Annotated in this window: 55 protein-coding genes, 1 tRNA gene and 1 pseudogene (1 of these 57 running past the window's edge); 17 read left to right on the top strand and 40 right to left on the bottom strand. The window is 64.9% G+C overall.

All coding sequences use genetic code 11. From position 1 onward, the window contains the following. Positions 1–2 carry a 2-nt sliver of a DNA mismatch repair endonuclease MutL gene (mutL, locus tag ACK4HL_RS10850; RefSeq protein ID WP_409759991.1) on the bottom strand. The gene continues 1,720 nt to the left of window position 1, outside the view, so only 2 of the gene's 1,722 nt are visible here; the start codon is cut by the window's left edge — 2 of its three bases fall inside, at positions 1–2; its stop codon lies off the left edge, out of view. A 238-nt stretch (positions 3–240) separates the two neighbouring features. Between mutL and ACK4HL_RS10845 the strand changes: the two are divergent. Then, positions 241–603 (top strand): annotated as a pseudogene (locus tag ACK4HL_RS10845) (hemerythrin domain-containing protein); the annotation flags it as partial. On the opposite strand, the gene ACK4HL_RS10840 reads toward ACK4HL_RS10845, so the two are convergent. Both ACK4HL_RS10840 and ACK4HL_RS10835 read right to left on the bottom strand, forming a co-directional pair. Continuing rightward, a complete protein-coding gene (locus ACK4HL_RS10840) occupies positions 545–745 on the bottom strand; it encodes a hypothetical protein (protein ID WP_409760108.1) in 201 nt (66 codons plus the stop codon). The pseudogene ACK4HL_RS10845 and the gene ACK4HL_RS10840 sit on opposite strands and share 59 nt — an antisense overlap. 310 nt (positions 746–1,055) lie before the next feature. Beyond that, entirely contained in the window at positions 1,056–1,253 is a 198-nt protein-coding gene (locus ACK4HL_RS10835; protein ID WP_409759988.1) for a hypothetical protein, read from the bottom strand. A gap of 233 nt (positions 1,254–1,486) precedes the next feature. On the opposite strand from ACK4HL_RS10835, the gene ACK4HL_RS10830 reads away from it, so the two are divergent. Together ACK4HL_RS10830 and ACK4HL_RS10825 are read left to right on the top strand one after the other, a co-directional pair. Continuing rightward, entirely contained in the window at positions 1,487–2,209 is a 723-nt protein-coding gene (locus tag ACK4HL_RS10830) for a Crp/Fnr family transcriptional regulator (RefSeq protein ID WP_409759985.1), read from the top strand. Between the two features lie 368 nt (positions 2,210–2,577). After that, complete coding sequence (locus ACK4HL_RS10825) at positions 2,578–3,234, top strand: alpha/beta hydrolase (protein WP_409759982.1); 657 nt, start codon at positions 2,578–2,580, stop codon at positions 3,232–3,234. A gap of 75 nt (positions 3,235–3,309) precedes the next feature. Here ACK4HL_RS10825 and ACK4HL_RS10820 read toward each other — a convergent pair whose 3' ends face one another. Genes ACK4HL_RS10820 through ileS form a run of 5 tightly spaced genes read right to left on the bottom strand, consistent with a single transcriptional unit; the run spans position 3,310 to position 10,001 of the window. Next, the gene (locus tag ACK4HL_RS10820) at positions 3,310–4,626 is read right to left on the bottom strand and encodes a M16 family metallopeptidase (protein ID WP_409759979.1); all 1,317 of its coding nucleotides are present in this window, start codon (positions 4,624–4,626) and stop codon (positions 3,310–3,312) included. A gap of 14 nt (positions 4,627–4,640) precedes the next feature. Continuing rightward, positions 4,641–5,984: a M16 family metallopeptidase gene (locus ACK4HL_RS10815; RefSeq protein ID WP_409759976.1), complete on the bottom strand. Its 1,344-nt coding sequence runs from the start codon at positions 5,982–5,984 to the stop codon at positions 4,641–4,643. Positions 5,985–6,037: 53 nt separating this feature from the next. Then, positions 6,038–6,514: a hypothetical protein gene (locus ACK4HL_RS10810; RefSeq protein WP_409759973.1), complete on the bottom strand. Its 477-nt coding sequence runs from the start codon at positions 6,512–6,514 to the stop codon at positions 6,038–6,040. 44 nt (positions 6,515–6,558) lie between these two features. After that, positions 6,559–7,059 (bottom strand): signal peptidase II, encoded by a 501-nt coding sequence (lspA, locus tag ACK4HL_RS10805; RefSeq protein ID WP_409759970.1) that lies wholly within the window; start codon positions 7,057–7,059, stop codon positions 6,559–6,561. After that, on the bottom strand, positions 7,059–10,001 hold the full coding sequence (gene ileS / locus ACK4HL_RS10800) for an isoleucine--tRNA ligase (RefSeq protein WP_409760105.1): 2,943 nt from the start codon (positions 9,999–10,001) through the stop codon (positions 7,059–7,061). Before ileS ends, lspA begins: the two co-directional genes overlap by 1 nt. A 164-nt stretch (positions 10,002–10,165) precedes the next feature. Between ileS and ACK4HL_RS10795 the strand changes: the two genes are divergently transcribed. Continuing rightward, positions 10,166–10,762 (top strand): DUF1989 domain-containing protein, encoded by a 597-nt coding sequence (locus ACK4HL_RS10795; RefSeq protein ID WP_409759967.1) that lies wholly within the window; start codon positions 10,166–10,168, stop codon positions 10,760–10,762. Positions 10,763–10,777: 15 nt separating this feature from the next. Here ACK4HL_RS10795 and gor read toward each other — a convergent pair whose 3' ends face one another. From gor to ACK4HL_RS10780, 3 genes are read right to left on the bottom strand one after another with little or no spacing between them, the layout of a single operon-like run. Beyond that, positions 10,778–12,139, bottom strand: coding sequence for a glutathione-disulfide reductase (gor, locus tag ACK4HL_RS10790; protein WP_409759965.1), 1,362 nt, complete (start codon positions 12,137–12,139; stop codon positions 10,778–10,780). Beyond that, positions 12,136–12,831, bottom strand: a complete 696-nt coding sequence (gene rpiA, locus ACK4HL_RS10785) for a ribose-5-phosphate isomerase RpiA (RefSeq protein ID WP_409759962.1) — start codon at positions 12,829–12,831, stop codon at positions 12,136–12,138. Before rpiA ends, gor begins: the two co-directional genes overlap by 4 nt. Beyond that, entirely contained in the window at positions 12,828–14,303 is a 1,476-nt protein-coding gene (locus tag ACK4HL_RS10780; RefSeq protein WP_409759959.1) for an NAD-dependent succinate-semialdehyde dehydrogenase, read from the bottom strand. The genes rpiA and ACK4HL_RS10780 overlap by 4 nt, the downstream gene beginning before the upstream one ends. Before the next feature lie 82 nt (positions 14,304–14,385). Here ACK4HL_RS10780 and gph point away from each other — a divergent pair, with 82 nt between their 5' ends. Beyond that, positions 14,386–15,060, top strand: coding sequence for a phosphoglycolate phosphatase (gene gph, locus ACK4HL_RS10775; protein ID WP_409759956.1), 675 nt, complete (start codon positions 14,386–14,388; stop codon positions 15,058–15,060). 81 nt (positions 15,061–15,141) lie between these two features. Then, positions 15,142–15,217: transfer RNA gene (locus ACK4HL_RS10770), tRNA-Val, on the top strand. Positions 15,218–15,349: 132 nt separating this feature from the next. Here ACK4HL_RS10770 and ACK4HL_RS10765 read toward each other — a convergent pair. The 8 genes from ACK4HL_RS10765 to ACK4HL_RS10730 all read right to left on the bottom strand — a co-directional run bounded on the left by ACK4HL_RS10765 (position 15,350) and on the right by ACK4HL_RS10730 (position 23,117). Next, positions 15,350–16,054, bottom strand: coding sequence for an outer membrane protein (locus ACK4HL_RS10765; RefSeq protein WP_409759953.1), 705 nt, complete (start codon positions 16,052–16,054; stop codon positions 15,350–15,352). 403 nt (positions 16,055–16,457) lie between these two features. Continuing rightward, on the bottom strand, positions 16,458–17,042 hold the full coding sequence (locus ACK4HL_RS10760) for an HdeD family acid-resistance protein (RefSeq protein ID WP_409759950.1): 585 nt from the start codon (positions 17,040–17,042) through the stop codon (positions 16,458–16,460). A 407-nt stretch (positions 17,043–17,449) separates the two neighbouring features. Continuing rightward, positions 17,450–17,815: a cupin domain-containing protein gene (locus ACK4HL_RS10755; protein WP_409759947.1), complete on the bottom strand. Its 366-nt coding sequence runs from the start codon at positions 17,813–17,815 to the stop codon at positions 17,450–17,452. Positions 17,816–17,840: 25 nt separating this feature from the next. Further along, the gene (locus ACK4HL_RS10750; protein WP_409759944.1) at positions 17,841–18,683 is read right to left on the bottom strand and encodes an ABC transporter permease subunit; all 843 of its coding nucleotides are present in this window, start codon (positions 18,681–18,683) and stop codon (positions 17,841–17,843) included. Continuing rightward, positions 18,680–19,612 carry an ABC transporter permease gene (locus tag ACK4HL_RS10745; protein WP_409759941.1) on the bottom strand — a complete coding sequence of 311 codons (933 nt, stop codon included), beginning with the start codon at positions 19,610–19,612 and terminating at the stop codon, positions 18,680–18,682. The genes ACK4HL_RS10750 and ACK4HL_RS10745 overlap by 4 nt, the downstream gene beginning before the upstream one ends. A gap of 3 nt (positions 19,613–19,615) precedes the next feature. After that, positions 19,616–20,707: an ABC transporter ATP-binding protein gene (locus ACK4HL_RS10740; RefSeq protein WP_409759938.1), complete on the bottom strand. Its 1,092-nt coding sequence runs from the start codon at positions 20,705–20,707 to the stop codon at positions 19,616–19,618. A gap of 10 nt (positions 20,708–20,717) precedes the next feature. Continuing rightward, positions 20,718–21,824 carry a polyamine ABC transporter substrate-binding protein gene (locus ACK4HL_RS10735; RefSeq protein ID WP_409759935.1) on the bottom strand — a complete coding sequence of 369 codons (1,107 nt, stop codon included), beginning with the start codon at positions 21,822–21,824 and terminating at the stop codon, positions 20,718–20,720. A gap of 75 nt (positions 21,825–21,899) precedes the next feature. Next, positions 21,900–23,117 (bottom strand): aromatic ring-hydroxylating oxygenase subunit alpha, encoded by a 1,218-nt coding sequence (locus ACK4HL_RS10730; protein WP_409759932.1) that lies wholly within the window; start codon positions 23,115–23,117, stop codon positions 21,900–21,902. A 145-nt stretch (positions 23,118–23,262) separates the two neighbouring features. Here ACK4HL_RS10730 and ACK4HL_RS10725 point away from each other — a divergent pair, with 145 nt between their 5' ends. Next, positions 23,263–23,904, top strand: a complete 642-nt coding sequence (locus tag ACK4HL_RS10725) for a TetR family transcriptional regulator (protein WP_409759929.1) — start codon at positions 23,263–23,265, stop codon at positions 23,902–23,904. Here ACK4HL_RS10725 and ACK4HL_RS10720 read toward each other — a convergent pair. Together ACK4HL_RS10720 and ACK4HL_RS10715 are read right to left on the bottom strand one after the other, a co-directional pair. Beyond that, positions 23,894–24,328 carry an OsmC family protein gene (locus ACK4HL_RS10720; RefSeq protein WP_409759926.1) on the bottom strand — a complete coding sequence of 145 codons (435 nt, stop codon included), beginning with the start codon at positions 24,326–24,328 and terminating at the stop codon, positions 23,894–23,896. The genes ACK4HL_RS10725 and ACK4HL_RS10720 overlap by 11 nt on opposite strands. Before the next feature lie 59 nt (positions 24,329–24,387). Next, positions 24,388–24,924 carry a HutD family protein gene (locus tag ACK4HL_RS10715; protein WP_409759923.1) on the bottom strand — a complete coding sequence of 179 codons (537 nt, stop codon included), beginning with the start codon at positions 24,922–24,924 and terminating at the stop codon, positions 24,388–24,390. Positions 24,925–25,029: 105 nt separating this feature from the next. Between ACK4HL_RS10715 and ACK4HL_RS10710 the strand changes: the two genes are divergently transcribed. The 3 genes from ACK4HL_RS10710 to argE all read left to right on the top strand — a co-directional run bounded on the left by ACK4HL_RS10710 (position 25,030) and on the right by argE (position 28,561). After that, positions 25,030–26,229 (top strand): amidohydrolase family protein, encoded by a 1,200-nt coding sequence (locus tag ACK4HL_RS10710; protein ID WP_409760102.1) that lies wholly within the window; start codon positions 25,030–25,032, stop codon positions 26,227–26,229. Positions 26,230–26,247: 18 nt separating this feature from the next. Next, a complete protein-coding gene (locus ACK4HL_RS10705; RefSeq protein ID WP_409759920.1) occupies positions 26,248–27,183 on the top strand; it encodes an SMP-30/gluconolactonase/LRE family protein in 936 nt (311 codons plus the stop codon). A 226-nt stretch (positions 27,184–27,409) separates the two neighbouring features. Further along, a complete protein-coding gene (argE, locus tag ACK4HL_RS10700) occupies positions 27,410–28,561 on the top strand; it encodes an acetylornithine deacetylase (protein ID WP_409759917.1) in 1,152 nt (383 codons plus the stop codon). 10 nt (positions 28,562–28,571) lie between these two features. On the opposite strand, the gene ACK4HL_RS10695 is transcribed toward argE, so the two are convergent. The 5 genes from ACK4HL_RS10695 to ACK4HL_RS10675 all read right to left on the bottom strand — a co-directional run bounded on the left by ACK4HL_RS10695 (position 28,572) and on the right by ACK4HL_RS10675 (position 32,265). Further along, positions 28,572–28,943, bottom strand: coding sequence for a GFA family protein (locus ACK4HL_RS10695; RefSeq protein ID WP_409759914.1), 372 nt, complete (start codon positions 28,941–28,943; stop codon positions 28,572–28,574). A gap of 163 nt (positions 28,944–29,106) precedes the next feature. Continuing rightward, on the bottom strand, positions 29,107–29,784 hold the full coding sequence (locus tag ACK4HL_RS10690; RefSeq protein ID WP_409759911.1) for a DUF1028 domain-containing protein: 678 nt from the start codon (positions 29,782–29,784) through the stop codon (positions 29,107–29,109). Between the two features lie 4 nt (positions 29,785–29,788). Then, on the bottom strand, positions 29,789–30,205 hold the full coding sequence (locus ACK4HL_RS10685; protein ID WP_409759908.1) for a RidA family protein: 417 nt from the start codon (positions 30,203–30,205) through the stop codon (positions 29,789–29,791). A 76-nt stretch (positions 30,206–30,281) separates the two neighbouring features. After that, the gene (locus tag ACK4HL_RS10680; RefSeq protein WP_409759905.1) at positions 30,282–31,748 is read right to left on the bottom strand and encodes a 4-hydroxyphenylacetate 3-hydroxylase family protein; all 1,467 of its coding nucleotides are present in this window, start codon (positions 31,746–31,748) and stop codon (positions 30,282–30,284) included. A gap of 1 nt (position 31,749) precedes the next feature. Next, positions 31,750–32,265, bottom strand: coding sequence for a flavin reductase family protein (locus ACK4HL_RS10675; RefSeq protein ID WP_409759902.1), 516 nt, complete (start codon positions 32,263–32,265; stop codon positions 31,750–31,752). 94 nt (positions 32,266–32,359) lie between these two features. On the opposite strand from ACK4HL_RS10675, the gene ACK4HL_RS10670 reads away from it, so the two are divergent. Then, on the top strand, positions 32,360–33,067 hold the full coding sequence (locus ACK4HL_RS10670) for a LysR family transcriptional regulator (RefSeq protein WP_409759899.1): 708 nt from the start codon (positions 32,360–32,362) through the stop codon (positions 33,065–33,067). Here ACK4HL_RS10670 and ACK4HL_RS10665 read toward each other — a convergent pair. Beyond that, positions 33,035–33,235: a hypothetical protein gene (locus tag ACK4HL_RS10665; protein ID WP_409759896.1), complete on the bottom strand. Its 201-nt coding sequence runs from the start codon at positions 33,233–33,235 to the stop codon at positions 33,035–33,037. The genes ACK4HL_RS10670 and ACK4HL_RS10665 overlap by 33 nt on opposite strands. A gap of 35 nt (positions 33,236–33,270) precedes the next feature. Here ACK4HL_RS10665 and ACK4HL_RS10660 point away from each other — a divergent pair, with 35 nt between their 5' ends. After that, complete coding sequence (locus ACK4HL_RS10660; RefSeq protein WP_409759893.1) at positions 33,271–34,521, top strand: NAD(P)/FAD-dependent oxidoreductase; 1,251 nt, start codon at positions 33,271–33,273, stop codon at positions 34,519–34,521. Here the strand turns inward: ACK4HL_RS10660 and greA are convergent. Beyond that, positions 34,495–34,974, bottom strand: coding sequence for a transcription elongation factor GreA (gene greA / locus ACK4HL_RS10655; protein WP_409759891.1), 480 nt, complete (start codon positions 34,972–34,974; stop codon positions 34,495–34,497). The genes ACK4HL_RS10660 and greA overlap by 27 nt on opposite strands. A gap of 44 nt (positions 34,975–35,018) precedes the next feature. Here greA and pepN point away from each other — a divergent pair, with 44 nt between their 5' ends. Next, positions 35,019–37,661, top strand: coding sequence for an aminopeptidase N (gene pepN / locus ACK4HL_RS10650; protein WP_409759888.1), 2,643 nt, complete (start codon positions 35,019–35,021; stop codon positions 37,659–37,661). A gap of 126 nt (positions 37,662–37,787) precedes the next feature. After that, entirely contained in the window at positions 37,788–40,079 is a 2,292-nt protein-coding gene (locus ACK4HL_RS10645) for a PAS domain-containing sensor histidine kinase (RefSeq protein WP_409759885.1), read from the top strand. On the opposite strand, the gene ACK4HL_RS10640 is transcribed toward ACK4HL_RS10645, so the two are convergent. The 12 genes from ACK4HL_RS10640 to ccmI all read right to left on the bottom strand — a co-directional run bounded on the left by ACK4HL_RS10640 (position 40,080) and on the right by ccmI (position 52,869). Next, positions 40,080–40,595, bottom strand: a complete 516-nt coding sequence (locus ACK4HL_RS10640; protein WP_409759882.1) for a periplasmic heavy metal sensor — start codon at positions 40,593–40,595, stop codon at positions 40,080–40,082. It lies immediately after the preceding gene. Further along, positions 40,592–40,975: a hypothetical protein gene (locus tag ACK4HL_RS10635; RefSeq protein ID WP_409759880.1), complete on the bottom strand. Its 384-nt coding sequence runs from the start codon at positions 40,973–40,975 to the stop codon at positions 40,592–40,594. Before ACK4HL_RS10635 ends, ACK4HL_RS10640 begins: the two co-directional genes overlap by 4 nt. Positions 40,976–40,983: 8 nt before the next feature. Next, positions 40,984–41,577 carry a sigma-70 family RNA polymerase sigma factor gene (locus ACK4HL_RS10630; RefSeq protein ID WP_409759877.1) on the bottom strand — a complete coding sequence of 198 codons (594 nt, stop codon included), beginning with the start codon at positions 41,575–41,577 and terminating at the stop codon, positions 40,984–40,986. 21 nt (positions 41,578–41,598) lie between these two features. Then, positions 41,599–42,048, bottom strand: a complete 450-nt coding sequence (locus tag ACK4HL_RS10625) for an EF-hand domain-containing protein (RefSeq protein ID WP_409759874.1) — start codon at positions 42,046–42,048, stop codon at positions 41,599–41,601. Positions 42,049–42,119: 71 nt separating this feature from the next. Further along, positions 42,120–44,999 (bottom strand): bifunctional [glutamine synthetase] adenylyltransferase/[glutamine synthetase]-adenylyl-L-tyrosine phosphorylase, encoded by a 2,880-nt coding sequence (locus tag ACK4HL_RS10620; protein WP_409759871.1) that lies wholly within the window; start codon positions 44,997–44,999, stop codon positions 42,120–42,122. Positions 45,000–45,041: 42 nt separating this feature from the next. Continuing rightward, on the bottom strand, positions 45,042–46,424 hold the full coding sequence (locus ACK4HL_RS10615; RefSeq protein WP_409759868.1) for an ATP-binding protein: 1,383 nt from the start codon (positions 46,422–46,424) through the stop codon (positions 45,042–45,044). After that, positions 46,421–47,095, bottom strand: coding sequence for a winged helix-turn-helix domain-containing protein (locus ACK4HL_RS10610; protein WP_409759865.1), 675 nt, complete (start codon positions 47,093–47,095; stop codon positions 46,421–46,423). The genes ACK4HL_RS10615 and ACK4HL_RS10610 overlap by 4 nt, the downstream gene beginning before the upstream one ends. Positions 47,096–47,284: 189 nt before the next feature. After that, a complete protein-coding gene (locus ACK4HL_RS10605) occupies positions 47,285–48,796 on the bottom strand; it encodes a Do family serine endopeptidase (protein ID WP_409759862.1) in 1,512 nt (503 codons plus the stop codon). Positions 48,797–48,909: 113 nt separating this feature from the next. Beyond that, a complete protein-coding gene (locus ACK4HL_RS10600; protein WP_409759859.1) occupies positions 48,910–49,356 on the bottom strand; it encodes a cytochrome c-type biogenesis protein in 447 nt (148 codons plus the stop codon). Continuing rightward, positions 49,353–51,332 (bottom strand): heme lyase CcmF/NrfE family subunit, encoded by a 1,980-nt coding sequence (locus ACK4HL_RS10595; protein ID WP_409759856.1) that lies wholly within the window; start codon positions 51,330–51,332, stop codon positions 49,353–49,355. Before ACK4HL_RS10595 ends, ACK4HL_RS10600 begins: the two co-directional genes overlap by 4 nt. Then, positions 51,329–51,775 carry a cytochrome c maturation protein CcmE gene (gene ccmE, locus ACK4HL_RS10590; RefSeq protein ID WP_409759853.1) on the bottom strand — a complete coding sequence of 149 codons (447 nt, stop codon included), beginning with the start codon at positions 51,773–51,775 and terminating at the stop codon, positions 51,329–51,331. The genes ACK4HL_RS10595 and ccmE overlap by 4 nt, the downstream gene beginning before the upstream one ends. After that, positions 51,772–52,869: a c-type cytochrome biogenesis protein CcmI gene (gene ccmI, locus ACK4HL_RS10585; RefSeq protein ID WP_409759850.1), complete on the bottom strand. Its 1,098-nt coding sequence runs from the start codon at positions 52,867–52,869 to the stop codon at positions 51,772–51,774. Before ccmI ends, ccmE begins: the two co-directional genes overlap by 4 nt. 161 nt (positions 52,870–53,030) lie before the next feature. Between ccmI and ACK4HL_RS10580 the strand changes: the two genes are divergently transcribed. The 3 genes from ACK4HL_RS10580 to ACK4HL_RS10570 form a co-directional block, all read left to right on the top strand. Then, complete coding sequence (locus ACK4HL_RS10580; protein WP_409759847.1) at positions 53,031–54,284, top strand: sarcosine oxidase subunit beta family protein; 1,254 nt, start codon at positions 53,031–53,033, stop codon at positions 54,282–54,284. A 10-nt stretch (positions 54,285–54,294) separates the two neighbouring features. Further along, the gene (locus ACK4HL_RS10575) at positions 54,295–54,660 is read left to right on the top strand and encodes a sarcosine oxidase subunit delta (protein ID WP_409759844.1); all 366 of its coding nucleotides are present in this window, start codon (positions 54,295–54,297) and stop codon (positions 54,658–54,660) included. After that, positions 54,657–55,271: 2Fe-2S iron-sulfur cluster-binding protein (locus tag ACK4HL_RS10570; protein WP_409759841.1), on the top strand; the 615-nt coding region annotated here is incomplete at its 3' end. The genes ACK4HL_RS10575 and ACK4HL_RS10570, both read left to right, overlap by 4 nt.

Raw genomic sequence — 55,271 nt, 5'->3', positions numbered from 1 at the left:
ATGGCGGGAGATTAGCGCCCCCGTGCGGCGGAGGGAAACAGGAGAAGGCGCCAGGTGAATATCCGGGCCGTCGGCGTCGGGGAGCTGGCTGGCCCTCGATTTACTGGTTGTGTTCAGCTGCAGCCACGCTCTGTTGCCAGATGGCTGGAAAGCTCGAGGGCGACTGAACGGAATGGATCAGTGCCTCGTAAATTGATCAGCACAGCGCGTGCCTCGACCGCATCTTCGGAGGACAAGACCATGTCTTCGGCCGAAACTCACGTCATCACCATTCTCGCCGCCGATCATCGCGAGATGATGCAATTGATCGATGCCATCCGGCAAAGTTCCGATCCGTCCAGTGCGCGTGACCTTGCCGATACGCTTATCGCGGAGATCATGCGCCATGCCGTGGCCGAGGAGATGTATGTCTACCCCGCGATCGAGGATCACGTGCCCGAGGGTGAAGAGGAAGTCGCCCACGAAGAGGAGGAGCACGGTGAGATCGTGAGAGTGATGAAGGAGATCGAACGCGCTGATGTTGCCAGCACGCAGTTCATGCAGCTCATCGCCAGGCTGGAGGAACACCTTCGGCATCATGCTCGCGACGCGGAGGATGAGCAGTTTCCAAAACTTCGCGCGCATGTTCCTGGCGAGCGATTGCCGCGCGGTTCGCCTCGAGCGCGTCGCGCAGTTCGCCGATGTCCCGGGGTGTCGCGTGCTTGGCGGCATGGCGCACGAGAGCCGCCTCGACGAACACCCGCATGCCGACCAGGTTCTGGCCGCCCGGCGCTGGCAATCATGAACTTCCTGGCCAAACAGTTCGATAGATACTGCAAGAGAAACGATGCGCCGCAGTGCTGCTCTGCAGCTGGCCAAGAATACTTTCGTGCAGAAGTGAAACAATCGGCCCGGATCTGAGTTCAGAATGAGGTTCCCGTGGCACAATCGCCGTCCCTGCCACGTGACCTTGCTCGGCGAGTGCTCCAAGCACTCGCCGGGCTTTTGTCACGAGCGCTCACTGGGCCTAAGCGCTGCGTTCGGGGGTGCTGGGAGAAACGGCGGCGGCTACCGGATTACCGGGGCCGCCTGTCCCAAATGGCGCTCCCGCATGCCTTCGCCACCTCCTCGCTGATGGCGCGCTCGAGCTCTTCCTCGGATGTCGAAGGGAAGGCATCTTGCAGTTCCCGTACGAGGGCGTAGACGTCCACGGCCACGCCGTCCCGCACGCTGCGGGAAATGTGCTGGAGGATCGGAATTCGGTCGTTCTTCATGATCGCCCGGCCAGCTGCTGACGGCTGTCTAAGCGCAGCCCCATGGGTCGCATACATCGCAGCGGGCGACCATTCCAGATTCCGTTCGGTGCCGTACGTTCACCGCCGGCACGAGGTCGCTGGCGGAACCCACGGGCACGCTGGCAGTTCTGCGCCTATCGGCTGCAGTTGGCCAGGGCGCAGCCGGCTGAGAGATCACGGTGATACTCCCGCCCCGGAAAGCGAGGAGTTTCATGGCTTTCGATCCACACCGGTACTCGACAAACGGTCTGCTTGCGGCGATCCCGCCGAGCGACCTGGAGAACCTCGCTCCGCAGCTGGAACTCGTCGAAGTGACAATCCGCGACAGGATCGGTGAACCGGGGCAGACCACGGAATTCTGCTACCTTCCGCTCAGCGGCCTGTTCTCAACCGTCGCCATGTTCGAACGCGACAACAGTGTGGAGGCCGGGCTGGTCGGGCGGGAGGGATGTGTGGGCGTGTGGATCGCCCTGTTGTCGGATCGCAGCCCCTTCCTGCTGATCTCGCAGGCATCCGGCCGCGCCTTGCGCCTTCCCGCGCCGCAATTCCGGCACGCATGCGAGACGATGCCGCCCTTTCGCTCCGCCGTACTGCGCTTCGCCCACACCTTCATGGTCCAAATGGCGAGCACCGTCCTGGCCAACAGTTCGTACACGATCGAAGAGCGCCTCGCGCGCTGGATCCTGATGTGTCACGATCGGCTCGACGTCTTCAGTTTTTCGATGACCCATGATTTCATGGCGCTGATGCTGGCGGTGCGGCGCCCCAGCGTGACCGAGGCCGTACACGCGCTGGAGAGCAGGCATCTGGTCCGTGCCACCCGCGGCAACATGCAGGTCCTGGACCGCCATGGCCTCGAGGCGCTTGCCGGCGCATCCTACGGACATGCCGAAGATGAGTATCGCAGGCTTATCGCTCCAGCGGAACTGAACTGAATACGGGAAGCGAGGGGAGCAGAAGATTCTTCGGCTGTGCGCCGGGAACTTGGCTCAAATGCCGTCATTCCCTCAAGAGGACGGTCACGCGACTGACCTGCCGTTGCCGGAGACCCTGCAGATCATCTCTGCAGGGTCTTTCCTCTTCCTGGCGACTGGAAGCTCGTGCGGTGCGAAACCACCGGCCTGGTTGGAGATGCCACCGCGTTTCCATGCGTCACCTCATCGCGGTCTCTGCTGCACCCGGTGCGGCTGGGTTCTGGAATGCAACGCCTGCAGGCCTATTCTGTTCAGGTTCGAGCTCGGTTCCCGTGGCACTCCCTGCGCGCCGAAGTGGAACGCTCCGCCCGATGATGAGTTCTCCACCCATGCATGGTGCCGTTGTAAGCCTCCTTGCCGCCGAGCGAATGCCGGAGGGACCTGCGCTTGAGAGGGTGCGGCTCGCCACCACCATGGGCGATATCGAATGCCGTTTCCGCGCCGCAGGAGGCGATGCGGCCGTGCTGTGGGTCTTCGGCGCAGATGGCGGGTTCGGGGGGCCTGCAGGTGGGCTCTACAGCCGGTTGGGCGAGCGGCTGCAAAAGCGTGGTGTAGCCTCCCTGGAGCTCGACTATCGTCGGCCCGGTCAACTCACGAACTGCGTGATGGACGTCCTCACGGGTCTCCGCTGGCTGGAGGAAGAGGGCAAGCGGCGTGTCGTGCTCGTAGGGCACTCCTTCGGAGGCGCGGTGGTGATCTCGGCAGGAGCAGTGTCACCATCCGTCTTAGCGGTTGCGGCCCTGAGCAGCCAGTTTGCTGGGGCCAGCGCGGTAGCCCAACTCTCACCCCGACCGCTTCTCCTCATCCACGGGGAGGCAGACGAAGTGCTGCCGCCCGCCTGCTCGGAGGAGCTTTACGGATGCGCGGGACAACCGAGGCAGATCATTCTCTACCCGCGTTGCCGGCACGGCCTGGACGAGTGCAGGGATGAACTCGATCGGGATCTCGACAGCTGGCTCGGAGAAGCGCTCGGCCTCATCACATGACCTCCTTCAATGTGAACCAGATCGCAATCGCCTCAGAGCTGCTTCCTGCTTCCCAAGAGAGGGAAGGAAGGCGGCCTAGTTTATGCCCTTGGGCTGACCCACGACCGTGACGATCAGCCTGTCCGGGTGAAGCAGGCGCCTGGCCTGCGCTTTCACCTGCTCCAGCGTCACCGCCTCGATCATGGCGTTGCGCTTCTCGACGTAGTCGATGCCGAGATCCTGCTGCTGAAGGCCCAGGAGTTGGTTCGCGATCCGAGCATTGCTCGAGAAGCGCAGCGCGTAGGAGCCGGTAAGATAGGTCTTGGCTTCGTCGAGCTCGGCCTGGGTGGGCCCCTCCTCCGCCATCCTGGCCAGCACCTCGCGGGTTACGGCCAGCGCCTCCGCCGCCGTCTCGTTGCCCGTCTGCAGCATGCCGGTATAGAGGCCCACGCGCTGCATGGGCGACAGCCCGAAGCCCACGCCATAGGTGAGGCCACGCTTCTCGCGAATCTCCTCCGAAAGGCGCGAGCTGAGGCCGCCGCCGCCCAGGATTTCAGACATGACGTAGGCGGGGATGAAATCCTTATCCTCGCGCAGTATGCCCTCATGGCCGAAAACGATCACGCTCTGCGGCATGTCATGCGGGATGACGCGCAGCTTGGGCCCCTGCGCGGGCGCGGCGGGCGGAAGGGGCTTGCCTCCCGATGCCGAGGGGAGGCCACCGAAGACCTTGTCCAGCAGCGGCCCCAGTTCGGCGGCAGTGATGTCGCCCACCACGGCCACCTGCAGCGTGGCGCGATTGAAAATGCGGCGGTGGGCGGCGCGGAGGTCCTCCGCCGTCATGGCGCTCATCGTCGCCTCGGTGCCCTCCCCATCGCGCGCGTAGGTGTCGCCCGGCAGCATCTCGCCCATCCAGGCGCGCCAGGCGATGGTTTGCGGGTCCTGTTCCTTCTCGCGCACATTGAGCAGGAATTGCTGGCGCACGCGTTCGAGCGGCTCCGCGTCGAAGCGGGGCGAAGTGACGGCAAGGCGCAGCAGTTCGAGCGAGGCCTCCCGGTTGCGGGTCAGCGTCTGGAAGCTGCCTTCGAAGAAATCCTTTCCGGCATCGAAGGACATGCGGAAGGAGAGCTCCTCCCGCCTTCTCTGGAAATCCCGCGAGAGGATGTCGCCGGCACCCTCGTCCATCATGCCGGTCAGGAACTCGGCGACGCCCTCCTTGCCGGGCGGGTCCTCGGCACTGCCACTCCGGAAGGAGAAGTTCATTGCCAAAAGCGGAATGGCCTTCTCCTCGACGAGCCAGGCCGTGATACCGCCGGGGCTCCTGACTTCCTGGATGGCGAAGGCCTGTGCCGCCGCGGAGAACACGACGGCGAAGACCGTGGCGAAGACGATTCTGTGGAGGACATGCAGCATGACGGGCCCGTTCCTCACTGGACGGTGGCTTCGGGCAGGAGAATGCCCGTGACGGACGCCCGGCGCTCCAGCACCTTTCGCGCCGCCTGGTTCACGTCCTCCACCGTAACCTGGTTGATGTCCCGCTCCCAGTTCAGGACGTCTTCGATGGTCTGCCCCGTGGTGAGTGCGGAGCCGAACATGCGGGCGAGGGCGTCCTGCGAGTCGAGCAGGTAGACGGCGCCCGCCACTACGCTGTTGCGGCTGCGGTCGAGCTCTTCCTGGGTGATGCCCTCCGCGATGACGTCGTCGAGGATCTCGTCGACGGCCTTTTCCACCGCCTCGACCGTGACGCCGCCGTTGGGCGCAGCATAGATGCCGAAGCTGCCGTGATCGAGATTATCGCCGTTGAACCACGCGCCGGTATAGGCGGCGAGCTTCTTCTCCAGCGCCAGCGCCTGGTGCAGCCGGCTCTCGCTGCCGCCGCCGACGACGTCCGCAAGGAGCGACAGCGCCAGCTCCTCGCGTTGCGGCAGATCGCGGGCAGACGCCGTGAGATATTCGCGCTGCCAGCTGGGCGAGCTCGCCCGGGCGTCCCGCATGATGACGCGGCGCTCGGCGTTTGGCGGCGGCTCGGGTGTGCGGCGGCGTTCCGCCACCGGACGCCTGTTCTGCAGCGGGCCGTAGTGACGCTCGGCCAGCGTCCTCACCTCTTCCGGCGTGACGTCGCCTGCCACGATCAGGATGGCGTTGCCGGGCTCGTAATGTGCGGCGTAGAAGTCGAGCGCGTCCTGCCGGGTGAGCTGGGCCACTTCCGACATCCAGCCGATCACCGGCTTTCCATAGGGGTGGGCGAGATAGAGCGCGGCATCGAGCTGTTCGGCGAGGAGCCCCCGAGGTTCGTTCTCGGTGCGCTCGCGGCGCTCCTCCTGGACGACGGCACGCTCGGGAAGCACGTTCTCGTCGGTGAGGACGAGATTCTGCATGCGGTCGGCCTCGAGCTCCATGACCAGCGGAAGTCTGTCCTTCATCACCCGCTGGAAATAGGCGGTGTAATCCTGTGAAGTGAAAGCGTTTTCATCGCCACCATTGGCCCTGACAATGCGGGTGAAGGCGCCGTCCGGATATTTCGGCGTGCCCTTGAACATCAAGTGCTCGAGCAAGTGCGCGATGCCGGCCTTTCCCTGCGGCTCATCGGCGGCACCCACCTTGTACCAGACCATGTGGGTGACCACGGGCGCGCGGTGGTCGGGAATGACGACCACCTGCATGCCGTTGCCGAGAGTGAAGGAGGTAACATCGATATCGAGCGCACGCGCCGGCGCCGCAGCGGCCAGCAGTGCGACGACAAGGGGCATCAATCGCTTGAACAGGGTCATGACCATCCTTCCGGCGGTGCGGGGAAGCGGGCGCCAGACGGCAGCGCCGGCAGCTATTCGTCCTTGAAGATGTTGCCGATATTGAACACGGTGCCGTAGTTCGGGTTCTTCGCCTTCTTCTGGGCGAGGTAATACTCCTGGAGCTCGCGGCGGAGCTCGGCATCCGACTTCTTCGTTCCATCGGCCTTGTAAACCGAGATTCCGGCGCGGGTATAGACGTCGTCTGCCGCGGTGTTGCTACCGGCCGCCGGAGCCGCGGGAGCGGCCGTCTTGGCGGCGGATGCCTCCTCGGACGGGGGTGCAGTGAGGGCGGCGGTCGAAGTGGTCGCTGCCACGGCCCCTGGATCGGGTGCTGGCGCGGTGGTGCCGGGCGGCGGCAGGCGGAGATCCGGCGGCATGCTCAAGTCCTGGCGGATCGCCGCCGACTGGGGTGGCGTTTCCTTCTCCAGATAATCACGCATCGCGCTTCCGCAGCCCGTCAGGCCGATCGCCATGAGACCGAGCAACGCTGAAACTACGGCAGGCTTCATCCAGACACCCTTATTGCAATCCGCACCTGTTAGTGCCGCCGGAATCAGGCTTTTCCACGGCGTTCGGCCGCTTCGCCCATGAACACAGCCTCATACATCAGCAGCGCCACGCCGGCAACGATGGCGACATCGGCGAGGTTGAAGACATACCAGCTAAACCCTTGATAATGAAAGTGAAAGAAGTCGGCCACGGCACCGCGCAGCGCCCGGTCCAAGGCATTGGCCAGAGCACCGCCGATGACGAGGCCCAGGGCAGCGGCGGTGAAGGCCCGCTCCGCCCGGCAGGCCCAGAGCCAAAGCACGGCCGAGATGGCGAGACTCATCGCGATCAGGACTTCCTGTGTGTGGGTGGTGAAGAGGCCGTAGGACACGCCCCTGTTCCACACCATCACGAGGTCAAAGAAGGAGGTGACCCGCACCGGAGACCTCTCGGCGATGCCGAATACCTCGATCATCCACCATTTGTGCGCCTGGTCGATGCCGAAGACGAGCGAAGCGAGGCCGAGGGCAAGAGGCGCCAGCGGGCTCCAGAGCCTGACCTTCATCAGACGGTCTTGCCGAATCGCGTCTGCCACTCGCGGACGGCTTCGGCATCGCGAGGCGTGATATCCGGGAATTCCGGATCGCTGCCCACATCGGGCGTGATCTTCCACGACCTGGCGCACTTTCGGCCCTCGGCCGGCCGGAACACGACTGCCACTCCCCTCACGGAATCCAGTCGGAAAGCATCGGCCGGACCTTCGCCTTCGATCAGCGTGGCACCCGAGGTGATGGAGATTTCGGCGAGATCGACACCGTCCAGCGCGGCGAGGAGTTCCGGATCGGAGACATGGACCTCGGGCGCCGCTTCCAGGGCCGAGCCGATGGTCTTCTTCACCTGCCGCTCGATTTCGAGGGCGCCGGTGATCACCGAGCGCACGTCGCGGATCTTGTCCCACTTGGCGGCCAGCTCAGGTGCGGCCCATTCCTCCGGGCATCTTGCGAACTGCATCAGGTGCACGGAGGAGCCTTCGCCCGGGAAACGAGCGAGCCACACCTCGTCCATGGTGAAGGCGAGGACCGGCGCCCACCATGTAGTGAGGCAGTGGAAGAGCTGGTCCATCACGGTGCGGCAAGCGCGGCGGCGCAGGCTCGACCACGCGTCGCAATAGAGCGAGTCCTTCCGGATGTCGAAATAGAAGGCGGAGAGATCGACCGTCATGAAGTTGGTGAGGAGCGCGAAGAGCCGCTTGTAGTCGAACACCTCATAGGCCTGGCGCACCTGGCTCTCGAGCGCGTGCAGGCGGTGCAGGATGTAGCGCTCGAGCTCCGGCATCTCCGTCGCCTGCACGAACTCCCAGTCATGGAGGCCATCCACGGCGCCGAGGATGTAGCGCATGGTGTTGCGGAGCTTGCGATAGGCTTCGACGTTGGTCTTGAGGATTTCCGGGCCGAGGCGCAAGTCCTCGGCATAGTCGGCGGAGGCCACCCAGAGGCGCAGGATGTCCGCACCCGATTGCCTGATCACGTCCTGCGGGGTGACGATGTTGCCCAGCGACTTCGACATCTTGCGGCCGTCCTCGGCCACCACGAAGCCGTGCGTCAGCACCGCGTCATACGGCGCCCTGCCCCGCGTGCCGCAGGATTCCAGAAGGGAGGAGTGGAACCATCCGCGATGCTGGTCCGAGCCTTCGAGATAGAGGTCGGCCGGCCATTTGAGGTCCGGCCGCTGCTCGAGGCAGAAGGCGTGCGTCGAGCCCGAGTCGAACCAGACGTCGAGGATGTCCCTCACCTGTTCCCACTCGAGAATCGAATAGTCGTTGCCGAGGAAGCGCTGGGCGGCGCCTTCGTCGAACCACGCATCGGCCCCCTCCGCGGTGAAGGCCTCGACGATGCGGGCGTTAACCTCCGGATCGTTCAGGATCTCCCCCGTTTCGCGGTTGACGAAGACGGCGATCGGGACGCCCCAGGCGCGCTGGCGCGAGATCACCCAGTCCGGCCGCTGCTCGATCATGGCGCGCAGCCGGTTCTGGCCTGCCGCGGGGAAGAACCGCGTCCCGTCGATCGCCTTCAGGGCGATGTCGCGCAGGCCGTGGCTCGACATCGAGATGAACCATTGCGGCGTATTGCGGAAGATGATGGGCTTCTTCGAGCGCCATGAATGCGGATACTGGTGCTTCAGGCGGCCACGCGCGATGAGGGCGCCCGGTGGAACCAACTCGTTGATCACCGCACCGTTGGCATCACCCTTTTCACCCTTATCAGTAATCACGCGCCTTCCCGTGAGGCCGGGCGCGTCCTTGGTGAAGAACCCATCTGCATCAACTGTGAAGGGAATCGCCGTAGAGATGCCCTTGTCCTTCAAGTAAGACTCACTAGCTACCCAAATGTTGTAGTCATCCGCACCATGCCCCGGTGCCGTGTGTACGAAGCCTGTACCAGTGTCATCTGTGACGTGATCACCGTTGAGCAATGGCACTTTGAAATCATAACCCAGATGAAAGAGCGGATGACCACAGATCATGCCCAAAGGATTCACGTCTCCAAGACGCACAAACCCTTCGACTTTGGCAGCAGTCATCACTTCTTCAGCAAGGCGATCAGCGAGAACGTAACAATCACCGACCTTGGCCCAATTACCTTCTGGTGCTGCTGTTACCTCATACAGACCGTACGATATCTTGGATGAGAAGCTGATGGCGCGATTACCTGGAATTGTCCAAGGTGTGGTGGTCCAGATAACAACACTCGCCGACTGAAGTCTTGCGACGAAGTCGACGCTACTGGAGCCGACCGGCGTACGCTGATAAGAATTCACACCGATTTCTTGGATCGGGAACTTCACCCAGATCATGTCGGACTGATAGTCCTGGTATTCGACCTCGGCTTCGGCGAGCGCCGTCTTCTCCACCACCGACCACATGACGGGCTTCGAGCCGCGGTAGAGCTGGCCGGAAGCGGCGAATTTCAGCAACTCCGCGGCGATCAGCGCCTCGGCGCGGAAGTTCATGGTGAGATAGGGATTGTCCCAGTCGCCTGTGACGCCGAGGCGCTTGAACTCCTCGCGCTGCACATCGATCCAGTGTTCGGCGAAGGCGCGGCATTCCTTGCGGAAGTCGTTGATCGGCACGTCGTCCTTGTTGCGGCCCTTCTCACGGTACTGTTCCTCGATCTTCCATTCGATGGGAAGCCCGTGGCAGTCCCATCCCGGCACATAGTTCGAGTCGAAGCCCTGCATCTGACGGGAGCGGGTCACGATGTCCTTCAGGATCTTGTTCAGCGCGTGGCCGATGTGAAGGTGCCCGTTGGCGTAAGGCGGACCGTCATGCAGCACGTATTTCGGGCGGCCGGCGCTCTGCCGGCGCAAGCTTCCGTAGAGGTCCATCGCCTCCCAGCGCTTCAGAAGCTCGGGCTCCTTCTGCGGCAGCCCGGCCTTCATGGCGAAGGAGGTCTTGGGCAGGAACACTGTGTCGCGGTAGCGGTCGGTCTTCTGCGGCTTGTCGTCCATGGGCAGGCTCGGTCCAATCGGGTTTGGCGGGGCTTCTAGCAGGTTTTCCACGCCGATAAAGCCCGCCATTCCTACCCCGCAACCGAGCATGGCGTTTGCCCGGGCTGGCTGCCCGGCCCGATTTTGACTATGGATGCCGGGAAGAAGATTGCAGGAGGACCCCCGTGACCACGCTCCAGACCATTCCCGCCCGCCGCGGCAAGGCGGTGCGCCTCAACAAGGGCCAATCCGTGAAGGTGATCAACACCCACGGCAACCAGGTCGTCGATTTCTGGGCCTTCAATGCCGGCGACCTGAGGGAATACATGGGCATGGAGCATTGCCGCGCCTTCTGGACCCGGCTCTTCCCGGTGGAGGGCGACAAGATGATAACCAACCGCCGCCGTCCGATCCTCACCTTCACCAAGGACGCAAGCCCCGGCCGCCACGACACGCTGATCGCGCCTTGTGACAACGAGCGCTATGGCCTGCTCGGCTGCACCCATTATCACGATAATTGCCGCGACAACATGCATGCAGGGCTGGCGGAGCTCGGCTTCTGCATCCCCTACACGCCAGACTCGCTGAACCTGTTCATGAACATTCCCTGGAAGCAGGACGGCAGCCTGGAATGGGGCAATTGCCTGTGCAAGCCGGGTGACTACGTGGTGTTCCGCGCAGAGATGGATGCGATCGTGGTGTTCTCCGCCTGCCCCCAGGACATGCTGCCGATCAACAACGGCATCACGACCGAGGCGCATTTCGAGGTCCTTGACCAGTAGGGCAAGAGGGCCCGCTCAGCCCGTCCACTTCTCCCGGAGCGTCACCAGCTCCTCGGCAGCGGTGGGGTGGACGGCCATGGTGGCATCGAAATCCGATTTCTTCGCCCCCATGCGCACGACGATGCCGAGAAGCTGGGCCATTTCGCCGGCATCCGGGCCGCAGATGTGGCAGCCCAGCACTCGGTCCGACTCGCCATCCACCACGAGTTTCATCAGCATGCGCTCGTCCCTCCCGGAAAGCGTGTGCTTCATCGGGCGGAAGCTTGTCTTGTAGATGTCGACCGCACGGTAGCCCTGGCGGGCCTGCACCTCAGTGAGGCCGACAGTTCCGATCTCGGGTTGGGAGAAGACGGCGGTGGGGATGAGCGCGTGATCGACCTTCACTTCCTTGCCGCCGAACACCGTGTCGGCAAAGGCATGGCCCTCGCGGATCGCCACGGGCGTCAGGTTGACGCGGTTCGTGACGTCGCCCACGGCATAGATCGAGGGCACGGACGAGCGCGACAGGGAGTCGACCTTCACCGCCATGTGCGGCGTCAGCTCGACGCCCGCATTCTCGAGACCGAGCCCCAGCACGTTGGGAATGCGGCCCGTTGCGAACATCACCTGGCCCGCACCGAAGCGGGCGCCATCGTTCAAGCCCACGCGAACGCCGTCGCCGGAACGTTCGATCGAGGCGACGTTCGCCTGGGTGCGGATCTCGATGCCCTTCTTCTTCATCTCGCCGGCGAGATGGTTGCGGATGTCGTCGTCGAAACCCCGCAGGATCTGCTCGCCGCGGCAGACGAGCACGGTCTCGACGCCCAGACCCGAGAAGATGCCCGCGAACTCGACGGCGATATAGCCACCGCCGACGATCACGATGCGCGAGGGTAGCCGTTCCAGGTGAAAGGCCTCGTTCGAGGTGATGGCGAGTTCGTGGCCGGGAAGGTGGCGGGGCACGAACGGCGTCGCCCCCGTGGCCACGAGAATGTAAAGCGCCGTGAGCTTGCGGCCGGATGCGAGCAGCACCGTGTGAGGATCGGCCACCGTGGCGCGTTCCTGGATCAGTTCGGCGCCCGCCGCCTCGAGATTGCGGATATAGGCCTTGTTCAGCCGGTCTATCTCCCGATCCTTGTTCTCGACGAGGCTCGCCCAGTCGAATGAGACCTTCTCGGAGGCCCAGCCGAAACCCACTGCATCCTCGAATTCCTCGGCGAATTTCGAGGCGTAGACGAAGAGCTTCTTCGGCACGCAGCCGCGGATGACGCAGGTGCCGCCGACGCGGTATTCCTCGGCCACGGCGACCTTGGCGCCGTAGCGCGCCGCGATGCGGCCGGCGCGGACCCCGCCGGAGCCCGCCCCGATCACGAACAGATCGTAGTCGAAGCCGCTCATTCCTTGCGGAGCGTCCTGACACCCTCATCCGTGCCCATGAGCACGATGCCGCAGATGTCGATGAACAGGCCGTGATCGACGACGCCCGGAATAATGCTGAGGAGGTTGTCGAGCCGGTTGGGATCGGGGATGGCGCCGATCGACACGTCGATGATGGCGTTGCCGCTGTCGGTCACGAACGGCTTGCCCTCCTTGAGGCGGAGCACCAGCTTGCCCTGAAGGTTTAGGATGCGCAGTGCACGCTCGATCTTCCAGGCCGTGGCATTGACGCCGAACGGCACGACCTCGACGGGAAGTGGGAACTTGCCCAAAGTCTCGACCTTCTTCGACTGGTCGGCGATGACGATCATGAAGCGCGACGAGGATGCCACGATCTTCTCGAGCAGCAGGGCGCCGCCCCCGCCCTTGATGAGCTGGAAATTGCCGTCGAACTCGTCGGCGCCATCGACCGTGACGTGAAGGCGCGGCTGCTGCTCCAGCGTCGTGAGCTTGAGGCCCAGTCGCCTGGCCAGCTCGAAACTCTGCTTCGAGGTGGCCACGCATTCGACGTCGAACCCGGCCCGGGCCTTGTCGGCCAGCGCGGTGATGAAGTGATTGGCGGTGGAACCGGTTCCCAGCCCCACCTTCATGCCCGGCTGGATGTAATCGAGCGCCGCGACCGCCGCGGCCTTCTTCTGTTGGTCTGCCGTCACTTGTTGAGCCCACCCATCAGCATGTATTTCATCTCCAGGTATTCCTCGACCCCGTGGTGCGAACCCTCGCGGCCAAGACCCGATTCCTTGACGCCGCCGAAGGGCGCCTCGGCCGTCGAGATGATGCCCTCGTTGATGCCCACCATGCCGTATTCCAGGCCCTCGGCAACGCGCCACACGCGGCCGATGTCGCGCGAATAGAAGTAGCAGGCCAAACCGAACTCGGTGTTGTTGGCCATGGCGATCGCCTCATCCTCGGTCTTGAACCTGAACAGCGGCGCCACCGGGCCGAACGTCTCTTCGCGGGCCACGGCCATCTCCGCAGTCACGTCGCGGATCAGCGTGGGCTCGAAGAAGTTGCCGCCCAGCGACTTGCCCCCGATCACCAGCTTGGCGCCCTTCTTCACCGCGTCTTCGATGTGCTCCTGCACCTTGGCGATGGCGGCCTTGTTGATGAGTGGACCGGTGGTGACGCCCTGCTCCGTGCCGTCGCCCACCTTGAGCTTCTTCACCGCCTCGGCAAGCTTCTCGGCAAAGGCGTCATAGACGCCGTCCTGCACCAGGATGCGGTTGGCGCAGACGCAGGTCTGGCCAGCGTTACGATACTTCGACATCATGGCACCCTGCACCGCGGCATCGAGATCGGCGTCGTCGAACACGATGAAGGGTGCGTTGCCGCCGAGTTCGAGGCCCACCTTCTTGATGGTGGGGGCGCACTGGGCCATGAGCACGCGGCCCACCTCGGTGGAGCCCGTGAAAGTCAGGGCGCGCACGATTGGGTTCGAGGTCATCTCGGCCCCGATCTCGCGGGAGACGCCGGTGAGGATCGAGAATACGCCTGCCGGAACGCCGGCGCGTTCCGCGAGTTCGGCAAGTGCCAGGGCGGAAAACGGCGTCTCGTTGGCGGGCTTGCAGACGAAAGCACACCCGGCGGCGAGCGCCGGGCCAGCCTTGCGGGTGATCATGGCGTTGGGGAAGTTCCACGGGGTGATGGCGGCCACCACACCCACCGGCTGCTTGATGACGACCATGCGGGCCGCCGGCCAGGGAGACGGGATCGTCTCGCCGTAGATGCGCTTGCCCTCTTCCGCGAAGAACTCGATGAAAGAGGCGCCATAGGCCACTTCGCCGCGCGACTCGGCCAAGGGCTTGCCCTGCTCCGCCGTCATGATCTGGGCCAGGTCTTCCTGGTTCTCCATCATCAGGTTGAACCACTTGCGGAGAATGGCGGCGCGCTCCTTGGCGGTCTTCTTGGCCCACTCCTTCTGGGCGCGCTGGGCGGCCTCGATCGCCTGGCGGGTTTCGGCCGCGCCCAATTTCGGCACGGTGCCGATCACGCTCTCATCGACGGGGTTGGTGACGTCAATCGTGGCAGAGCCTGAAACCCACTTCCCATCGATGTAGCATTTATCCTTGAGCAGCGACTTGTCCTTCAGTATGTCGCGCAATATCTGGGTCTTGCGAATATCCATTTCGAAGATCTCCTGTCATTCGGGTGGCGGCCTCTTAGCACGGGGTCCGGCCCTGTACCAACACACCAATAGCGGAGGTTCCATGCCAGATCGTGCCGTGATTTTCGACCTGGACGGCACCCTCGTCGACACCGCGCCCGATCTGATGCGCGCCACCAACCATGTGCTGGATCGGCTGGGGCGGCGGCCGATCACCACGGAGGAGGTGCGGGCCTTCGTCGGCCATGGTGCCCGGGCGCTTCTGACGCGCGGTCTCGCCGCCACCGGGGGCCTGCCTGAGAACTACGACGTTGAACCCGATTACCGGCTCTTCGTGGATTATTACTCCCGCAACATCGCGGCCGGGAGCGCGCCCTTCCCCGGCCTTACCCGGCTCCTGACCCGACTCAAGGCTGAGGGATTCGGCCTCGGCGTGTGCACCAACAAGCTCGAGGGGCTTTCGGTGCAGCTGCTCGACGCGCTTGATCTTTCGAAGTATTTCGGCGCCGTGGTCGGTCCGGACACGATCGGCGTGGCGAAGCCGGATCCACGCCCCTTTCGCGAAGCCGTCGCTCGCCTCGGGCTGGTGGCGCCCCGTGCGGTGATGGTGGGGGACAGCGAGACGGACATCCTGACGGCCCGCAATGCCGGCGTGCCGGTGATCGCCGTTCCCTTCGGCTATACGCCGCGGCCGGTGGAGGAATTCGGGCCAGACCGCATGATCGCCCATTTCGACGAGGCCTATGACGCAATCCAGGATCTTTTCGCACTGGCCTGAAGGATCGGACTCGCGGTGAAGCCGCGCCGTCCTTGACTTCGCCCTGCCCTTCCGCCTATACGCTGCCCACCCCAAAGGCACGGGCGATTAGCTCAGTTGGTAGAGCACTGTGTTCACATCGCAGGGGTCACTGGTTCGAGTCCAGTATCGCCCACCATCGTCCTATTCGAGATTTCCGATATTTGAGCGGCCGGCCCTTCCGCTGCACCCCCGGGCGTGCTCCGCCGGCCTTGAAAGAAGAAGGCCGGCGCGAGAAGGCACCGGCCTCACAATCGATTGCTGTGCCCGCTCAGAAGCGGAAGTTCAGACCCGCCCGGATGGTGTGGAAGCTGATGTCCTGATCGACCTCGAGATTGATTCTCTCGAAGACCTCGTCGTCGTAGAGTTCCTCATCTCCCAGATCAACATAGAGATACTCGGTCTTGAGGGACAGGCTCTCGGTGATGTTGTATTCCACGCCGCCGCCGATCGTCCAACCAAGGTGATCGGTCGTTTCGTCGCCGGAGAGATCGTCGCCGCCCAGGTCGATGTCATACTGCGCGGTGACGGAGCCCCAGGCGAGACCGCCGGTGGCATAGAGCAGCAGGTCCGGCGTGGCGAGGAAACCGGCGCGCAGCCGGGCCGTGCCGAACCAATCGACGGTGGAACCGGCATCGGCGCTGAGATCGCCCCCGGGCGTGTCGACGTCGATGCCGAGATTGCCCTCGATGTCCGAGGCCGAGATATCGGCCTCGACACCCAGCACCAGGCTGTCCATCTGCCAGTTCCAGCCAGCCTGTACACCGCCGAAGAAACCACTCGCCGTCAGATCAGCGTCAGCGTCAATGTCCTCCTCAGAGAAGCCCGAAAGAGTGATCGGGTATTCGAAGGTGCCTCCGCCAAATCCGCCATGGACGCCCACATAGAAGCCGCTCCAGTCGCTCACCGGTGCGACGTCCACGAAATCGGCGGCCTGAGAAACGCCGGCGCTGAACAGAAGCGCGGCGGTGGTCATGAGAGTTCTCTTCAACATACGTTTCATTCCCTGCAATGGTGTTTTCACCGATGCAGAGGGTACAGCCGCCGGCGCCGTTGCCCCAACAACTTTTGGCCAGATTTCTTCCAAACTTCGGATGCGTTGAATGCGTGTAACAGTGCTGGGGATTGAACTTATCTAAGCAGTTGCAACTTAGGTGCGCCGGGTGAGCACTGCTGCACACATAACTCTCGCTTGTGGATTATTCGTGTCCACAACGCTCGCCACGGTATTTCAAGGGTTGAGCATAACCCAATGTACCCTTGCGTGCGCCCGCGAGTGCCGTGCAATTGCAGTTGTTCGCCCCAGCTTGTTGGTCCTAACAAAGAAAGCGGCCCTCAAGGGGCCGCTCTGCAACTCCATCCGGCGAATCAGCGGCGGTTCAGTGCGCGTGCTGGCGCAGTCGGAACGACAGAATCACAAGAATGATGCCGCCGACGATCGCGTAGGCACCGATCACCCAGATCATCGCCAGTGCGCCAGGCCCGGGCATGGCGATCAGGAGCGCGCCAAACAGCACGGTGATGACACCGTGGAGGATCAGCATCCACTCGTTATCGATCTCCTTGCGAAGGCGGATCGCGCCGAGGATCTCGAAGACACCGCTGACGATCGCCCACGCCCCGATGAGAAGCAGCAGCGTGAGCGCAGTCAGCCCCGGCCATGCGAAGGCGACCAGACCTGCCAGGACGCCGACGACGCCGACCACAGCGAGCCACCAGCGCGGCGCCGCGCCCGAACCGCCGCCGATCGCCGCGAACAGCGAGAACAACCCATCGACCAATGCATAGGCACCATAAAGAATGACAAGGCTGATGATGGTGATGCCCGGCCATGCGAAGGCCAGGACCCCGAAGGCGATCGACGCAATTCCACGCAGCAGCAGCACCCACCAGTTCTTGGCCAAGCCATGCAGGATCATGGCGCCTGCGCCGAGGCCTCTTGCCTGGGCGAGATTGTCGTTCATGTCGTCCCTCCTCTGGGTTTGGACCAAAAGATAATAATCCGAGTCGGACCAGAACCCAAGGTAGAGACAGGCGGCGCGCGAATCTTGGGCAGCAAAAAAGCCCGCCCGGCCCTGCGAAGGGCACGCGGCGGGCAAGTTCTGCGAAGAAGCTGCCAGACAGCGGCCTGGCATCGAGCGAATCATAGGCTGATTTGGGCGGCGGAGACCAGAGGCGCCAGCGCGGGACGCCACGAAGCTCTGACGCCGCGTTTTTGCAGGTTTACGAAGAAACCAAGAGCTTTGCCATGCGTTTTGGGAAGGCCTCGCCTCACTTTCGAGGCCTGCGGGACCAATGTGCCCCGGCCCGCAGTAATCGCGGCGGTTGCAACTACTTCTGAAGTGCAACCGCCGCACCGGGTTCTCGCGCCTTATTCGTCGACTGTCGTCTCCGGCCCCGCAATATGCACGGCGAGGAGGCAGCCGCTGGGTGTGTAGGAGCAGTGCTCGGTGCCATCGCGCAGCCAGACGAGATCGCCTTTCCTGAACACCGTGCCGTCGTTTTCGACGAGTTCGCCCTCGAGAATGAGAAACTGCTCGTGGCCATTGTGCCGGTGCGGGCGCGACGTCATGCCGGGCGGCATGCGGTAGACATGGAAGCCCACCCCCAGCGGCTCCGCATCATTGAGCTGCAGTACGCTGTCCCCCATGGAAACACCGTCGGGGAATACGAAGGGCTTGAACTCGGCTTCATAGATGTTGGCGACGCGACGGTCCTCGGATTTCACGGGCTTCATGGATGCGGTCTCCTATGTTTCAAGGTCAGGATGAGTTCTGGGACAGCGCCATTTGTATGTCACGCTCGCGGCGCGCCTCGGCGCGATGCAGGACCATGGCGGCGAGGAACACGCCGAGCCCCACGACCATGATGATCACGGTGGCAAGCGCGTTGATATCAGGCGTCACGCCGAGCTTCACCTTGCTCCAGATCAGGATCGGCAGCGTGGTGGAGCCTGGCCCGCTGGTAAAATTGGAGATGACCACATCGTCAAGCGAAATGGTGAAGGCAAGCAGCCAGCCGGACAGGATCGCGGGCGAAATCACCGGCAAGGTCACATCCGTGAGAACTCGCCAGGGCCTCGCTCCGAGGTCCATCGCCGCCTCTTCCAGCGCCACGTCCATCGATGCGAGCCGCGACTGTACGACGATCGTCACATAAGCCATCGAGAACGTAATGTGGGCAATGGTGATGGTGGTGAACCCCCGGCCGGCGGGCCATCCGATCCACTCAGCCATGTAGATGAATAGCATCAGCGAGGAGATGCCGGTGATCACCTCCGGCATGACGAGCGGTGCCGTCACCAATCCGGAAAAGCCGGCGCGCCCCCGGAACCGGTGGAAGCGCGCCAGGGCGATGCCGGCCATGGTGCCCAGAATTGTGGCGAAGGTGGCGCTCGTGAGCGCGATTTTCAGGGAGAGCACGGCCGCCTTGATCACCTGGTCATTGCTCAGGAGCTTGCCATACCACTGCGTCGAGAAGCCGCCCCATACCGTCGCGAGCCGCGACTTGTTGAAGGAGAACAGGATGAGGGAGAGAATGGGTATGTAGAAGAACGCGAAGCCGAAGCACAGGCAGCTGATGAGGAAGACGGGCCTTCTGTTCATGAGCGCACCTCGCTTCCGACCTGCGCGCGCTTCTCGAAGTGGCTGTAGACGATCATCGGCATTACCAGCAGCAGGAGCAGTGCCACTGCCACGGCGGAAGCCATTGGCCAGTCCCGGGCGGAAGAGAATTCATCGCTGATGACGCGTCCGATCATCGGGTCCGAGGCGTTGCCCACGAGGCTCGGGATGATGAGTTCGCCGGAGGCCGGTATGAAGACCAGGAGGCCGCCGGCAATGATGCCGGGAACGCTGAGCGGCAGCGTCACGTCCTTGAACACCTGCCAGGGCCTCGAACCCAAGTCCATTGCTGCCTCGTTCAGCGTCTGGTCGAGCTTTTCAAGATTGGCATAGAGCGGCAGGATCATGAAGGGCAGGTAAGAGTAGACCATCACCAGGACGACGGCAAAGTTGGAGTTCATCATGGGAATGGACGAGAGCGCCATTTCACCCGGCAGGACGGCATTCACCGTTGCGGTAAGGATCTTGTTGAACCAGCTGTTGTTGCCGAGCAGGCCCACCCAGGCATAGACGCGCAGCAGGAAGGACGTCCAGAACGGAAGGATCACCAGCATGAGCAGGAGGTTCCGCCAGGACCGGCTCACCCTTGTGATGCCGAGCGCCATCGGATAGCCGAGCAGAAGGCAGAAGAATGTGGCGAGCGCCGCGTTCCACAAGGACGTGAAGAAGGCCCGCACATAGACCGTATCGCCCAGCAGACGCTCGAAATTGTCCCAGCGGATATATGGCCAGTCTTCGAGGAAAGCGATTGGCGGAGAAAGATCCGCCCGCCGCGCGAAGCTCATGGCAAGAACGATGATGAAGGGAAGCAGGAAGAACAGGACGAGCCAGGCATACGGAACGACAACGACGATGTCGCGCCAGCCCTTGCGGTCGAACCATCTCGCGAGGCGGGACCGCTCCTTGCCCAAGGCTCAGCCTTTCAGCACGATGGCCGCATCGGGCCGGAAGGAGAGCCACACCTCCTCACCCCAGTCTGCGGCCTTCGCTGCGCGGTCGCGCATGCTGTTCACGCTGTTGACCGAAACGAGCGCGCCGGAGGGGAGCGCCACGCGGAAGAGAGAATCCTTCCCGAAGTAACCGAGATCCTTCACGACGCCATGGAAGCGGTTCATCTCGTCGGGCCGGTCGCGGGCTATCAAGATCTTTTCCGGCCTGACGGCGAGCGTCACCTTCTCGCCGGGGCTCAGGCTGGCGCTGCCCGCCGTGACCGTGCCGCCCAGGGCGGGAACATCGATGGCAAGAACATCGCCGTTTCCCGTCACCTCGCCCTCGAACATGTTGATGGAACCGATGAAGCCCGCGACGAACCGGCTGTTCGGGTTCTCATACACTTCCGCCGGAGGGCCAACCTGCCGGATCACGCCTTGATCCATCACCGCAATGCGGTCAGCGAGGGTCATTGCCTCTTCCTGATCATGCGTGACGACGACGAAGGTGATGCCGGTGCGCTCCTGGATGCTCATGATCTCGAACTGCGTGTGCTCGCGCAGTTTCTTGTCAAGGGCCGCCAACGGTTCGTCGAGCAGGAGAAGTTTCGGCTGCTTGGCGAGGGCGCGGGCCAGTGCAACGCGCTGGCGCTGGCCGCCCGACAGCTGATGCGGCTTGCGGCCGGCGAACGGCTTGAGCTGCACGAGGTCCAGCATCTCCGCCACGCGCTTCTGGCGCTCCGCCCTGCTCATGGCTTCATGCTTCAGGCCGTAACCGACATTCGCTTCAACCGTCATGTGCGGGAAAAGCGCATAGGACTGGAACATCATGTTGACGGGGCGCTCGTAGGGAGGAACTTCCGTCATGTCCTGCCCATCGATGTAGATGCGGCCGGCGCTCGGCGCCTCGAAGCCGGCCAGCATCCGCAGCAGCGTGGTCTTCCCGCATCCTGAGCCGCCGAGCAGCGCGAACATCTCGCCCTTCGTGATGTCGAGCGAGACGTTCTTCACGGCGGCAAACCCACCGAAGCTCTTGCTGACGCCCTCGATGCGGATGAAGGGCTGAGACCCCTCCACGCCCATGGCCTCAGCCCGACTTGATGGTCTGCCAGGCCCGCGTCATCTCGCGGTCCTGCTCTTCGCTGAAGGGCTTGGGTGCCCAGAGGCGGCTCTTCACGGCATCATCGGGGTAGACCGCGGGATTGGCGAGCACTGCCGGATCGACGAAGGGCTTCGATGCGAGGTTGCCGTTGGCGTAGTTGGTGAAGTTGGTGCACTTGGCGATCACTTCAGGCTGAAGCATGTACTCGAGGAACTTGTAGGCATTCTCCTTGTTCGCGGAATCGGCAGGAATGCACAGGCAGTCCACCCAGGCGGGAGCGCCGGTCTCCGGGACATGGTATTCGAGATTGAGCTGGACGCCGGCCTCCTCCGCACGAGTCTTGGCCGTCGAATAATCGCCCGACCAGTTGTTGATGACGCAGAGTTCCTTGTTGGGAATGGCGTTGAGGTAGTTGGTGTTGTCGAAGGTGCGAATGTGCTGGCGGATCGGCTTGAAGAGTTCCACCACGGCCTGATAGTCCTGAACATTGGTGGTGTCGCCGTCCTTGCCCAGGTAGCGCAGCGCCATGGGGATCACGTCGGTGGGGCTGTCGAGCACCGAGATTCCGCAGTCGGCGAGCTTTGCCGCGATCTCCGGCTTGAACAGCATGTCGAGGGAGTCGAGCTTCCCCTCCGGAACGCGCTCGCGCACCATGTCGATGTTGAAGGTGACGCCGACGGAGCCCCACATATAGGGAATGGCGTATTCGTTGCCAGGATCCCAGCCCGCCAGGATCTTCAGCACCGCCGGATCGAGGTTCTTCCAGCTGGGCAGTTTCGACTTGTCGAGCTTTTCGTAGATGTTGGCTTTGACGAAGTTGGGCAGGGAGAGGCCGGCCATTACCACCACGTCGTAGCCAGTCGAACCCGCAAGCATCTTCGCCTGCATTTCCTCCGCGGAACTGTAGGTGTCATAGGTGACTGAGATGCCGGACGCCGTCTGGAAATCCTCGATCGTCGTCTCGCCGATGTAATCGGCCCAGTTATAGACGTTGAGCACGGCCTCCTGCGCGCGTACCCGCCGCACGTAAGGCATGGACACGAGAGCGGTCGCCGCCATCAGGCCGGCCGCCTTGCGCCTGTTCAGTTTCATTCCTGGCACTCCCTAGCTTTCTTCTTTTGTCGTCGCCGTCCCTGCTTACAGGTTGTTTCGGAGCGCGGCCTCCTGTCAAGTTACGGTATGGGCCCCTGCCGGTTGCAGCATCTTCTCATTCAGCGCGGCAACCTCAGTTTCTTTCGGCTGCTTCTCGAGGCGCATCACGGGCAGGACGGCGCGGAGGTGGTCATGGTGGCTGCGCACGCCGCGCTCGAGATCCGAGAGATGAAAGCCATCGAAACCGCAGGATTTCATGGACTCGTTGGACCAGACGGAGAGCTGGATATCCTCCTTGTAGGTCTCCCGGTCTATGCGCTGGGCCAGATAGCGGGCAAGCCGGTCAGAGCGAGTCTCATCGGGCCTGCGATAAACGGCGCCGCGGATCAGCGTCCTGTCGACGGCCAGGGGAAATTCCTGGTAGAACTGCACGGACTCGGGTGTTACCGCCAGCACAGCGTTGGGAAAGAGTCCGAAATAGGACCACAGACGGCGCTTATCCTCCGCCAACCAGAGTGGGCCGGAGGATAGCCCGACATAAGCCCTCACGCTCCACAGGCGGCCGCGGTTGGTGGCATAGCGACCCTCCGAGCGGCTGACGCCGTTCACATAGGGCTGGTCGAAATAGGTCGCGCCGTAGAGATCCTGCAGTGCCGGGTGGGCCATCGCGACGTGGTAGCCTTCGTTGTCCACGTCGCGCACCGACTTCCAGTTCACCGGCAGCACCGTTTCAGAAGGCGCACCGGCCGGAACCACTGCCTCGAGCCTATAGCAGGCCAGTTCTTCCGCGAAGTGCGCCATCAGCTGCGCCACTGCCGGCTGCGGCCCGTTCTCGAAACGGATGAAAATGAAACCCATCCAGATTTCGAGGCCGATCGGCTTCAGCCCGTATTTCGAACGGTCGAGCGCGCCGAAGCTCTGCGGCTGGGCAGCACCGCGCAGTGTACCGTCCAGATTGTAAGTCCAGCCATGAAAGGGGCAGACGAAGGCGCGCTGGCAATGACCGCGTCGTTCCGCCGTGACGCGCGAGCCGCGATGTCGGCAGAGGTTGTGGAAGGCCCTCACCACCCCATCGTCTCCCCTTGCGACTAGGGCGCGGTCGTCGGCGATGTCCACAGTGAAAAAGTCACCTGCGGCGGGAACGTCGCTCACATGGCCGGCGAGTTGCCAGTGCGTGCGGAACAGCTTTCGTTTCTCCAGTTCGAGCAGCGCAACGCTGTGATAGGTCCAGGCCGGCAGGCCGCTACGGTCCCAATCGGCCGGCAAAGGCAAATCCCTGGCAAGCATGGTCATCTCCTCCGTATCGACAGCTCTGGAAGTTTCCCTTGATTTTGACTGAACTGTCAATCAAAATGCCGCGCAGGATCGGGGGATCCTTCAGGCTGGACTTCCGGCTCTCGGTCTTGCGATCATCGCAGGCGGAAAGAGTCGATTACCCATGGACACACCCGCACCGAGACGCCGGAAGGCCAGCCGCAGCCACCGTCGGGAGCAGTTGATCGAGGCGACGATCTCGACGATAGCCCAGCGGGGGTTGGCACAGACGACGCTGAGCAGCGTCGCGAGGGCGGCTGGCGTCTCGCACGGCCTCGTCATCTTCTACTTCGAAAGCAAGGAAAGGCTGCTGGCGGAGACGCTCCGGTTCATGTCGGACGTGCACCGGAGGCACTGGGAGACGGCGATCGAGCAGGCGGGCCCGGCTCCTGAAGAACGGCTCCTCGCCCTGATCCTCTCGGAGTTCGACGATGCCCTCTATACGCAGGAATGGCTCACCGCCTGGTGCGGCTTCTGGGGAGAGGCGCAGAGCCGCCCGCTCTACCTAACGCAGTCCGGTGAGAACGACCGGGCCTACATCGAGATCTTCGAAACGCTTTCGGCGGAGCTTGCCCACGCCGGCGGCTATCCCATCGAGCCCGGTCGCGCTGCGCGCGTGCTGCGCCTCACCATCGAGGGGGTATGGCTCGAACTCATGTTCTCGGCCAAGCCCTATTCGCGCGAGGAGGCCCTGAATACCGTGTTGTTCTGCGCCGGCACGCTGTTTCCGCATCATTTCGGGCCGGGCGGCCCCGTCAGCCGCTGATATCCACGCCCGCCTCGATGATCTCGAAACTGTGCTCGAGTTTCGCAGTGTGGCCGAACATCGCCGAGGCGGAGCAGTACTTCTCCGCCGAGAGCTTGACCGCGCGCTCGACATTGGCCGGTTTCAAATTGAACCCCGTCACCTTGTAGATCAGTTTCACATGGGTGAACACCTTGGGGTCCTGGGCGGCGCGATCGCCCTCGAGGGCGATGTCGAGGCCTGTCACCTTCTCGCGCATGCGTTCCAGAATCATGACGATGTCAAATGCGGTGCATCCGCCGAGCCCCAGCAGCATCATCTCCATGGGACGTATGCCGATGTTGCGCCCGCCCGACTCCGGCGAGCCGTCCATGACCACGGCGTGTCCTGAACCCGATTCACCGACGAATGCCCGTCCGTCGAGCCACTGCACCCTAGCCTTCATCTTCTCCACGTCTCCATCGTCTTCGCCCGCGTCATAGCGGGAAAGTGGGGTTGCGCCAATCAGCCCGGCGACAGGCGCGCCGCATAGAGAAAGCCATCCGTACGGCCCGCCACCTCTCCGAAGGTGACGGCGGCGTCGCCCTCCCCCAATACCGAGCCTTCGAGGTCCGCCGCACCCTGAAGCGCAAAGAGCAGGATGGGCCCGTCATGGGCGATGCGGGTTCCGCTCGAAAGGATCTCGATGGCCGCCTTCCATTTTCCCCGCCGCATGAAGAGGTTGAGGGCACGGCAGGGCCCCTGCCGCAGCCTGCAGAAGGTGGGGACGTCCCCCGGGAAAGGGTGTGGCACGAAGGGCCGCTCGACGGCGAGACTTCGGCGCCCGGAGAAATCGAGGTCGAGACCCTGCCCGTCGAGCAGGGTGAAGATGCGGTCCACGTCGGGGTAGAGCGAGAACGGGACGTCGGCATCGATCCGGGCAATGGCGAAGCGCCAGTCGAACGCCTCGCTTCCGGGCGGATCGGACACGATGTCCCAGGACACGCCCATGCCGTTGCGCCAGCGGCCTTCGCGCAAATCCCGTCGGCGGATGATGTTCATGCGACCTTCCCTTCATGCCGGCCTCGTGCTCTCGACATGGCGGGGCCGCTGACGCAGTATGCCGCAGAAGCTGCCCCAGAAGCAGCGCGCATGCAGGAGGACATCATGGCGCACGATGCGCAGGGCGCGGCGGCCGGGCCCCAGAAACTCGTGATCCGCAACATCGGGCTGATGCTTTCGGGCGCACTCGAAAGCCCGATTCTCGAGGCAGATACCCTGGTGGCCGAGAATGGCCGCATCACCGCCATTGGGCGCGCCAAGGATGTGGACCAGGACCGCCCGACCCTCATCATCGACGCCCATGGCACGGCGCTCGCGCCCGGCCTCATCGACAGCCATGTGCACCCGGTGGCGGGCGACTGGACGCCACGCCAGAGCCAGTTGGGCTGGATCGACTCTAACCTCAATGGGGGCGTCACCACCATGATCTCGGCGGGAGAGGTGCACACGCCCGGGCGGCCGCGGGACGTGGTGGGCCTCAAGGCGCTCGCCATATCGGCCCAGCGGCAGTTCACGAATTTCCGGCCTTCCGGCGTCAAGGTGCACGCGGGTGCGCCCTGCATCGAGCCCGAGATGACGGAGCAGGACTTCAAGGATTTGGCGGATGCGGGCGTCAAGCTCCTGGGCGAGGTCGGGCTCGGCGGCGTCAAGGACGGTCCCACGGCCAGGCGCATGGTGGCGTGGGCACGGAAATATGGCATCCAGAGCACGATTCACACCGGAGGCCCTTCCATTCCGGGCTCAGGCCTCATCGACAAGGACGTGGTGCTCGAGGCAGACACAGACGTCGTCGGCCACATCAACGGCGGCCACACGGCGCTGCCGGACGGCCAGATCCGCTGTATCTGCGAAGGCTGCAAGCGCGGGCTTGAGATCGTCCACAACGGCAACGAGCGCGCTGCGCTCTACACGCTCCGGCTGGCAAGGGAGATGCGCGAACTGCACCGCGTTATCCTTGGAACCGACGCGCCGGCGGGTTCCGGCGTGCAGCCTCTCGGCATCGCGCGCATGGTCTCCATGCTCTCCTCACTGGGGGATCTTCCCGCCGAACAGGCGATCTGCCTGGCGACAGGCAACACGGCGCGCGTGCGCAAGCTCGACTGTGGCCTGATCGAAGTGGGCCGGGCCGCCGATTTCGTGTTCATGGACAAGGCGCAGCATTCGGCGGGCGACGACCTGCTCGACAGCATCCACCTCGGCGATCTTCCCGGAATCGGCATGGTCGTGATCGACGGCCAGGTGAAATGCCACAGGAGCCGCAACACACCACCCGCCACCCGCATCCCCGCCATCGTCGCGGGTTGACAGACAGGAGCTTACACCATGGGCAAACATGCAGGCTGCCTTGCGCCGGACAAGGCGCGCTTTATGGACTTCTTTCCCGCAGGTGCGGCGCTGACGAAGCTCGCAACCGGATTCGTGTGGGCGGAGGGTCCCGTCTGGTTCTCGGAACTGAACGAGCTGCGCTTCTCGGACATTCCCAACAATCGCATGATGCGCTGGTCGCCCGTTGCGGGCTTATCCACCTTCCGCCAGCCTTCGCAGCGCACCAACGGCCACACGCGAGACCGCGAAGGCAACATGATCTCCTGCGAGCATGGCGGGCGCTGCGTGAGCCGCACCTACATGGACGGGCGCTACGAGGTGCTCGCCACGCATTGGAACGGCAAGCGCTTCAATTCGCCCAACGACGTCGTGGTGAAGTCGGACGGCACGATCTGGTTCACCGATCCTCCCTATGGAATCATTTCGGATCACGAGGGCATCCGGGCTGAGAGCGAGATCGGCAAAAACCAGGTCTACCGGCTCGATCCTGCGACGGGCGAGGTGAGCGTGGTTGCCGATGATTTCGACCGGCCGAACGGGCTTGCCTTCTCGCCTGACGAGTCGGAGCTCTACGTCGCCGATTCCGGCTATGCGCGCGGCCATGGCTTCGGTTTCGAGGAAGGCCGCCCGCGCCATGTCAGGGGCTTCAAGGTCGTCGACGGCAAGCGTCTCGCCCAAAGCCGCGTGATTGCGGTCATCGAGGAGAAGGTACCCGACGGTTTGCGTGTGGATTCCGAGGGCTTGCTGTGGATTTCGGCGGGCGATGGCGTGCACTGCTACACGCCGCAGGGCGAAAGGTTGGGCCGCATCCTGGTGCCCGAGACGGTGGCCAATCTTACCTTCGGAGGCTTCGGAAAGTCGCGCATGTTCATCTGCGCGACGTCTTCGGTCTACGCCATCGAGACCGCCCGCACCGGGGCGCAATGGCCATAAAAAAGGGGTCCCGGAGAACCGGGACCCTTTACAGGGGATGGAGGCGGGGGAACCCCAGGAAAGGGGGGAACGAAGCGACAGCTGACTTTCTCAGAGATCCACCCCGCCGGCGCGATGGCCTGAGCCACCGTGCCTCCATTCATTAGAGGTGGTTTGCACCGCCTTCATTGACATGTATCAAATCCGCCGGGCCGAGGGCGCCAATGCCCCGCGACAAAGAGACCAGATGACACGTTCCCTCCATCATCTCGAAAGGCTGATCGGTTTCCCAAGCGTCAGCCGGGACAGCAACCTTGATCTCATCGCCTATGTGCAGGAGGTGCTGCGGGCCGTCGGCGTGAGTTCGACCCTCGTTCCAAACGAGGATGGGCGGAAGGCCAACCTCTGGGCCACCATCGGCCCGGCGGAGAGGCCCGGAATCGTGCTTTCGGGTCACACGGATGTCGTTCCTGTCGAGGGCCAGGCCTGGTCGTCCGATCCCTTCACGCTGGTGAAGAGGGAGGGCAACTATTTCGGACGCGGCACAGCGGACATGAAGGGCTTCATCGCCTGCTGCCTCGCGGCGGCAGAACATGCCGCCACGCGCCAGCTGCATACGCCGATTCATCTTGCCTTCTCCTATGACGAAGAGATCGGCTGCGTGGGCGTTCGCCGCCTGCTGGATCTCCTCAAGGATGCGCCGGTGAAGCCGCGCCTGTGCATCGTGGGCGAGCCGACGCTGATGCAGGCTGTCACCGCACACAAGGGCAAGCTCGGCTTCCGGGTCACGGCACATGGGCTGGAGGCGCACTCGAGCCTCGCGCCGATCGGCGTCAACGCGATCTACATGGCGGCCGATCTCATCGGTGCGATCCGGACGATCCAGAAGGATCTGGCGGAACGCGGGCTTCGCGATGGCGACTATGAGGTGGCTTATACCACGCTCCATGTCGGCAAGATGCAGGGCGGCGAGGTGATGAACATCGTTCCGAACCGGTGCAGCTTCGATTTCGAGATCCGCTACCTGCCGGAGGAAGACGAGCAGGCGATCGTTGCCCGCATCAAGGCGGCGGCAGAGGAGATTGCCCGGTCATACCGTCCCGTCTTTGGTCAGGCGCGCTTCGATTTCGCCGATCTCCAAAGCTATCCGGCCATGAACACGCCGGTGGACAGCGAGGCGGTGAAATTCGTCCATGCGCTGACGGGCGGCAACTCGACGGGCAAGATCACCTTCGGCACCGAGGGCGGACTGTTCCAGAAAGCACTCGGCACGCCCGCCGTGGTCTGCGGCCCCGGCAACATCGCGGTGGCGCACAAGCCCGACGAGCATGTCAGCGAAGCACAGATGGCGCAATGCGACCGCATGCTGGAGCGGCTGGTGGAGAAGCTCTCGGCGTAATCCTGGGCAGCTACGCCTTCATCCACTTGGGCCGCAGTCCGGCATAGGAGTGAAAGTCCGGTGCAAGTTCCCGGCGGTTCGTAGAATCGAAGCTTCCGAGCACCAGCGCCACAACGGGCTTGTCATCGATGGCGCCGATCGTGGAGCCGCAGGCCGAGCAGAAGCTGCGGCTGGAATGATCCGAGGAGCGCCAGGTTGACGGTTTTCCGCCGGGGCCCGTCCAGCGCAGCTTGTCTGCAGGGAACTCCACCCAGTGCAGCGTCACCGCGCCCGAATGGCGCTGGCACATCTTGCAGGAACACGTGTGCGGCTTGTGCGGCGGCCCCTCCGCCTCGAACCGGATGTTCCCGCACAGGCAGCCGCCCTTGTAGATTTTCGCCACTGATTCCTCCTGTCGCCAGGAGAGGATGAACGATAGGCGCCCGGCTGTGAAGAAGCCACGCCGCCCTTATAATGGATACTCGGGTCAGGTCCGCGCCTGCCGATGTTGCGGGCCCACAACACACATGCGCCGCCTCGACCGGCGCATTCTTGAAGGGCGGGTCCTACGGATCGCCCGGTACGCCGTAGCTCGGAGCCCTCGTCGGGTTCACAGCGCGCTGCAGATAGGCACCCATCTGTGGGCGGTAGTCCTCCCACAGGCGCCGCAACACCTTTATCGGGTTCTCGTCATCCCAGTCCACGCGCAAAGAGACGAGCGGGAATGCCTGTTCGTGATAGACGATGAGGGCGGCGGAATGCACCGGCCCCTCTTCGCCGCCCGATTCGAGCCCCGCCTCCAGCGCGCGGAGCAGGCGTTCGGCCAGATGCTCGCCAGCATTGGCGGCGAAGGCGTCGGTCATCGTCTTCGGAAGACTCGCGTGCTTCAGGAGGTTGCCGGCTGCCACACAATCCTGCTGCTCCGACACGCCATGCGTGCCGAGGATGTTCTTGCCGGACCAGGTGGCGGAGCGGCCCTGGTTGTCCACCGCCGTCAGCTGCCGGTATTCGATGAAGTCACGCCCCCCGACCACGGCATCGATGGCCTCGCGCGCGCTCATGCCCTTCTCCATAAGGTCCAGCAGAAGGGGCCCGAGATCGGGGTCGGTGACATTCTGCGTGGCGACCGCACCCACTTTCGCGCGGGCATGCGGGCAGCGCGCGCCGACCGCGATCGAGGAGGTGGTGATGGCGACGCCGAAGGCGCCGGAGCGGGCACAGCGGCCCGCGATCGAAAAGGTCATGGCATCAATCCGGAATGACGGCCGTCGCCTCGATTTCCACCACCCATTCAGGCCGCGCCAACGCGGTGATGACGAGGCCGGTCGAGCACGGGAAAACGCCCTTCAGCCATTTTCCCATCTCCTGATAGACCTCCTGCCGGTAGCGGACGTCGGTGAGATAGACCACGATCCGGCAGATGTGATCGAGGCTGCCCCCGGCCTCCTCCAGCAGCATCTTGATGTTTTCCATCGTCTTGCGCGTCTGCATCGCGGCATCTCCGACATGCAGGGATTCGCGGGTGTCGAGATCCTGCGAAACCTGACCCCTGAGGAACACCATCGTTCCCCTCGCCACCACACCCTGGCAAAGGTCGTTGTCGAGCTTCTGCTCGGGATAGGTGTCTTTCGTATTGAAGGGCCGTATGCGCTTGTGGGCGGTCATTCTCTTCGTCCTCGCTCGCTCAAGATGAATGGCCGCCCGGCGGGCGGCCAGAACCGAAAGGGTTTGGGGCTTCCGCTTACTCCGCCGCCTGCTTGGCGACACCCCAGATGTTATCTGAAAGACCCCCCGCCTTCTGGGCAAACTTCAAGGTCTGGTCCCAGTCGAAGGTGCGGTAGACGGCGGCCGACTGCGCGAAGGGCGGCGACTGGGCGAAGAGCTGGAATGTCAGCCGGTGCCCCGCATAGTCCGAATTGAGCAGGTCGCGGGCGAGCGCCAGCAGCTTGCGGCGGTCATCCGCCTGCCATTCGTCGTTGACGGTATAGTACTTGTCCATCCACTTCTTCGTTTCGGGGTGCTCGAACACCGCCGCGTCCGGGGTGACGCAGATCTGGCCGCCGCAGAGCTCGCGTGCAATGTGCATCATGCGCGGCAGGTTGTTGAGAGCATGGCAACGACCGGTGAAGAGCAGCGACTGGTTTGGCATCAGCAGGCCGTTGGGGCTGCGCTCGCCCGTGGCAACGGCGGCCGTCAGATGCGCGTTGATGCCTTCACGCCATACGGCGAGCTCGGCCAGCTTCTCCTGCACCGCCTGCTGCTTGTCGAGACCGGTCTGGCGTGCGTTCCACAGCGCCGCGCCGATGATGAGGTCGGCGTAGGAGAGCGTCCTCTGCACGAAGGGAAAGGCGGAATAGCGGTGCAGCGTCTGGCGGATGAAGGCAGCCGCGCGCGTGTGCTGGTAGAACAGCACGTCCTCCCAGGGGATCAGCACATTGTCGAGGATCATGAGGGTATCCACCTCGTCGAACCTGTTCGACAGCGGATAATCCCGCTCCGGGGCCCTGCCCGTGAAGCCGGTCCGGCAGATGTGCTTCACGCCCGGCGCATCCATCTTCACAATGCAACCCAGCGCATATTCGGAGAGCTTGGCATCGCCCCAGTTGGCGATGGTCGGCTTCAGAAAGGCCTGGTTCGAATAGGCTGCCGCCGTCTCGTACTTGGCGCCGCGGATGACGATGCCGGCGTCGGTCTCCTTCACCACATGCACCAGCATGTCCGGGTCCTGGTCCTGCGGCCGCTTGGAGCGGTCGCCCTTGGGATCGGTGTTGGCCGAAACATGGAAGGGATCGTTCTTGATGGCGAGATGGATGTGCCGCTCGATGTTCTGGGCGAAGCGAGGATCGATCTCGTTCAAGATGTCCTTGCCGTCCCACAGCGACCACATTTCGCCGATGGTCTCGTCACCCACGCGGGTCACCACGCCCCCGATGTCGTGCATCACCGTGTCGACGGCCTTGCGCTTGTCGTCCCAGTCCTTTTTCTCAAAGGGCAGCCTGAGGCCAATCGGAAAGCGCTCGCCATTCTCCTCATAGGTCATGACGTCGCGCGTTGCCGTCTCGTGCTGCATGTCGTAGATGCGCGCCCTGATGTCGACCAGCGGCTTGAACTGCGGATGGCGCGTCACGTCCTTCACGCGCTCGCCGTTGATCCACACCTCGCGGCCGTCCCCGATCGAGTCGCGGTACTGTTCACCTGTTCTGATCATCTCAGTTTCCTTCGTGGTTCACGATGCGCCGGAAGGCGCGATTGCAGTAGACGAGCGGTTCGGCAATGCCGCGATGTGCGGCGAGCACGCGGCCGATGAAGATGCGGTGGGTTCCGGCATCCAGGCTGTCATGCATCTCGCATTCGAATACGGCGGTGGCGTCCTTGACGAGGGGCAGCCCCGTGTCGCCGTCGCGCCAATCATGATTGCCGAAATCGAAGGGCTTGCCCTCGCGCGGGCGGCCGGCGAACGTCTCGGCATAGGCGCGGTGCTCGGCGGCGAGCAGATTGACCGCGAAGAAGCCGTTCGCCTCCACCGCCGCGGCGGCCGGGCTCTTGCGGTTGATGCAGATGAGCACAAGCGGCGGTTCGGCCGAAACGGAGGAGACCGCGCTCACCGTGACCCCGAAGCGACCGGAAGGGCCGTCCGTCGTCACCACCGAGACCCCCGTCGCAGCGAGGCCCATGGCCGCAATGTATTCGCCGGAGGCCACCGGCGCCTTTGCCAACGCATTCATCTGTCCGTTCCCTCCGATCAGATGGGGAAGAGATTGACAGAGCCGCACACTTCGGAAAAATAGATTATATCGCGCCGTTGAATAGGAAAACGCAATGCTGCGCTTTACGCTGCGCCAGATCGAATACGCCGTCGCGATCTGGGACCACGGGTCCGTGGCGGCTGCATCGGGCCACCTGGGCGTCGCCCAGCCAACTCTCTCCGCCGCGCTGGCAAAGCTCGAGGAGCAGGTGGGGCTCCAGCTCTTCATTCGCCACCACGCGCAGGGTGTAAGCCCCTCGCCTGCGGGCATCCGGTTTCTTGCCGAGGCCCGAAACCTCCTCACCCATGCACAGGACCTGCAGCGGGAGATGGCAGCCGCCGGCACCGCCATCGAAGGTCAGCTGGCGCTCGCCAGCTTCGCCACCATTGCGCCGGCCTTCGTGCCGCAGCTCATCAAGAGCTTCACCAATCTTCACCCGAAGGCAACAGTGCGCCTTGCGGAAGGCACCCAGGATGAGCTCTTCCAGGGGCTGCGCAGCGGCCAGCACGACCTCGCCCTGCTCTATGACGTCGACACGCCCCAGGATTTCGCAGTCACGCCGCTTGCCTCCTTCGCGCCCTATGTTCTGCTCCCGGCGCGTCACCGGCTCACCCGGCTCCGCAACGTGCCGCTCGTGGCATTGAAGGACGAACCCCTTGTGCTGCTCGACGTGGCGCCGAGCCGCATCTATTTCACCCGCATCCTCGAGAGCGCCGGGATAACGCCGAGGCTCGCCTTCTCATCGCCCTCACTCGAGGTGGTGCGCGGTCTGGTAGGCTAGGGCCTCGGCTATTCGATCCTGATCACCCGACCCTTCGGCGATCATTCCTACGCCGGAGAGGAACTTGCCGTCAGGCCCATTGCAGAGGATGTCGAGCGCGGCGTGATCGCCCTTGCGGCGCTGAAGCAAATGCGCAAGACACGTCTCGTCTCGGCCTTCGAGGCGCATTGCATCGACTTCTTCAGGAACAACGGACCCGCATCGTGACCGAGTTCTCCGCAACCATCATTGGCGCCGGCATCGTCGGCATGTCCACCGCCGCCTTCCTGCAGCGCGAAGGCTGCAAGGTCACGGTCATCGACCGGCTGCCCCCAGGTGAAGGCTGCTCCTTCGGCAATGCAGGCGGCATCGCCTTCGCCGAGATCGTGCCGACCGTTCACTCCCGCATGCTGCTCAAGATTCCCCGGTGGCTGATGGACCCGCTCGGACCCCTCACCCTGCGCTGGTCCTATCTGCCCAAGGCCATGCCATGGCTGATGGCGCTCGGGCGCAACGCGATGCCTGACCGCGTGAAGGCAATCACGGAGGCGCGCGCTGCGCTCGCCCTGCGCGTGGTCAGCGATTTCGAGACGCTGCTCAAGGCGGCGGGCGCGGCAGACCTCATCAACTACCAGGACACGCTGCGGCTCTATGACAATGAGGCGCAGTATCTCGCTGAAGCGCCGGAGCGAGAGGCAAAGAGGGCGCATGGCTACGTGACGAAGCGCCTTTCCGGCGGCGAAGCGCGCGAACTCGAGCCGGCAATCGGCCCTTCGGTGCACTGCGGCGTGTTTCACGGCGGCTGGTATTTCGTGAGCAATCCGGAGCGCGTGGTGAAGTCGATCGCCGCGGATGTGGTGAAGAACGGCGGCACGATCATCGCGGACGACGTCGTCTCGCTCACCCGGCTGGGCAATCGCGTGAGCGAAATCGTGCTGAAGGAAAAAGGGCCCCGAAAGGTGGACAAGCTGGTCATCTGCGCTGGAGCCTATTCACACCTCCTGGCGCGGCAGCTTGACGAGAATATCCTTCTCGAGGCCGAGCGCGGCTATCACATGGTACTGCCCAACCCCGGGGTGAGCCTGTCACGCAGCCTCACCCATGCGCGGACGCCGGGCGCCGCCACGCCGATGGAGATGGGCCTTCGGCTGGCGGGAAGCGACGAGTTCGCCGGGCTCGAGGCCGCACCCAATTACAAGCGCGCCGATGCGCTGTGGAGAAATTTCAAGGCCGTGCTGCCCGGCCTGCGCGAGCCGGATTCCAAGACCACGCGCTGGATGGGACGCAGGCCCGGAACGCCCGACTCGCTTCCCGTCATCGGTCCATCGAAGACCACAGCCAATGTCTGGTACGGCTTCGGCCACGGCCACATGGGCCTGACGTGGGGCCCCACGACCGGCCGACTCATCTCCGAGATCATGACCGGACGGAAGAGCAACATCGACCTCTCACCCTTCCGGGCCGACCGGTTCTAGCGCCACGATCTCGGCCTCGCCGCCCGGTATCTCCGCCACGTCGCCTGGCGCCTTGCCCATGAGAGCGCGGGCGAGCGGCGATGTGTAGGCGATGAAGCCTTTTGAGGGATCGGCCTCGTCCTCTCCCACGATGGCGAAGGTCTGCCTCCGCCCGTCGTCGCGCAGGATGGTCACGCGCGTCGCAAAGGCGACGGCCTCTGGCGAATGCGGCGGCTCGACGATCTGAGCGCTCCCGCGCCGCTGCATCCAGTAGCGGAGGTCGCGCGAGGCACGGGCAATGGCAGACTTGTCCGCCTCGCCCTGCCCCTGGGCCAGCAGCCTGCGGCTCGAATCGATCTCCTGGTCGATGAGTTTCAGCCCTCGTGGCGTCACCACGTTAGGATTGGAACTCACCGGACGCTCGGGAAGCTCCTCCGGCTGGTCATCTTGTTCTTTGACAAAGGCCCGGCTCATCGGCTCTATGCCCACAATTCTTTCGCAGTCAGGACCGATCGCTCATGAAGACCGACATCCCCCAGCCGATCCGGCTCGAAGACTACCGGCCAACACCCTACCTCATCGACACGGTCGAACTCGACTTTCGGCTCGATCCGGAGACAACGCAAGTCTTCTCGCGGCTCGCACTGCGTCCCAACCCGGCCAGCAGCGAAGCGAATGCTCCTCTGATCCTCGACGGAGAGAAGCTGTCGCTCGTTTCCGTGAAGATCGACGGCGAACCGCTCGCGGAGGGTCAGTACCGCGTCGAGGCACAGTCGCTGACCATCGGGCACGTGCCGCAGCACCCCTTCACGCTCGAGATCGAAACGCACTGCAATCCCTCTGCCAACACCGAACTCTCCGGGCTCTACGTTTCGGGCGGCATCTTCTGCACCCAGTGCGAAGCCGAAGGGTTCCGGCGCATCACCTATTTCTACGACCGGCCGGACGTGATGGCGCGATACACGGTAAGGATCGAAGCGGACCAGGCGCTGTATCCCGTTCTGCTGTCCAACGGAAATCCGCGCCAGCAGAGCGCGATCGGGGGCACGTGCCGTCACTTCGCCGTGTGGGAAGATCCCTTTCCCAAGCCTTCGTATCTTTTCGCGCTGGTGGCTGGCGATCTCGGCTCGGTTCATGACGGCATCACCACATGCTCGGGCCGCCCGGTTTCGCTCGGCATCTACGTGCAGAAAGGCAAGGAAGATCGCTGCCAGTGGGCGATGGAGGCGGTGAAGGCGTCGATGCGCTGGGACGAGGAGCGCTTTGGCCGCGAGTACGATCTCGACGTCTTCAACATCGTGGCCGTGCCGGATTTCAACATGGGCGCCATGGAGAACAAGGGGCTCAACGTCTTCAACGACAAGTACATCCTCGCGCTGCCCGGGACAGCGACCGACCAGGATTACGTGAACATTGAAGCGATCATCGCGCATGAGTACTTCCACAACTGGACGGGCAACCGCATCACCTGCCGCGACTGGTTTCAGCTTTGCCTCAAGGAGGGCCTCACCGTCTTCCGCGACCAGGAATTCACCTCCGACATGCGCTCGCGCGCCGTGAAGCGGATCACCGACGTGAAGACGCTCCGCGCCCGTCAGTTCCCTGAAGATGGCGGGCCGCTTGCGCATCCGCCCAGGCCTTCCGCCTATATCGAAATCAACAATTTCTACACACCGACTGTCTATGAGAAGGGCGCCGAGATCTGCCGCATGATGCAGACGCTGATCGGCCCGGATGCCTTCCGCAGCGCGATGGACCTCTACTTCGAGCGCCACGACGGCGAGGCGGCAACGGTGGAAGATCTTGTTTCCTGCATGGCCGATGCCTCGGGGCGTGATCTCTCGCAGTTCTTCCGCTGGTACACGCAAGCCGGGACACCCCAGGTGGTGGCCGAGGGTGTCTATGACGCGAGCAGAAAGCAGTACACACTGACCCTGGAACAGCGGACGCCGCCCACGCCCGGCGAAGAGGAGAAACAGCCGCTCCACATTCCGCTGGGCATCGGCCTCGTCGCGCAGGACGGCGAGGACATCCCGCTCGATCTTGAAGGCCTGGGCCGCCTCAACGCCCCGGTGATCGAACTCACCGGACGCAGGCAGAGCTTCCGTTTCAACAACGTGCGGCAGCGCCCCGCCCTGTCGCTCAATCGCGGATTCACTGCGCCGATCAGGCTCGAGTCGAATCTCGCGGCGGCCGACCAGCTTTTCCTGATGGGCCATGACAATGACAGCTTCAACCGCTGGGAGGCGGGTCAAGGCCTGGGCCGGGCGCTGATGATCGCAGCCTGCCGCGGCCCGCTTCCCGAGGACTCGCTTGCCGCCTATGCGCGTGCGCTCCGGCAGATCCTCGAGGACCCGGCGGCCGATGACGCCTTCAAGGCGCTGATGCTGGGCCTCCCCAGCGAGAGCGAGATCGCGGCGGCGATCGGCTCCAATGTCGACACGGATGCCGTTCACGCCGCCCGCGACGGCGTGAGGGCCCGGCTCGGGAAACTGCTGGCGGACACTCTCTCCGGCATCTGGCAGCGTACGAGCGAGCCCGGACCCTATCGGCCGGACCCCGCCTCGACGGCCAGGCGTGCGCTTCGTCATGCTTCCCTGTCGCTGATGATGCTGGCGGATCCCGATCAGGGAACTGCCTGGGCCATGGCGGAGCTCACGGCTCCACACAGCATGAGCGCCGAAATCGGTGCCCTCTCCGCGCTCGTCCAGATCGAGCGGCCGGAGCGGGAAGATGCGCTCGACAGCTTTCATGATCGGCACTCGGGAGAGCACCTGCTCATCGACAAGTGGTTGCTGCTCAATGCCCAGTGCATCGGACCCGAGGCCCCCCTAAGGATCGAGCGGTTGACCCGTCACCCGGATTTCCGCTGGTCCACCCCGAACAAGGTCTATGCCCTGTTCGCCGGCTTCACGGCAGGGAATGTGCCGGGCTTCAACGCGGCGGATGGCTCCGGCTACCGCGTGGTGGCGGATGCGATCCTCCGGCTCGATGCCGTTAACCCCCAGGTCGCGGCCCGCATCGCCACCGGCTTCCGCAGCTGCAAGGTGTTGAATTCGATTCGAAAATCGGCCGCGGAGGCGGAGCTCAACCGGATCTTGGCGGAACCTTCGCTGTCGCGCGATGTCTTCGAAATCGTATCGAAAATCGCGCGGGTGTAACCCTTTAGACACATCTGGACAAATCACCCCCGTTTCGAATCAATAGGCCAGTGATTCGATGTGTGGTGGCGTCAGTGTTTTCAAAGGTCTCCGCCGGGGGGCGAAGGCGGGGCCGAGGGGAAAAGCTTGGGCAAAACGCATATCGGCGAACTCTTCTACAAGGAGCGGGTGCTCAGCCTCCCGACGCCGTGGCCCGACCGCTTCCGCATCTCCATCGCGGAGCGCCATCTTCGCCTTCTCATCACCTCGCTCATCGTGCTGTTCCTGGTGGTGCTCGGCAGCTCGCTCCTGCTGCAGCTGATCGAGAGCCGCGTCACTCACGTGGCCGAGCAGAACCGCCTTTCCGCCCTCCACGGACAGCTCGTCTCGGAACGGATCAAGGCGGATTTCTCAAAGGCCAGGAGGGCCGGGCGCACGCCGCCCCTCGTCAACACCGACTATCTCCTCTCGCTCCTGCCGCATGATGCGCTGAGCGAACAGCGCGTGTTCGCCGTGGCAGAAAGCCTCGGCCGCATCAGCGCCAGCGCGCCCCTGACGGAAGATCTCGATGGCCAGCTCATCACCAGCGTGCTCTCGCCCGATTTCGTGACGGATGCCACGATCAACAGCGGCGAGATGTCGCCACTCGATCTCGCATCCGGCGAAGACGCCTTCGTCTCGATCTTCGATCTCGGCGAATTCCCCGGAAGCCTCGTGGTGTTCCAGCGCCAGCAGGACGTGCTCTCGGCCTGGCGCTCCAGCGTCACGCAGGTGACGACGCTGTTCATCGTCACCTTCTTCGTGCTCATGCTGCTGGGCGGCGCCTTCCACTGGCAGGCCGCAAAGGCGGCGGAGGCGGACTCGATTCTCGGCGTCGCCACCGCCCGGCTCGACAAGGCGCTGGACCGCGGCCAGTGCGGCATGTGGGACTGGGACGTGAGCAAGGGCATCATTTTCTGGTCACGCTCGATGTTCGACATCCTCGGCATGCCGGTGAAGGGCGACTTCCTGAGTTTCGCCGAGGTGGTGAGCCGCATTCACGAGAGCGATACCGAACTCGAGGACGCCGTGGAGCGGCTGCTCAACGGCGAAATCACATCCTTCGACCAGGAATTCCGCATGCGCCACGACGACGGCCATTACGTGTGGCTCCGCGCGCGCGTGGCACTCGCCCCCGGCGAGGCGGAGGACCAGCCGCACCTGATGGGCATCGTCTTCGACATCAGCCAGCAGAAGCTGGCCGACCGGCTCAACAAGGAGGCGGAACTCAGGCTGAAGGATGCGGTGGAGAACATCTCGGAAGCCTTCGTGCTGTGGGATGCCGACAACCGGCTCGTTCTGTGCAATTCCAAGTACCAGCAGTTCCATTCGCTTCCCGCATCCGTCTGCGTGCCCGGCACGGCCTATGAGGACGTGGTGCGCAGCGCAAAGGAGCCTGCCATCCGCAAGCGCGTGGGCCTCAAGGGCGAGACGGGCGAAGGCCGCTCCTTCGAGGTGCAGCTCGCCGACCGGCGCTGGCTGCAGATCAACGAGCGCCGCACCAAGGACGGTGGCTTCGTCTCGGTCGGCACCGACATCACCGCGCTGAAGCTGCAGCAGGAGCGGCTCAGGCTCTCCGAGCGCGAGCTGATGATGACGGTGCGCGACCTCCAGAAGGAACGCCTGCTCGCCGACCAGCAGGCCCAGCGCCTGGCCGACCTCGCCGACAAGTACGCCCGCGAGAAGACGCGGGCCGAGGCAGCCAACCGCTCGAAGTCGGAATTCCTCGCCAACATGAGCCATGAGCTCAGAACGCCGCTCAACGCCGTCATCGGCTTCAGCGAGATCATGCAGGCGCAGATGTTCGGACCGATCGGTTCGGGCAAATACGTGGAGTATTCGCGCGACATTCACAAGAGCGGCCAGTTCCTGCTCGACGTCATCAACGACATTCTGGACATGTCGAAGATCGAGGCGGGCCGCATGCAGCTCGAATGCGAGACGCTGATCGTCGATGCCGCCCTCGAGGAAGTGCTGCGGCTGGTGGGGCCCCGCGCCTACGAGGGCAAGGTGGCGATCGAACGCCAGGTGCCGCCCGGTCTTTCTCTCTTCGCCGACAGGCGCGGCTTCAAGCAGGTGCTGATCAACCTGCTCTCCAACGCCATCAAGTTCACGCCGGAGGGTGGCAACGTGGTGATCGCCGCAGAACTCCGCGACGGATTTCTCGCCATGGCGATCCGCGATACGGGGATCGGCATACCGGCGCGCGACATCGAAAAGCTGGGGCGTCCCTTCGAGCAGGTGGAAAACCAGTTCACGAAGAGCAAGGGCGGCTCCGGTCTGGGCCTCGCCATCTCCAAGTCGTTCGTGGAACTGCACGGCGGCACGCTCTCGATCCGGAGCGTCGTGGGCCAGGGCACGGAGGTGACGGTCACCTTCCCCCTGAGGCAGGACGCCTGATCAGCCGCCCTCGCGTTTGCGCCTGCCTTCGCCGCGGCCCTTCTCCTCACGCAGGCGGATGTGCTTCGCCAGAAGCTTCCGCTCCTCCGCATCGAGCCTGGCGATGAGCGCCAGTGCCGCCTCGCCGCCGGTGCCGACCAGGCTCGTGCTCTTCGCCGAGAACGCACCGACCGCGGCCTTCACCCGGGCCTCGTCATAGGGTTCGGCCTCGAGTGCCGCCGCAAGGCCGAGCGCTCCCTCGCGCGCGGCCGTGCGCCCGGCACGAAAGGCCGGTCCAAATTCCTTCACCACCTGCAGGAGTTCGCGGCGGCGGTTCATCTCGAGCTCGGAGAAGAACTTGCGCGGAATCAGCTGCGCCTGGCTGATGCCGGAGACGCGGCCTTCCGGCCCGCCCACGAAGAAGCGCGCGGCCGCGGCCCCCAGGAAAAGCATGTTGAGGGCGAGCGACGCGACCAGCGCCAGCTTGAGCCAGGGCACGCGCCGGCGCGCGGCGGGTGCCGGTTCTGCCGCCGTCATGTGAGGCTTTCCTCGGCATAGGCATCGGCCTCTCCGATGCCGCCCAGATCGTCCGGCGACTCGTCGTTCAGCGCCACGCCGCCGGTGACGATGCTGGGGAGCAGGAAATCGAGCGAGCCGCGGGCCCCGAGATAGACGCCCAGTGCCAGGGAAGCGGCAAGCGGCAGCGCCGTGGCCAGCCTGAAGAGAATGGGCCGGCGCGGGCGTTGCGGCGGAAAGGCCAGAACCTTGCTTTCCTGCGGCTCGGCCGCGATGCGCTCCATCAGGCGCGACATGGCGCCCGCCGGAACCTCCGCCTGAGAAGAGCGCGCGAGCACCGCGGCGAATTCGCGATCCTCCCGTGCCTCGTCCGCGCTGCGGATGTCCTTGCCCTGTTCCATGTCAGTCCTCAATGTCCCGTTTCCGTCAGCCCGCCGATGAGCTCTCGCCACTCGGCGGAGAGGCTCTCCTTCAGGCTGCGGCGTGCCCGTGCCAGAAGCGACTCAAGTGCGTCCACGCTCACCTCCATCACCTGGGCAGCCTCGATATTGGACAGGCCCTCGAAATAGACAAGCGTGAGCGCGAGGCGCTGCCGCTCCGGCAGCGCCGCGATCCTCCCGTCGACGAGGCGTGCGGCCTGTAACCGGTCGAGGGGTGCGTCGGGACGGGCCTGATCGTCCGCCGGTTCGGATGCCTCTTCCAGCCCTTGTGGCCTTGGCCTCCGGCTGCGGTCGATCACGGCGTTGGACGCCACCCGCATCAGCCAGCCGCGCAAGGCGCCAGCTTCGCGAACCTGGGCGGGGCTCTTCCAGAGCTTGAGGAAGGCTTCCTGCGCCAGGTCCTCGGCGTCCGCCGCTCCCCCCGTCATGCGCCACACCAGGCGATAGACGGGCTGGTAATGGCGATGGACGATCTCGGCAAAGGCTGCATGCTCGCCCGCGGCTGCGGCCTCCAGCAGGCCGGCATCCGCCATCTGCCGGAAGGCCGGGGCGTCGCGGTTCAAGCGTTGGTCCGTGGGTTCGGGTCAGTTTGCCGTCTCTCCCGTAGCGGTTTTCCTCGATTTCGCAACCCGGAAGTTGCGCACTTCGTCGAATGTCACGCCACCGTCATGGTCTGCATCGGCGGCGGCCACCATCTTCTCCACGAAGGTATCGAACTCGGCGCGGGAGATGAGGCCGTTCCCGTCGGCATCGAGCGCCGACATCATGCGGTTGCGCCGGCGCTCCATCGCAGCCTGGAGCGCGGCTTCGATCTCTCCGGCGGACACCTCTCCGTTGCGGTCGGCGTCCATGCGCGTGAAGCGCTTTCCGGCACGCGGGGCGATTTCGGCCGCCGTCACCTTGCCGTTGGCGTCCGCATCCAGTTTTCCGAAGCTCTTCGGCGATTTCGGCAAGTAGGGCTCCATGGCGAGCGCCGCGCCGGGCACGGCAGTGATGCCGGCAAAAAGGGCCAGAGCGAGTGAAAAGCGGGTCATGGGCTGTTCCTCCTGTCGGTGTTGTCCCGATCAGAAAGACGCGCGAGGTTCGGAATTCCGTCGCGCCACTTTCAGGAGATGGAACCGACCAGCTTTTGGAAAAGCCCCGCCACCTGCGCCTGGGTATCCGCCAGCAGGGCTTCCGCGGTCGCGATGTCGGGCGAGGCGGCGGCGCTCGCCACCAGCTGGTTGAGGGCGGGGAGCGATCTCGCCGGCTCGTAGGGCCCTTCGAGACAAAGCCGGAGCACCTGCGTCAGCCGGTGGTAAAGAAGGCCCGCCGCCTTGAGCGCCGCATGATCCCCTTCCTCCACGAGACCCGCGGCATGGAGCTTGCCGAGCGCCGAGAGCGTATTGGTGTCGAGCACCCCGGGGTATTTCGCGGCATGAAGGAGCTGCAGCGTCTGGGCGATGAACTCGAGTTCGACGAGGCCTCCCCGGGCCCGCTTGATGTCCCAGAGGCCGGCCGAGCCCTGCTCGCGGATCATCAGTTTCCGCATGTCGGTCACGTCGGCCAGCACCTTCTCCGGCTCACGCGGCTCGCACAGGGCGCGGCGGATATGGAGGGCGAGTTCGTTCATCAGGCCGGGATCGCCGCAGACTGGCCGCGCCCGGGTGAGCGCAAGCTTCTCCCAGGTCCAGGCCGAATCCCGGTGATAGCTCTCGAAGCTCGCAAGGCTCGCCGCCACCGGCCCCTTGCTGCCCGACGGTCGGAGCCGCATGTCGACGTCGTAGAGCACGCCCTCCGCGGTCGGGGCGGAAAGAGCCGAGATCAGGCGCTGCGTCATCCGCGCGAAGTACTGGTTGATGCTGACGGGCCTCGGACCCTCGCTCATCTCCGCCCCCTCATCGGCGTCATAGACGATGATGAGGTCGAGGTCGGAGCCGGCCGTCATCTCGCGGCCGCCGAGCTTGCCCATGGCGATCACCGCGCTCCGGCCGCCAGCAACGCTGCCGTGGCGGCGCTCGGCATCTTCCGTCACCGCCTGGTGAAGGCGGCCGAGCATGAGTCCCGCGAGATCGGAAAAGGCGGTTCCGGCCTCCACCGCGCTCACGGTTTCCGAGAGCACGCGCACGCCGATCCGGAAATGCTGTTCCTTGCCCACGATGCGGGCGCGGTCGGCCACCTCGTCGAGTGCCAGGCCCTGCGGCATTGCGGCCGCGATGAGCTCCGCCATCTCCGCCTCGCCCGGCATGGCGCCGAAGAAGCCGGGGTCGAGCACGGCGTCGAGCACCTTGGGCCTGCGGCTCAGCTGCTCGGCAAGTCGCGGCGCGCTGCCCAGGATGGTGGCCAGGAGATCGAGCAGCCGCGGATTGGCCTTGAGCAGCGAGAACAGCTGGACACCGGCCGGAAGCTTGCCGAGGAAGCTGTCGAAGGCGAGGAAGGCGCGGTCGGCGTCGCCCATGGCGGCGAGTGCGGAGAGCAGCTTCGGCATCAGTTCCGTCAGCAACTCGCGCGCCCTGGCGCTGCGCGTTGCCGCATAGCGGCCGAAATGCCAGCCGCGAATCGTCGCCGAAACCTCGCTCGGCGCGCGGTAGCCCATGCGCGAGAGGGTTTCGATGGTTTCAGGGTCGTCCTCGCCGCCGGTGAAGACGAGGCTGCCTTCCGCCGTGCCGAGTTCCTCCGCCTGCTCGAAGAGCCGCGCGTAATGGCCCTGCACGCATTCGAGCGTGCGGCGCATCTCCGCATCGAAGGCTGCCGGATCGTCGTATCCGCAGAACCGGGCGAGTGCGGCGAAGGAGCGTTCGTCGGCCGGCAATGCATGGGTCTGCTCGTCGTTCACCATCTGTATGCGGTGCTCGACGGAACGCAGGAAGCGATAGGCCGCCTTGAGCTCGGCCGCGGCCTCGGGCGTGATCCACTGCGCCTCGGCCAGCGCATCGAGCATGGCGATCGTGCTCCGCCCGCGGAGCTTCGGGTTGCGGCCGCCGGCGATCAGCTGCTGGGTCTGCACGAAGAACTCGATCTCGCGGATGCCGCCGCGCCCGAGCTTCAGATTGTGCCCCTTCACCCGGATTTCGCCGTGGCCCTTCACCGCATGGATCTGCCGCTTCAGCGACTGCACGTCGGCAATCGCCGCGAAGTCGAGGTACTTGCGCCAGACATAGGGCTTGAGCCGGTCGAGGAACTCCTCGCCGAGGGCAATGTCGCCTGCCGCCGGGCGTGCCTTGATCATGGCGGCGCGCTCCCAGTTCTGGCCCTGGTTCTCGTAATAGATCGCCGCCGCCTCGATCGAGATCGCCACCTGGGTGGCGCGCGGGTCGGGCCGCAGGCGAAGGTCGGTGCGGAAGACGTAGCCGTCTTCCGTCACGTCCTGCATCAGCTGCACGAGGCGGCGCGTCAGGCGCACGAAGAAGGTGGGCGCATCCGTGCCCTCCGCCAGGATGGGCGAGGCATGGTCGTAGAGGACGATGAGATCGATGTCGCTCGAATAGTTGAGTTCGTTGGCGCCCTGCTTTCCCATGGCGAGGGCCACGTAGCCGCACTCTGCCTGCGGATCGGCGTTGAGGTCGAGCCTCACCCTGCCCTGCCGCTCGTAGTCGCGGAGGAGCCAGGAGATAGCAGCCTTGAGCGCTGCGTCGGCGAATGCGGTGAGCGCCGCCGTCACCTGTTCGAGGCTCCAGCGGCCCGAGAGATCGGCCACCGCGATCAGCAGCGCGGCGCGCTTGCGCAGCTGGCGGAGCCTCGTCATGACCTCCGCCTGCGACAGGGCGGGGTCGATGTTTCCGAGGGCGGCGAGCTGCAGGCGCATCAGCTCATCGGCATCCTCCCGGAAGACGCGGGCCGCGAAGACCGGATCGCGGATCATCAGATGGCGCAGGAAGGGCGCTGCGCCGGCGATCGCCTCCGCCAGCCCCAGCGCCTCCTCGGGGATGAGGCCCGAGGGCATGTCCTGGCGGAACAGGGCGACGGCGTCGGCGTCGAGGGCGGGGCACGGGGGAGGAAGGGGCATGCGGCGGTTCTAGAGCAAGTTCCGCGGGAGTGGAAACCGTCATCACGCCCGGTGCAGCGGCAGCACCAGCTTGGCGGCAAGGCCCGGCTCGTTGTCCTCGAGCAGCAGCACGCCCTTGTGCAGCTTCATGACGCCGGAGACGAGGCTCAGGCCAAGCCCGTTCCCCGGTTTCGAACGGCTCGAGTCGAGCCTCACGAAGCGCTCTGTCACCCGGGCGCGGTCTTCCTCGGGAATGCCTTCCCCCCGGTCCCGAACAGCGATCACCACCTTCTCGCCTTCGATCGCGCCCGAAACCTCGAGCTCGGGCGTCTTTCCCGCCCGGGCACCATACTTCAGGGCATTGTCGAGAAGATTGGTGAGCGCCTGGGCGAGGAGCTGCCTGTCGCCCATCACGGTCAACCCTTCGGGCGCGATACTCAGCAGCCGGCCGCCCTCCTCCTCCACCATCGGCTCGTAGAGGTCCACCACATCGGCGATGATGGCGCTCGCGTCGATGGGAGCAAGGCCGCTCCGCGACTGGCCGGCCTCGGCGCGGGCGATCGAGAGCAGCGCGTTGAACGTCGCGAGCAGCCGATCGGACTCGTCCACCGTGCTTTCGAGCGCGGCGCGGTATTCCTGTTCCGCACCCGAGCGCAGCGCCGCTTCGACCCTGGCCTTGATGCGGGTCAGCGGAGTCTTGAGGTCATGCGCCACGTTGCTGGAAACCTCCTTCATCGCGCCCATGAGGGCCTCGATCTGGTCGAGCATCTCGTTCAGCGCCAGCGCCAGCCGGTCGAGCTCGTCGCTCGAGCCCGTCACCGGCATGCGGCCCGCCATGTTGCCCGCCATGATGGTGCGGCTCGCCTCGGTGATCGCATCCACACGCTTCAGGAAGTTGCGGCTCATCAGCACGCCGCCGCCCAGGCCCAGCACCAGCGCGATCGCCAGCGCGTAAAAGATCGTCTGGCGGATGATGGTGGCGAATTGCCGGAGCGCCTCCACGTCGCGCCCCACGACGAGTTCGAAGCCGCCTGCGAGATTGGTGTAGAAGGCGCGCGCGACGTGGCGCTCCCGGGCATTTCCCTTCTCGACGTCGAGCGGGAACTCGATCCAGTTGGCCTCATCCATCGGAATGGCGGGAAGATTCGTCAGGTTGCCGGCGATGCGCTGGCCCGTCACGTCGGTCAGCAGGTAGACCGCACCGCTCTCGTCCGTGCTGCGGCGCCTGATGGTGTCGATGATGCCGCCGAGGCCCCTCAGGCGATACTGGTCGGCCAGCGCCTGCACTTCGGCACGAATCGTCTCGTCGGTCTGCCGCTCGAGCAGAACCGCGGTGTTCCAGTAGACATAACCCAGGAGCGTGCCCACGGAGAGCACGAAGAGAATCAGGTAGAGTGCCGCGAGGCGGAAGGTCGAAGTTCGGAGCAGCTTGAACCGCGGGCTCACGTGTCGCGGATCATGTAGCCCGCGCCGCGCACCGTCTGCAGGATGGGCTCGTCGTGCCCCTTGTCGATCTTGGCGCGGAGCCGCGAGATGTGCACGTCGATGACGTTGGTCTGCGGGTCGAAGTGGTAGTCCCACACGTTCTCGAGCAGCATGGTGCGGGTCACGATGTGGCCGGCGTTGCGCACCAGGTATTCGAGCAGCTTGAATTCGCGCGGCTGCAGCAGGATGGGCTTGCCGCCCCGGGTGACGGTGCGGGTCAGGAGGTCGATCTCGAGGTCGGCCGCCTTGAGCCTGGTGGCGAGCGGCGCCTCGGTGGCGCGGTGGCCCAGGTTCTCGACCCGGGCAAGCAGTTCGGCGAAGGCGTAGGGCTTGCCGAGATAATCGTCACCGCCGGCGCGCAGCCCCTTCACCCGCTCGTCCACGTCGGCCAGGGCCGAAAGGATCAGCACCGGCGTCTTCACGCCGTTCTCGCGCAGCTTGCGGATGATGGTGATGCCGTCGATCTTGGGCAGCATGCGGTCGACGATCAGCACGTCGTGGACGGCTTCGAGGGCCATGCTGAGCCCCTCCTCCCCGTCGGCGGCGTGGTCGGCCACATGGCCCGCCTCGGCAAGGCCCTTCACCAGCCAGCTCGCCGCTTCGCGGTCGTCCTCGATCACAAGAATGCGCATGGGTTGGCGGGTTGGTGTGGTTGTCCAGGCCGTAGAATCGTCTTCCCTAACTTGCATGTTCCTCCTCCGGTGAAAAGGGGGCGCGGAAGCCGGTTCCGTTGAAGGAAGCCAGCCTCCGCGCCGAGAGGCACACGAGCCACGAGCGGGGGTTGGGGGGGCGTTCGACCCGCGTGCCCTCTTTCGGTTGCGTCAGCTCCGGGCCGTCGGCAGCGCGATGAAGCGCTGGCCCTCGGCCGTCTTCACCAGCATCAGCACGCGCTTCTTGTCGTTGGCCTTGAGCGCGTTGCGGATGTCCGCCGGGGCATGAACCTCGGTGCCGGCCACCTCGAGGATGGTGTCGCCGGGCTTCAGCCCGCGCTCGGCGGCCGCGCTGTCGGGGGCAACCTCGGTCACCACCACGCCTGCGCCGTCCTGCGCGGGAGCCACCTTGAGGCCGAAGTCGGCGAGTGAGACGCCCTGCTCGGCATCCTTGCCGGCGTCCTTCGCCGCAAGCTTCGGCTCGCCCGGCATGGTGCCGATCTTCACCGAGAGCTCCATCGTCTTGCCGTCGCGCACGATCGTAACGGGAACCGGCTGACCCGGCTTGATCTGCGCCACCTTGCGGGCGAGATCGCGCGAATCGGCGATGTCCTTGCCATCGAGCTTCAGGATCGTGTCGCCCTGCTGGATGCCCGCGGCGAGAGCGGGCGAGTCCTCCGTCACGTCGGCGACGATGGCGCCCTTGGCCTCCTTGAGGCCGAGGCTTTCCGCGATGTCCTCCGTCACCGGCTGGATCTGCACGCCGAGCCAGCCGCGCGTCACGGTGCCCGATTCCTTCAGGCTGGCAATCACGTTCTCCGCAACGGCGGCCGGAATGGCGAAGCCGATGCCGACCGAGCCGCCCGAGGGCGAGAAGATGGCGGTGTTGATGCCCACCACTTCGCCTTCGAGGTTGAAGGCCGGGCCGCCGGAGTTGCCGCGGTTGATGGCGGCGTCGATCTGGAGGAAGTCGTCATAGGGTCCGGCACCGATGTCGCGGCCGCGGGCCGAGATGATGCCCGTCGTCACGGAGCCGCCAAGGCCGAAGGGATTGCCCACCGCCATCACCCAGTCGCCCACGCGGGGCTCGTCCTGCGTGAAGGTCACGTAGTCGAACTTCTTGTCGGACTTGATCTTGATGAGGGCGAGGTCGGTCTTGGGGTCCGTGCCGATCACGTCGGCCTGGTATTCTGCGCCGTCGTTCATCGCCACCGTGACTTCCTCGGCACCCTGCACCACGTGGTTGTTGGTCACCGCGTAGCCATCGGCCGAGATGATGAAGCCGGAGCCCTGCGCCATGCCGCCGCGCGGGCGCTGGTCAGGCATGCCCGGCATGTCCTGGCCCGGGGCACCCGGCATGCCGTTGCGGAACTGCGGGAACTGCTTGAAGAACTCGCCCCACGGGCCCTCGGGAAGGCCGGGCATGGCGCGCTCGCCCTCCTCGCCCGAAGCGGCGACATTGGCGAACTTCACCTGGACGCTGATGACCGCCGGCATCACCCGGTCGACGAGGTCGCCGAAGCCCTTGGTGGGATCGATCGCCTGCGCTTCCAGATTGTTCTGAGCGGTGGCGGGGGTGGAGGGAAGAACCGTGGCGGCAGTGACCATCGCGGTCGCGGCCATCAGGCCGGCAGCGAAAAATCCGAGCGCCCTGGGAGCGATACGGTTCGGAGTTGATGACATTCTCTGTGTCTCCATCAGTTGGATGTTCCGATGGAGCGGAAGATAGGCAGCCCTGCCTTACAGCCACATGTCCGCCAGGTGAAACTTCGGTAAGTCTTGCGTCAAAGTCGGGGCTATTCCATGGCCCGGTCGAAAGCCTTCCGCTCCTCCTCGGAGAGCGGCGCCTCGGGCGCGGTTTCCACCCGCCGCCGGCGCAGCATCATCGCAACACCGGCGATGAGAAGCACGGCGAAGGGCGTTCCCCAGAGCAGCAAGGTTTCGCCGGTGAGGCGCGGCTTGAGGAGAACGTATTCCCCGTAGCGCGCCACCACGAAGGCCATGATCTCCTCGTCGCTCCTGCCCTGCACCAGCTGCTCGCGCACCAGCGTGCGGAGGTCCTTCGCCAGCGGCGCGTCCGAATCGTCGATCGACTGGTTCTGGCAGACGAGGCAGCGGAGCTCCGCCGAGATCGCCCGGGCGCGGCTCTCGAGCGCGGGGTCCTTCAGCAGCTCGTCGGGAGAGAGCGCCAGGGCGGGCGAAAGCGTGGCCAGCACGGCCAGCGTGGCAAGAAGCCTTCTCATTCCGCCGCCACCGCCTGGGCCGCCGCCGCCCGTTTCGGCGCGCCCACCCTGTAGCGCCGGTCGGAGAGCGACATGAGGCCTCCCGCGAACATGATGGCGGCGCCTGCCCAGATGAAGTTCACGAAAGGATTGTAGTACATGCGGATGGCGCGGGCACCGTCGCCGGCGAGATCGCCCATCACGACATAGACATCGCCGAAGGCCTTCTGCAGCAGCCCCACCTCCGTGGTCGGCATGCCCGACGGCTTGAACTCCCGTTTCTCGGACACGAGCGTCGTGATCTCGCGGCCGCCTTCCCTCAACAGGAAGCGCCCGGCGCGGCCCGTGTAGTTGGGCCCGGTGAGCGGCCCCTCGCCGAGGAAGGTCACGGTGTAGCTGCCCACATCGGCCGACTCGCCGGGCTTCAGCGCCACGATCACCTCGACCCGCCACAGCGAGATGGCGATGATGCCCGCCACCATCACGCCGAGGCCCGCATGGGCCAGCACCGTGCCCAGCGCCGAGCGCGGCAGCCCGGCGAGGCGGTGCCAGCTGGTGGCGAGCGGCACCTTGAAGAGCGAGACGCGGCTCGCGAGATCGGTGAGCGCGCCGAGCACCAGCCAGGCCGCCACCGCCATGCCGACCGGGGCGAGCCACGGCCCTCGCACGTTCAGTGCGAAGACGATGAAGCCCACCGCCACGGCTGCCGCGAGCGCCACCCACAGCCGGCGGAGCGCGAGCCCGATGTCGCCGCGCTTCCAGGCAAGGAAGGGGCCGACCGGCACCATGAGCAGCAGCGGCAGGATGATGGGCCCGAATGTCAGGTTGAAATAGGGCGGGCCCACGGAGATCTTGTCGCCGTTCAGCGTTTCCAGCGCCAGCGGATAGAGTGTGCCCACGAAGACGGCGAGGCAGGCGACGCACAGCAGGAGATTGTTGAGCACGAGACTTCCCTCGCGGCTCACCGGCGCGAAGAGCCCGCCCGCCTTCAGCGAGGGTGCGCGCCAGGCGAAGAGCGCCAGCGCGCCGCCGATGAACAGGCAGAGGATCATCAGGATGAAGGTGCCGCGTTCCGGGTCCACCGCGAAGGCGTGCACCGAGGTGAGCACGCCGGAGCGCACCAGGAAGGTGCCCATCAGCGAGAGCGAGAAGGCCAGGATCGAGAGCAGCACCGTCCAGATCTTGAGCGCGTTCCGCTTCTCCACCACGATCGCCGAATGGATCAGCGCGGTGGCGACGAGCCAGGGCATGAGGCTGGCGTTCTCGACCGGGTCCCAGAACCACCAGCCGCCCCAGCCCAGCTCGTAATAGGCCCACCAGGAGCCCATGGCGATGCCGAGCGTGAGCGACATCCAGGCGACCAGCGTCCACGGTCTCACCCAGCGCGCCCAGGCGGCGTCGACCCGGCCCTCGATCAGCGCCGCCACCGCGAAGGCGAAGGCGATCGAGAGCCCGACATAGCCCGCGTAGAGGAAGGGCGGGTGGAAGGCGAGTGCGGGGTCCTGCAGGATGGGGTTCAAGCCGTTGCCCTCGATCGGCGGCGGATCGATGCGCAGGAACGGGTTCGAGGTGAGCACGATGAAGAGCAGAAAGGCGAGGCCCACCGCACCCTGCACCGCGACGACGCGCGCGCGGAGCTGGAGCGGCAGGTTCTGCCCGAACAGCGCCACGGCGCTGCCGTAGAGCGCCAGGATCAGCACCCACAGCAGCATGGAGCCCTCGTGGTTCCCCCACACGCCGCTGATCTTGTAGATGAGAGGCTTCGCCGAATGCGAGTTCTCGAACACGTTCTGCACCGAGAAATCGGACACCACGTAGGCATGGGTCAGCGCCAGGAAGGCGGTGAACACCAGAAGCAGCTGCAGCACCGCGGCCGAGAGGCCGGAGCGCATCAGCGCCGCCTGGCCGTGATGCGCCGCATAGAGCGGCACCAGCGATTGGTAGAGCGCCACGCCCACCGCGAGGATGAGCGCGAAATGACCGAGCTCGGCGATCATTGTTCGGCCCCCTTGCCAAGCTTCACGCCCTTCTCCTTGAGGCTCTCCGTCAGCTCGCGCGGCATGTAGTTCTCATCGTGCTTGGCGAGTACCGTATCGGCCTTGAAGGTGCCGTCCTGCTGCAGCCTGCCCTCGGTCACCACGCCCTGCCCCTCGCGGAACAGGTCCGGCAGGATGCCCTCGTATGTCACGGTGATCGAGCCGATCTGGTCCGTGACGGAGAAGGTGGTGAGCGTTCCCGGCCCCTTCTTCACGCTGCCGTCCTCCACCATGCCGCCCAGGCGGATGCGCTGGCCGGGCTGCACGCCCGTCTCGGCGAGGTCGCTCGGCGTGTGGAAGAAGGTGATGGTATCGGAGAGCGCGTAGAGCACGAGCCCCGCCGCGAGGCCCAGCACCGCGAGGCCGCCCAGGATGAGGGAGAGGCGCTTCTGCTTCCGCGTCATTGGATCTTCATTTCCCTTGCTAGGCTGGCGATCTGGGCCAGCGCGTCGGCGTTGCCGCTGTATTGCGCCAGCGCCTTCTCGTATGCGGCTCTGGCCTGTTCGGTTTCGCCCAGCACGGCGCGGGCGCGGATCAGCCGCAGCCAGCCCGGAAGATCGTCGGGATTGGCCGCCAGCTTCTGCTCGAGCCCGTCCACCATGGAGCGGATCATCGCCTGCCGGTCTTCGGCATTCATGGTGGCGGCGTCCGCCATGGTTTGCTGGTCGAGCGCGGGAGGCCTGCCCTCGAGGTCCTGGATTTCGGCCAGCAGCATCTGCCGCCAGGGCGCGTCGGCCGGCGTGTCCTTCAGGAAGGCATCGAAGGCCGCCTTCGCTTCCTCCCGCTTTCCTTCCTGCTTCAGCGCCAGTGCGCCGTAGAATCGCGCCTTGGGAAGCTGGGGGTCGAGTTCCAGGGCCTTCGTGAACAGCTCCTGCGCCGCCGCCGGCACCATGCCCTGGTTCGCCATCACCAGCGCTTCGCCGTAGTCGGCATGCGCCATGGCATCCTGCGGGGAAAGCCGCACGATGTTGCGGTAGGCTTCCGCGGCATCGGGCCAGCGCAGGCTCCGCGCATAGGCGGGGGCCAGCACCTTCCAGCCCTCGACGTCGTCGGGCGCCTGCGCCAGGTGCTGCTCCACCTTGACGATCAGCGCGTCGAAGTCGCCCTTGCTCTCGGCTTCCGCCATGCGCCGGGCGAGCGGCACGTCGGGAAGGCCGGGGCTGCCCGCCTTGAGGTAGAGCGGAAGCGCCACGAGGGGAACGAGCAGGGCCGCGGCCAGCGCCAGGGCGGGCGTGCCGCGCCCTTTCTTCCCGGCCGCCGGCGTCCCGGCCGCGGCGATCAGCCGGCGGGAAATCTCGTTGCGCGCCGCCTCGGCCTCGGCAGGGCCGATCGTGCCGCGGGCGAGGTCGCGGTCGAGCTCGGCCAGCTGGTCGCGGAACACGGCGCGGTCATGGGCGGCGCGGTCGTCGGACTCCGGAGCCGCCCCGCTCCTCAGCAGGGGAAGCAGGAGAACGGCCATGGCGGCCGCCGTCATCACTGCGAAAACGATCCAGATCATGATGGGTTATGAGATATTCCCGTGGGCCTCATCAATGCAATTCATCCTGGCCTCCCGCTTCCGGTCGCATTGTCGCATGGCGGCATTGGGGCGTCGGAAAAGCCTTGGTTCCCCCATGGCGCATTTGTTAGATACGCGCCAGTTACAAGGAATACACCCCCATGAAGGCGCGTTATTCGGTCTTTTCGCTGGCGCGGAACGCCATGAATTACCACAAGGACTGGGAACGGGCCTGGCGCTCGCCCAATCCGAAGGCTGAATACGACGCGGTCATCGTCGGGGCCGGCGGCCATGGCCTAGCCACCGCCTATTACCTGGCCAAGAACCACAAGATGACCAACATCGCGGTCGTCGAGAAGGGCTGGCTCGGCGGCGGCAACACCGGCCGCAACACCACCATCATCCGCTCCAACTACCTGCAGGACCCCTCGATCGCCATCTACGAGCTGGCGCGCTCGCTCTACGAGGAGCTGGCGCAGGACCTGAACTACAACGTCATGTTCAGCCCGCGTGGCGTCCTGATGCTGTGCCAGACCCAGCACGAGTTCCGCGCCTTCCAGCGCACCGCGCATGCCAACCGGCTGGCCGGCCTCGACTGCCGCATGGTGACGCCGGCCGAGGTCAAGGAGATCGTCCCGATCATCAACGACGATCCGAACTGCCGTTACCCGATCCTCGGCGCCTATTACCAGCCGCGCGGCGGCACGGGCCGCCACGACGCGGTCGCCTGGGGCTATGCCCGCGGCGCGGATTCGATGGGCGTCGATGTCATCCAGAACTGCGAGGTCACCGGCATCCTGAGGGACGGCGGCAAGGTCACCGGCCTCGAGACGACGCGCGGCACCATCCGCACGAAGAGGATCGGCGTCGTCACCGCCGGCCACGTCTCCACCATCATGGACATGGCGGGGGTGAGGATGCCGATCGAGAGCCAGTGCCTGCAGGCGCTGGTCTCGGAGCCGATCAAGCCCGTCATCGACTGCGTGGTGATGGCGAACACGGTGCACGGCTACATGAGCCAGTCGGACAAGGGCGAGCTCGTCATCGGCGGCGGCACGGACCCCTACAACAACTATTCGCAGCGCGGCTCCTTCCCCGCCCTCGAGCACACGGTGACGGCGCTGGTCGAGACCTTCCCGATCATCTCCAGGCTCCGCATGCTGCGCATGTGGGGCGGCATCGTGGACATGACGGGCGACCGCTCGCCGATCATCTCGAAGACGCCGGTCGAGGGGCTCTATGTCAATTGCGGCTGGGGCACCGGCGGCTTCAAGGCCATTCCGGGTTCGGGCTGGGTCTTCGCCGACACCATCGCCAACGACCGGCCGCACCCCATCGCCGAGCCCTTCGGCCTCAACCGCTTCCAGGAAGGCCGCCTCATCGACGAATCCGTCGCGGCGGCGGTCGCGCACTAGGAGAGAAGAGATGCTTGTGGTCAAATGCCCCGTCTGCGGCGCCGAAGGCGACGAGACGGATTTCCACGCCGGCGGCCAGGCCCATGTGCGCCGCCCTGCCACCCACGATCCGGCCCACGTGAGCGACGAGGAGCAGCGCGACTATCTCTTCATCCGCCACAATCCGAAGGGGCTCCATTTCGAGCGCTGGCGCTGCGACCGCGGCTGCGGCAAGTGGTTCCACGCGGCGCGCGACACCGTCACGCTGGAGTTCAAGGCCTTCTACGGCATCACCGAGCTGCCGCCGGCCGAGCTGATCGCCGAGGCGAAAGGTCCGTGGGCTGAATACTTCGCGGCCCGCCTCGGCGCGGAGAGCGCGGGGGAGTCCGGGGCATGAGCAAGCCATATCGCCTCTCCTCCGGCGGCCGCCTCGTCGACCGCGCCAGGAAGATCAGCTTCTCCTTCGACGGCAAGACGCTTCATGGCTTCGCGGGCGATACGCTCGCCTCCGCCGTCATGGCCTCGGGCCAGCGCGTCTTCGGCCGCAGCTTCAAGTATCACCGCCCGCGCGGCGTGATCGGCCTCGGCGCGGAAGAGATGAACGCCCTCGTCGGCGTGGGCGAAGGGGCCCGCCACGAGCCCAATCTCCGCGCCACGCAGGTCGAGCTCTACAACGGGCTTTCCGCCGTCTCGCAGAACCGCTGGCCGTCGCTCACCTTCGACGTCGGCGCGGTGAACAACTCCTTCTCGCGCTTCTTCCCCGGCGGCTTCTACTACAAGACCTTCATGTGGCCGGCCTCCTTCTGGAAGCACGTCTACGAGCCCTTCATCCGCCGCGCCGCGGGCCTGGGGAAAGCGCCTGAAGGCCGCGACCCCGACACCTACGAGCAGATCCACGTCCATTGCGACGTGCTGGTGATCGGCGCCGGCGTCGCCGGTCTCGCGGCGGCCGAGGCCGCCGCAGCCCCGGGTGCGAAGGTCATCCCCACCGACGAGAACCCGCGCTTC

This window comes from Aestuariivirga sp. (assembly GCF_046294715.1).
Taxonomy (GTDB): domain Bacteria; phylum Pseudomonadota; class Alphaproteobacteria; order Rhizobiales; family Aestuariivirgaceae; genus Aestuariivirga.
The sequence above is the reverse complement of the archived record's forward strand: the minus strand, read 5'-3'. Positions and strand labels throughout refer to the sequence as shown.

Excerpts from the sequence above, each read along its gene's own strand:
- ACK4HL_RS10840 (WP_409760108.1), bottom strand. The coding sequence starts at position 745 with ATGCGGGTGTTCGTCGAGGCGGCTCTCGTGCGCCATGCCGCCAAGCAC.
- ACK4HL_RS10835 (WP_409759988.1), bottom strand. The coding sequence starts at position 1,253 with ATGAAGAACGACCGAATTCCGATCCTCCAGCACATTTCCCGCAGCGTG.
- ACK4HL_RS10830 (WP_409759985.1), top strand. The coding sequence starts at position 1,487 with ATGGCTTTCGATCCACACCGGTACTCGACAAACGGTCTGCTTGCGGCG.
- ACK4HL_RS10825 (WP_409759982.1), top strand. The coding sequence starts at position 2,578 with ATGCATGGTGCCGTTGTAAGCCTCCTTGCCGCCGAGCGAATGCCGGAG.
- ACK4HL_RS10820 (WP_409759979.1), bottom strand. The coding sequence starts at position 4,626 with ATGCTGCATGTCCTCCACAGAATCGTCTTCGCCACGGTCTTCGCCGTC.
- ACK4HL_RS10815 (WP_409759976.1), bottom strand. The coding sequence starts at position 5,984 with ATGACCCTGTTCAAGCGATTGATGCCCCTTGTCGTCGCACTGCTGGCC.
- ACK4HL_RS10810 (WP_409759973.1), bottom strand. The coding sequence starts at position 6,514 with ATGAAGCCTGCCGTAGTTTCAGCGTTGCTCGGTCTCATGGCGATCGGC.
- lspA (WP_409759970.1), bottom strand. The coding sequence starts at position 7,059 with ATGAAGGTCAGGCTCTGGAGCCCGCTGGCGCCTCTTGCCCTCGGCCTC.
- ileS (WP_409760105.1), bottom strand. The coding sequence starts at position 10,001 with ATGGACGACAAGCCGCAGAAGACCGACCGCTACCGCGACACAGTGTTC.
- gor (WP_409759965.1), bottom strand. The coding sequence starts at position 12,139 with ATGAGCGGCTTCGACTACGATCTGTTCGTGATCGGGGCGGGCTCCGGC.
- ACK4HL_RS10780 (WP_409759959.1), bottom strand. The coding sequence starts at position 14,303 with ATGGATATTCGCAAGACCCAGATATTGCGCGACATACTGAAGGACAAG.
- gph (WP_409759956.1), top strand. The coding sequence starts at position 14,386 with ATGCCAGATCGTGCCGTGATTTTCGACCTGGACGGCACCCTCGTCGAC.
- ACK4HL_RS10765 (WP_409759953.1), bottom strand. The coding sequence starts at position 16,054 with ATGACCACCGCCGCGCTTCTGTTCAGCGCCGGCGTTTCTCAGGCCGCC.
- ACK4HL_RS10760 (WP_409759950.1), bottom strand. The coding sequence starts at position 17,042 with ATGAACGACAATCTCGCCCAGGCAAGAGGCCTCGGCGCAGGCGCCATG.
- ACK4HL_RS10755 (WP_409759947.1), bottom strand. The coding sequence starts at position 17,815 with ATGAAGCCCGTGAAATCCGAGGACCGTCGCGTCGCCAACATCTATGAA.
- ACK4HL_RS10750 (WP_409759944.1), bottom strand. The coding sequence starts at position 18,683 with ATGAACAGAAGGCCCGTCTTCCTCATCAGCTGCCTGTGCTTCGGCTTC.
- ACK4HL_RS10735 (WP_409759935.1), bottom strand. The coding sequence starts at position 21,824 with ATGAAACTGAACAGGCGCAAGGCGGCCGGCCTGATGGCGGCGACCGCT.
- ACK4HL_RS10730 (WP_409759932.1), bottom strand. The coding sequence starts at position 23,117 with ATGACCATGCTTGCCAGGGATTTGCCTTTGCCGGCCGATTGGGACCGT.
- ACK4HL_RS10725 (WP_409759929.1), top strand. The coding sequence starts at position 23,263 with ATGGACACACCCGCACCGAGACGCCGGAAGGCCAGCCGCAGCCACCGT.
- ACK4HL_RS10720 (WP_409759926.1), bottom strand. The coding sequence starts at position 24,328 with ATGAAGGCTAGGGTGCAGTGGCTCGACGGACGGGCATTCGTCGGTGAA.
- ACK4HL_RS10715 (WP_409759923.1), bottom strand. The coding sequence starts at position 24,924 with ATGAACATCATCCGCCGACGGGATTTGCGCGAAGGCCGCTGGCGCAAC.
- ACK4HL_RS10710 (WP_409760102.1), top strand. The coding sequence starts at position 25,030 with ATGGCGCACGATGCGCAGGGCGCGGCGGCCGGGCCCCAGAAACTCGTG.
- ACK4HL_RS10705 (WP_409759920.1), top strand. The coding sequence starts at position 26,248 with ATGGGCAAACATGCAGGCTGCCTTGCGCCGGACAAGGCGCGCTTTATG.
- argE (WP_409759917.1), top strand. The coding sequence starts at position 27,410 with ATGACACGTTCCCTCCATCATCTCGAAAGGCTGATCGGTTTCCCAAGC.
- ACK4HL_RS10690 (WP_409759911.1), bottom strand. The coding sequence starts at position 29,784 with ATGACCTTTTCGATCGCGGGCCGCTGTGCCCGCTCCGGCGCCTTCGGC.
- ACK4HL_RS10685 (WP_409759908.1), bottom strand. The coding sequence starts at position 30,205 with ATGACCGCCCACAAGCGCATACGGCCCTTCAATACGAAAGACACCTAT.
- ACK4HL_RS10680 (WP_409759905.1), bottom strand. The coding sequence starts at position 31,748 with ATGATCAGAACAGGTGAACAGTACCGCGACTCGATCGGGGACGGCCGC.
- ACK4HL_RS10675 (WP_409759902.1), bottom strand. The coding sequence starts at position 32,265 with ATGAATGCGTTGGCAAAGGCGCCGGTGGCCTCCGGCGAATACATTGCG.
- ACK4HL_RS10670 (WP_409759899.1), top strand. The coding sequence starts at position 32,360 with ATGCTGCGCTTTACGCTGCGCCAGATCGAATACGCCGTCGCGATCTGG.
- ACK4HL_RS10665 (WP_409759896.1), bottom strand. The coding sequence starts at position 33,235 with ATGCGCCTCGAAGGCCGAGACGAGACGTGTCTTGCGCATTTGCTTCAG.
- greA (WP_409759891.1), bottom strand. The coding sequence starts at position 34,974 with ATGAGCCGGGCCTTTGTCAAAGAACAAGATGACCAGCCGGAGGAGCTT.
- pepN (WP_409759888.1), top strand. The coding sequence starts at position 35,019 with ATGAAGACCGACATCCCCCAGCCGATCCGGCTCGAAGACTACCGGCCA.
- ACK4HL_RS10640 (WP_409759882.1), bottom strand. The coding sequence starts at position 40,595 with ATGACGGCGGCAGAACCGGCACCCGCCGCGCGCCGGCGCGTGCCCTGG.
- ACK4HL_RS10635 (WP_409759880.1), bottom strand. The coding sequence starts at position 40,975 with ATGGAACAGGGCAAGGACATCCGCAGCGCGGACGAGGCACGGGAGGAT.
- ACK4HL_RS10625 (WP_409759874.1), bottom strand. The coding sequence starts at position 42,048 with ATGACCCGCTTTTCACTCGCTCTGGCCCTTTTTGCCGGCATCACTGCC.
- ACK4HL_RS10620 (WP_409759871.1), bottom strand. The coding sequence starts at position 44,999 with ATGCCCCTTCCTCCCCCGTGCCCCGCCCTCGACGCCGACGCCGTCGCC.
- ACK4HL_RS10610 (WP_409759865.1), bottom strand. The coding sequence starts at position 47,095 with ATGCGCATTCTTGTGATCGAGGACGACCGCGAAGCGGCGAGCTGGCTG.
- ACK4HL_RS10605 (WP_409759862.1), bottom strand. The coding sequence starts at position 48,796 with ATGTCATCAACTCCGAACCGTATCGCTCCCAGGGCGCTCGGATTTTTC.
- ACK4HL_RS10600 (WP_409759859.1), bottom strand. The coding sequence starts at position 49,356 with ATGAGAAGGCTTCTTGCCACGCTGGCCGTGCTGGCCACGCTTTCGCCC.
- ACK4HL_RS10595 (WP_409759856.1), bottom strand. The coding sequence starts at position 51,332 with ATGATCGCCGAGCTCGGTCATTTCGCGCTCATCCTCGCGGTGGGCGTG.
- ccmE (WP_409759853.1), bottom strand. The coding sequence starts at position 51,775 with ATGACGCGGAAGCAGAAGCGCCTCTCCCTCATCCTGGGCGGCCTCGCG.
- ccmI (WP_409759850.1), bottom strand. The coding sequence starts at position 52,869 with ATGATCTGGATCGTTTTCGCAGTGATGACGGCGGCCGCCATGGCCGTT.
- ACK4HL_RS10580 (WP_409759847.1), top strand. The coding sequence starts at position 53,031 with ATGAAGGCGCGTTATTCGGTCTTTTCGCTGGCGCGGAACGCCATGAAT.
- ACK4HL_RS10575 (WP_409759844.1), top strand. The coding sequence starts at position 54,295 with ATGCTTGTGGTCAAATGCCCCGTCTGCGGCGCCGAAGGCGACGAGACG.